Genomic DNA, 43,844 nt, shown 5'->3' with positions numbered 1-43,844 from the left:
TGGTACAAATTTGCTATGGTGTATTAAAACATCAAAGCGAATACCGACCTCAAGTGGCTTGAGGTCGGTTGGGAGAGATGGTATCTATAAGAGCAGAATCTGCTCTTCCTTCTTTTAAAACCTAAACTCAAACCCGACATAAACATTCCGCCCACTGGCTGGCAAACGCTCCCCAACGGCTATCTCACTACCCGCAGCACGATTCACGCCTCCAAGATGCTCGACATACTGCTTATCAAACAGGTTCTCTACCCCGGCGCATACGGTCAGGCCATTATCAAACATATAATCGGCCATCCAGTCCCAAACCATATACCCAGCAGTTTCAGTTTCATTATTGATACTCGACACCCGATCCTGATCCGCATAAACCTGCGCGGCAAACTGAGTACTGAACTGCACACCCTGATACCCCCACACGAATCGCGTATTGAGCGGTGCAATACGATACAAATTAATATCGCTATCATCGCGCTCACCACGAACATAACTAACCACCCCGGACATGAAGAAATCCGATGGCATGTCATAGCGCCAATTGGCATCAAAGCCCCACAAGCTTGCATCAATATTGGTGAACTGCAATGGCGCAGGATCGCCCATCATGCCGGCGACCATGATCGCGCGTGGGTCTTCGCTTGGGTTGGCTTCGATGTAATCCTTCACCTGCGAATAGAACACCCGCGGCGACACCTTAAAACCGCCATTCACATAATCAAAACCGGTATCAATCTGGTAAGCGGTTTCAGGATCTAGATTGATATCCCCGACATAGGTTTTACCATCCGCCAGGCCACCGGTTGATTGCATCGGCAACCACAAATAACGCTGCTGGTAACTGGCAGCGCGTTGCTTAACACCCAATCCATAATTCCAGACCAGACTATCGCTGAGCGTCGTCTTGCCATGATAGGTCACATCAAAGGTGGTATCACTGACGCTGCGATCCGCCTGATTAAAATCACTCACCAAACCGGCAATCGCAGGATTCATCATCGCCATCGAATGCGCCACCTCGCCCGCATCCGCGCGATTGTATTTAACACGCGCACCCAGCGTATCGCTGCGCCCTTCCGCGCGCTGACTCCACTGCACATAGGCGCTATGACGGTCATCCTCAACCTGATTAAAATTAATCACGCTGAACATGGCATTATTCGGATTGCTGATATCCACATCATGCTCAGACAGATACCCCTGCAATCCATATACCCAGTCGCCCGCCGTCAACTGCACCTTATAATCCGCGCTCTTGGCCGCAGCATAAGTATATCGATACGCGGCAGGGTCAAGATTCTCACGCTGGCTAAAATTATCCATGCCATGCGTATTGTCCGAAGCCCCAATCTGCCACTCAAGTAAAGCGACATCAAACTGATGCTGACCATCAAGACTCCACTGCTCGCCATCCACATAATTGATATCCATCGGCAAGGCAGGCGTTCCCGAGAAGCCAGTGTCAGTCTTGCCATAACGCAGGCCAATGCGGCTGTTATCGAACGCATAAGCCACATCCAGACCCGACTGCTGCTTATCGTATGCGGTAGTGATGATGTCGCGCTCCAGCGCATCCTCGGCATTATTGGCCGTCTGGTCGCTGATAAAGGCATGGACCCCAAAGTCATTCGCACTGACATTGATATCCCCGGCATAAGTCGTGCCGTCGTTAATCCCCGAATACCAGCTGCTCAAAGACCCCTCAACCGACAGTTCCTCAGAGGTGCGCGCACGCTTCAGATGCACATCCACCGCACCGCCCATCGTATCGATTCCCGCAGTCACCGGCGCAATCCCGCGATACACCGTCATCGCCTCAACGCTCATCGGCACCGCATAGGTCAAAGGCGCATCCATCCCATTCGGCCCAGCACCCACCACAGGACGCCCACCAAGGCTCACCGCCACACGATCCGCAAACATCCCACGATACTGCGCAATCCCCGTCACAGGCCCATTCTTATTCACATTCGCCCCAGGCACCGTCTTCAACCACTGCGCCACATCCGACTCAACCGGATCCGCATCCGCCACCGACAGATCATCAGCCGAAGCACGCGAAGCACTGATCGTAATCACATCAATATGCTCCTCCTCAGATGGGGCGTCCTCAGCCAACGCAACCCCAGGAAACACAACCCCACAAAACAAACAGCCAGACACAGCGACAGCCACCGCGCTCACACGAAAAGAATCAAAAGAAAAGAAATTCATAACGCCCTCAGAAAAGAATTAAATCGGCGCTAATTGTATAGATATGAAAGGAAAAAACACTGCGACAAATTGTCGCAGGGATATGAAGAATCAAGAATATTCAGGCACAAAAAAAGACGCTGATTAGCGTCTTTTTGAGATATGGCGGAGAGGGTGGGATTTGAACCCATTTAAGTGCTTTCTAACCCATTGAGACTCTTTGTTTTTCAATAGGTTACGATTATCTAGGTTGCCCTTGATGGTCAGAAATGGCCCTCTTCAGTCCCAACAGCGTCCCAAGAATATTTATACTGCTCTATTTTGTACCGCACTAAATAAACATTGGGCATTCAACATATCATAAAATCAAAGTGAGTGTTTTCTATTCTAAAACCTAATGTTCTACCCATTTATCTCTACTATTTACTAGCTGCTCAATAACTACTGTACCCACCGCCCCCAACTGACCACTCCGCCAGTATCAGTTGACCACCCGTACCAGAATCCCTTGACTGGGTCAACGGCCAAAACTGACCAGTCCAGATTAAAAAAAGTGCGCCGAAGCGCACTGTAAAATTAAGCGAGAAGATTTGAGCTTCAGCTACTGGCACCGCCCCACAATCCGAGCCCTACTGTCCCCACTTCCGAGCCCAAACCACAAAACCCTCCGAGCGCTGCTGATAATGCTCCGAATTCCTTAACTTATTCTTACCATCCTATTCCCTGGGTATCTTTGATATGAAAACCTATTGCAAACATCGTTATTATCAATAAGGGCATCAGGGACACAGCAATAACGGTGTAAGATATCTGTGCTTTTTTCGATAATTTTTTATAGTTTTCCTCGATCGTCAGAAATTTCTTTTTCCCATTAATAAACGCAGAAACAACCATCTCAAAGGAAAACATAATAATTGTCCCCCAGAACTTTGAAATATCTTCATGCGTAATCTCTAGATGAAGCCCAATCATCAAAAAAACACATAAATAAACAAGCATCCTTACTCCCGCCATCCATACAAACGCAGACTCATCAGGATGTTTGTGGTTAAGCTTTTGAAAAAAAAGATAAACACCGTAATAGCAATGCCTAAAGAAAGTTATCATTATCGCCCTTCCATATTGAAGTTCATATTTGGCACATTAAACATCCGGTGCATCGCCTCATTGGGTTTTTGTTGAATATAGTCCATATTATGGTTGAAAGTCGAAACGCCACTTTCGAAATTTTGAATATGATAATTAGCAAAATTTTTCCAACCTCCAAAATTTTGATTGATTCGATAATCAATAAACCCATAACTAGCACCTATAGCCAATCCATAAAGCCCTCCAAATCGTCCATATGAAGCTGCCTTGAAAGCAATGTAGGTGACAGCGGAATCAGCAGCAAATTTCCAGACAACATCTGACTTGGAATAATTCGGATTCATCATATTTGATGCTGTTGAAAAGCCCACAGCTCCAAACCCTAATGCTCTTGACGCTACTCTTAAGCGAGAACCTAGAGCTTCTAGACCACTGAGCTGCATAAAGGCTCTTCCATTTGCGCTCCCCCATGTTGCAGACCAGCTAGCCACACCTCCTACCGCTGGACTAAACTGAGGAATAAACTTAGCGCTACCAGCAACCCCTAAGAGCTGTCCTCCTGCATCAGCAGTAAGGCCTGAAACCATAGCAATATCAGAAATGTTTTTCAGAGTGCCAGAAATTTGACTTCCAATATCATCCAGTCCCCCCGAATAGGTTCTGGTATAGGTCACCTCATTGGTTCCATCAGCATTACTCATACCTGCAGTTAGCTCATAACCTTTGTCCTCCAGCTCACTGCCAATTTGCTCAATTTCTTCTGGAGTTCCTTTTGCTTCTACGGAATGCTCAACTTCAGCACCGTTACTCACAGCAGACCTGTCATAGACAGTATTCCAACTAGAACCGCCTCTTTTAAACTTCTTCCTCTCCTTTTTAGGCTCATCATCCCCACAGCCTTTTCCAAGGGCATCTTCACACTCGGCAGCATACCCACTCGGATCGGTTCCTGCCAGAGGATTATTCATGATATAGCTGTAGGGGTTCATCGACTGGCTGTTGCCAGGGCTTTGAATGAATGGATCGACAGAGAGGAATCGACCGAGATTGTAGTCGTACGCGCGTCCATTCATATGAATGCACATGATTATTTATTCATAAATAACATTCTAAGCACAGTCTTTATACCGCTCCAGTGTATTCAAAACATCACAAATTAGTTTTGCTCTCTTTGGATCTCCATTCCAAGCCACTCTTACCGCTGATTCAATTTCTTTGGGGATTGGCTGTTGATACTGTCCCTGTGAAAGATTATCCATGGTCTCAACGACCTTTTTAGCATTCTCTGTAAATCTTTTACCAATACCACGAGACCAATTTGATACCTGCGATTGAGGTACACCAGCTTTTTTAGCCAATGCATTCTTGCTCATACCCGTATCATTCAAAAAAGACTTCAATTTTTGGCAAAAGAGGTCAAATTTCATAATAAATTATCGTAATTTATCTGTATTTTTGTTATTATAGCTATAATTTACGATAACACAAATGGAAATAGTATGTCGGTGAAGTTTCAAACTCCTTTAAGGTATCCTGGTGGTAAAGCCAGATTAGGACCATGGCTAGCTTGGTTAATGCGTCACAATAGTATTAGTGGAGGTATTTATGCTGAGCCTTACGCTGGCGGTGCTGGAGCTGCTTTCTATTTATTGAATAATCAATATGTCCGCTCAATTTTCATTAACGATCTTGATCCGGTTATCCATGCCTTCTGGTGGGCTGTATTGAATGACACAAATGAGCTTATCAGGCTAATCGACTCAACGCCTGTAGACATATCATCTTGGCAGAAACAGAGGGACGTTTTGGCTTCTCACGAAGAATATTCTAAAACTGAAGTTGGCTTTGCTACTTTTTTCCTTAATCGAACGAATCGTTCAGGCATCCTAAAGGCTGGTGTTATCGGCGGAATAAACCAAGACGGAAACTACAAAATTGATGCTCGGTATAATAAAGAAAATTTGAAACAAAGAATTCTAATGATAGCTAGGCATAGAAAAAGAATTAACTTAACAAACCTTGATGCCCTAGATTTTATGAGTGATGTGGTTCCTGAGTTTGGTAATAAATCCTTAGTTTATTTTGATCCCCCTTATTTTAATAAAGGAAGTCAGCTATACCGTAACTTCTATAACCCAGAAGACCACAAAAAGATTGGGCAGGCCGTCTCTCAAATACAGTCTCCTTGGTTAGTAACCTATGACAACTGTCATCCCATAAAAGACATCTACTCAAAACATAAAATGCAAGAGTTCTCTTTAATTTACTCGACAAACCAGGCTAGGCCTAGAGCTACAGAGATTATGGTTTATGATCACATTGAATTACCTAGCTCTCCGTTTTTAAGTAGGACGAGTCGCCCTTACCCCAAAGACTGGGAAGCCAAGTTTGCAAGCTAACTTTTGTTAGCTGCAAACTTAATTGTTTTAAGTAACAGAGGCTCTATAATTTGAAAATGAACGGCTAGATGTCGTGCATCAAAGCTATGAGCAATTTGTCCATGTTTAATAACATTCCCTTCATCAACAATATATTTCACTGAGCTTTTAAATTCAGCTTTTTCTCCTTTGTCTTTATACCATTCATTGATTTTTGTATTATAAAAACTTTCTAAGCCTGTATTAGCGCCTTTCCCGGCCAGTGTCGCAAGCGCTTCCAGAAAAGTCCATGCTCCAACCATCATTAACGTTGCATGCTTTCGCAAAGAGATCGTACATAAAGAACTATAAAGTTGATCGAGTTTATCAGAACCTAATAAATTCACAGCACTAGTAATGTTTACCGACATTGGAATCTTTGGTGGAGGGTTACCGTTACTACTTTGTTCATCATTAGTATTTCCATTTTGGTTGCTTCCAGACTCTGAATTATCAGTGTTATTATTGTTCTTGCTATCCTCTTGAGTATTCTGAGTATTACTTTGCTCAGAAGACGCGCCTTCTTTCTTAGCATCTTTCTCTTCTACAACATTAAACTGAGATAAATACTCTTCTATTTTATCAGCATCAGCGTAGGTGCTCCCTTTTCTTGAAAGTGATAGCTCCTTATTCTTTATCGACGTTAAAAGGATTTGAGCCTTATCAATAGCATCATCTATCAATTTTTTGGGGCGCTTTTTAATCCGCATATCCTTTTCACTAAAGATATTTTTTGAAATAATCCCTCGACTCAGAGCGGCTCGAACAACCCTTGTAAAAACTTCATGAGAGTAATCCTTGCTATCAATAAACTCAGAAATTTCTGGGCTATTGGATTCTAGCTCAAAAATTAGCGCGGTAGCGTGCCAATATTGGTTATTATCTGCTATTTTCCAGTCATACCTGAATCGAGCAGCTGCAATTGCAGACCAGCTAATACGACGAGAGCCATTACTTGATGCGTGACGCTCATAAACCGTTTTATAAATCTTTTCTTTGGATTCTGAAACTTGAGCTTGGATATTATCAAAGTCAAATTGTGTTTTAGCAGCTAGCAACTCAGCTTTTTTCTTTAATGACGCCGTAGGAGCCAAATCAGGATTCCACAAAACCTTAATGACGGCACTTCTCCTGTTACCATCTAAAACAATTGCTTCACCATCATCCATCCAAACCAATAACAGCTCACCAAGATCATCTTCAGCTATACTGGTCATTAGATTAGAAAAGTAAGCGGGGTTCGACCTGTAAATCTTTTCAATACAGGCCTGCTGATCAGGAGCTTTCCTAAACCTGTAATTCCCTTCATCCAAAAGAAGTTCATCTACTCCAAAACTATCAATGTTAGCGAATCGCATCATCCATCCCCTTTAGTTTGTTGTAATTATGCCTCTCAGCTATCAATATTTCTCTATTAAATATCAGTCTAATTTTGTTCTAAATCTTCTCGCGATCAAGCAAGTGCTTTAAAGGCACCATACGCTGATGTAAAACGCCGAAAACTACTAGTTGCTTTTCGTGAGTTATATAGTAAACGACATGGCTTTCATACGGAAAACTTCTCACACCTTCCGCCACTTCGGGGCGAATCTTGCCTAAACTTGGTGTGTCTGCCAGTAATTGAATACGTTGTCGAAGTCCAGACAGGTAATACTGAGACTGAGCGGCTCCCCAGTGCTCAATCCCATACCGTCTGATCTCGATCAAGTCTGACTGGGCACCTGGGGTTAAACGATACCCCGCCATCAGTCGTGTTGGCCAGCTTCTAGTTCATCAAAGAAAGCATCACCGTCCACGTGGTTTCCCGCAGCAATATCCGCTTTTGCTTGTGCCGCTCTTAATTGAAGTAAATGCAACTTCATGGCTTCAATGCTCTCATACTCCTCCATGGACAAGATGACCGCCACAGGCTTGCCGTTCTTGTTAATTTGAAGAGGCGAACGTTGTGCTTTAAGAAGCATGTCGCCAAAATGGGTTTTCGCTTCATTAGCTGATAGAGCATTCATAGTGTAACCTCGCTTAAATCGTTCGATTTGTGCAGTATAGTCGATTTGTATATTTTAAGTCAAAAACCTTATCCCTCATGCAATACACTGGGATGAGTTTGATAATAAACCTCTTTGAGCTTATTAATCGTCACATGCGTATAGACTTGCGTGGTCGATATATCGGCGTGGCCGAGCATTTCTTGGACGTGACGGATATCCGCACCATTTTCGTGCATCAGTGTAGCTGTGGAGTGTCGGAACAGGTTACAGGCACCTCTTTTATCAATGCCTGCACGTTTAACGTACTTTGAAGCTAGGTAGGTTAGCTGTTGCTCTCGGTACTTGAGCCCTTCGTTATCCAGAAACAAGGTTGCACCCGACTCGATAGTGGCCAGTGTAGCCCTGACTTTATTTAAATACACCTGAATCCAGTTACAGGCTCGCTGGGCAATGGGAACTCGTCTATCTTTGTTGCCCTTACCACGGTAGATGGTGATGAGGCCTTCCTTTAGGTCAACATCACTCACTTTTAACCTCGCTAGCTCCATGCGCCGTACTCCCGTGGCGTAATAGGTTTCCATCACAGCTCTATCGCGTATGCCTGTCATGCCGTGGAGCAAGGTTTGTTGAAGCACTCGTTCGATTTCTTCAACCGTCAAAAACCCCGAAGGCAGTCGCCTGGGCACTTTTGGAAGCTCTAGGCGCTCCGCAGGGTTTGTTTCAATGATTTCGTGGTAGAACAATCGCTTGAAGAAAACTTTGGTCGCCGTCAGCCTGTTGCGAATGGTGGCAATATCCAGTGGCTTACCATTAAACGGCTGTCGATATTGGTGCAAATAGCGTCTGTAAGCCTCAAAGGTTTGCAGACTTACGTCTTGGGGCAGTCGAATATCTTGGGTTAAGCACCAACGCAGGAAGAGTCCTACGCTGGATGCCTTACCTTCCACTGTGCGCTGACTTTCACCCCGAGCTAAACAATCCTCAAGGTAAAAGTCCAAGCACTGGATAAGTGTGCTTGGCCTATCCATTGATGGCAATAGGACTATCTATGAATGAACAGGATTTACCCAGTGACGTCAGGTACAGTTTCAGTTGCTCGAACTGGTGCCTATCGATTAAATCATTCGGCTGAATCAACTCAACCTGCGACACAGGCTTATCCTTGAAGATAGTCTGTACCTGCTCATAGGTAATCTCGTGCCCCATTAACGATATGGCATGACGATAACCACGACTCCATAGCTGACACGCCTGAAGAGGTGTTGAACAAATCAGTAACTTCTCAGACTTTTTCACCGCCTGAGGGTTAAATATCCCCACATCGTCAAAGTTCCATAACACAAACGCTCCTTCATTTTGGCTGGAGCGCTTTCGTACCCAGTAGCCATAGACGCCGACGATATTGCCATCAATATCATACAGCGGAAACACCAGCGCCCAACGGAATCGTTCATGCCCTGTAACCTTAAAGAGCCCAATACGTTGATACAGTCCTCTTTGAGAGCCACCATCAAAACTTCTAGGATCTGGTAATGACAAACCAAGCGTTCGATTGACATAGCCCAGGTTAAACTCACCAGCGGCACTCTTATTTATACCGGTCTTAGTCACTAAGTCTTGCGCAGGCAATGAGCACTTTAGACAAAGATGGTAATAATCAAACCCTTGATGGATCATCACCTGCTCAGATGGAGTGATTTTCTCAATGCCAGTCATCACCTGAGTTGCAAGCAACGACTCTGAATGTTCGTGAATGTGTGTATTCATCATGACTCCTCCAACCCTTTGACTTTACGCATGGATTCACCCTTGAGTTTTAGAATATGAGCACGATGAACAATGCGATCTAAAATGGCATCCGCGATAGTTTCATCACCTAACCACTCATGCCACTTCTTAACAGGTAATTGACTCGTAACCACTATTGAGCCAGTTCCAGTTTTATCCTCAACTAACTCCAGTAGATCTTGTCGCCCACGAGCAGTAATCGGGTTAACACCCCAATCATCTAAAATAATCACTTTAAACTTTGAAAGCTTTAATCGAAGATTAGGCAGGGTGCCATCTGCTCTTGCAATTTCAGTCTCCTCTAAGAGCCTGCTTAACCGTTTATAAATAACTTTATGCCCTAATCGTATAGCTTGACTCGCTAAAGCATTGGCTATGAATGTTTTGCCTGTACCAGTCGAACCTTCAAGAAAGATATGCTGATGTTGAGTTATCCATCTGCAAGCAGATAGTTCTTTTATTCGTGACTTTTCTATTCCACGTTTTCGTGTGTAATCAATGTTCTCAAGGCACGCTTGGGGATCTTTAAGCTTGGCAGCTTTTGTGAACCGTATTTGCCTACGCTGCTCTCGATAATGAGTTTCAGAATCAATCAGTAACCCCAGCCGCTCATCAAAGCTTAAACTTTGTATACTGGTATCATCTTGATGGAGTTCATAAAGCTCAGCCATTCCATGCAAGCTTAATGTACTCAGTTGTTCTACATTTTGTTCATATGACATATGAATTATCCTCCTGATAATAAGATGAGCCTCGGACATTCTGGTGGTTAGGCACAAAGTCCTCAGGTACAGAGTCATCAACTTGTTGATCCAATTTATGTTGCAGAATTGAACGTATGCTTTTAACGGTTAATGAGTTAATGGCTTTAGCTCGAACACAAGCAGCTTCAAAGCGCTCATGACCAAAAACCTTGGCAAGTTGCTGCAATTGAGAGCAGGCTTTATTGGCAATCACTGAATGCTCAGGTTTGTTATCAAACTGGGCTGTAATGGCTTCAACGGTGTATGAGCCAATGGATTTCGCCCATTTCAGGTAATGCTGAAGACTTTGCTCTGCATAAGCCTGATGGCTTGCTGGACGGTGTAAGGGATTGGTTGTGTGCTCTCCTTGGGTGTCATTTCTGGTATGCGCTGCGACCCGCTTACCATCATGGTAAAACTCAACGAGCTTAGCGGTTACACGAGCCTCAACATATTCACTCACCAGTGAGTACGGTACTGAATAGGCATGACCTTTCACATACACATGATAATCGGGACTAACCTTTTGCTTAGCCATCCAATTAGCACATTCAAAACTCTTATTAGGTAAAGCCCTTAATAAGGGTTTATCCAACTCTAAAAAGCGTGACGTACGACTACCACTGATGCGCTTAAAATTCCTTTCATTCAGCTTTGGTAATAACTCTAAAATAGCTTGATTAATTTCTTCAATTGAAAAGAACTTTCTGCGCGTCAATGGCACAGTGATCCAGCGCGTAACCAATAAAACCCCAATTTCCGCTAATGACTTATCTTTTGGTTTCCGAACTCGTGCTGGAATGATGGACAAGTTATAGTGCCTCGCCATTTCAAGATAGGTTCGATTAATAATCGGATTACTGCCAGCGGAAGTTACGGCAGATTTTAAATTATCAGGAACAACCGCCTCAGGAACGCCACCGAGAAAATTGAACGTTTGATTATGTGCCTCAATAAAGTCTTCTGAATTTTGTGACTTAGAAGCAAAAGCAAAGGTATATTGAGAACAGCCAAGTACCGCCACAAAGACTTGTGCGTACTTCAGTTCTCCTGTTTTCGGATCTGTCCAAGGAATTAACTTGCCTGCATAATCAACATATACTAATTCGCCTGCATAATGAGTTTGCCTCATGGACAAATCCACTTTTGCTAGGAATTTTCGATAGTAATGAGTGAATTGAGAATAACAATAAGCTTTTTCTAAAAACTCAGCCTTGTACTCATGCCAAAGCTGGATCAAAGTTGAATGCTTATGTGCCTGCATCTTTTTATGCACTGCTTCATAGTCAGGTAACACCTTATCTTTTTCGAGTTCCCGCTTTTTATTGAATAGCAGCTTTAACTCTTTATACCCCATCAGTTTAGCTTTGTCATAATTGAGCTGGTGCTCATCGCATATGACCCAAACCCTACTAATAGTCTTATCGGATAAACCTACTAATTGAGCCGTATAGTTAGCAGAATAACCACCTGACTCTCGAAGCCTTATCGCTTCAATGTATTTTTGGATGTTATTTTTCATAAATTCTCCTGAAATTGCTCATTAACCCGACGCAACTAGGCGCGACAGGTGTTAACTAGATAAAATCAAGAGGCAATACTTCTCTGTAAGCCCTACACACAAAGGACTTGCACAGCAATATTTTGGGGAGTAAGATGAGCATATCTGGACGCCAATTCAGATTAATCATCAAAGCCTCAAAGCATATTGCCTCTTGAGGTTTTTTTGTGCTTAATATTTATTCATCGTTTTTCCTCCGCGATTTTCTCAAGGGCTTCAAAGCGCTTTTGTGTTAAATAAGCGGCTATATCTTTAGTTAAAGCAAATTTACCCCGTCTATTTTCCATACCGAATACAGGAATTGGCAGTTGCTCTCGCTTTATCGCTTGTCGGAATGCGGCCATATTGGTAAATCCCAACAACCGACACAACTCCTTATTTCCAATCAGATGGCCGTGAGCCTTTATCAAATCTTGCTCTAATTGATTGCCATAAATATTAATTTGGTTTTCAGTCACATTCAGTACTCTTTAGTTATCTATTTGATTATAAAACAACCAACGCATATGCTGTAGAGGTAGGTTTCAAAGGCTAAAAAGACACTCAAAAAGGCTGTAAAAGCTTGATTTTATTAAATTTGTAAAGTTGCCATATATGCTTGTAGAAAAAGAACGGCTAATACCCATTTACGCTAATTCGCAGCTCGTTTTGCAATTAAGAAGGGCTTTATGGGCAGAAATGATTAAAGCTGAAATGGATTGTTCGACAGCTTATGAAGTTGAGAAGTCGTTTTCCAGACCAGAGCAGTTTGTATCAACGCCTGATGGTACCAACCATCCAACTAACTGGAATAAGTATCTTAGAGGGGAGCAATCGCCCAGTAAAAAAACCTTGCTCAAAGTCTCCAAGAAAGTTAGCCGGGCAGAATATTGGTTTAACTTGCCCATGTGGAAGGTTTTGCAGCAACCTGTCTCGCAAGAAAAGCTAAATCAATATTTACTGGAAACAAGACCTGATATTTCTGCTCGGTTATTTACTATAAAGGGAAGCTATAGTGCTGAACTTGTCCGAAAAAAGATACGAAGCCATGAAAGTCTAATAAAATTTTTATGCTTGGACAGCACTATTGATGCACTCAATGCCATTGTGCTTCTTTGCGCTGAAATTGAATCCAAATCACAATATATCTCTAGCATAGAATATTACTACGCTATGCAGGAAATATTGATTAACTTCTGTCAGCCCATCCCTTATTGCTCTTACTTTAGAATGCTCTACAAATTGATAAAAGACCGCTTCTACTACAGCTGGGATTTAGGTCATGACTTCCGTGGTAAGACTATTGGCCATTCAGTCAAGGCCGCGTGGGAAATCCATCGTATTGTAGGGCGGCTCACCATGTACTTGGAAGATATGTGTCTTTTTATACTGAGCGAAACCCGTAAAGCCAACGCCATTGGATACCACTTCTACCGTATTTCAGATCAACAGCGTAAAGCGGTGCTAGAGCAAATTAGCTTTAGCAATAAAGATAAGTATCTAAAAGTGAATGACGCTATGAAAGAACTCGTCTGGATGGCTCTGAAAGAAAAACTCAAATAAGCTCACGGGTAAAACCAAGGTTATCTTGATACAAAAATTAACCTCGGAGACATTTCTGGTTCTCATTCGGAGTTAAAATAAGTACGGTATCGGATTTTTTGCGGTATCAGCACGTACTGGCACCGCCCCACAATCCGAGCCCTACTGTCCCCACTTCCGAGCCCAAACCACAAAACCCTCCGAGCGCTGCTGGCGATGCTTCGAATGCCGTATCCTAAAAAGCCAAGCGATGCTTGGGACTAATTTGTGGATGTCCCAAACCTCCTCCCATTAGTTCCTAGACTTAGGCTTAACAGGCATATCTGAATTGCCAAAATAATGATTTTCAATTAAAAATTGTGTCAGTTCTTTGGGACTCATATTTAAAACGCTCTCCAAGTCAGCGGAGGGAATTTTAGCTACATTAACAACATCATAAGGTTCATACTCATATCTGTTATTAACGTTTTTAGTCAAATAGACAATATACCCCCCCCCAATACTCATAAAGTCAAAGTTAACATCTGCTGCATTCAGTTCAGCTATTCGACCTTCAGGAAACTCTTCACCATTAAGATTACGGAGAACAATGAACTGGCTCTTTAATTCCTTATTCTCTTTATCCCACCGCGACTCTATTTCATCATGTTTGAGAGAACTGTACTTCCTTAGATATTCCTCATACCGTAAATAAGGTATCGGTGCTGAAATCCTGACAACAAAAACAATACTATCTTTATTAACTAACCGTTGTAAGTCCTGTTCAATTGTCATAGGCTCTGTTCCATAACTACATGCTGTTGTAATAAAAAAAAGCAAGATTCCCAAGCAAATCTTTTTCATAATGCCTCCAATCAATAGTACCAAGAATCACCAGTTTTTTCTTTCTCAAAAGCCTTTATCTCTTGCTTTTTAAAAGATTTTGAAGTTGTTAAATTATGAACTGTATATTCATAATAACCAGTATAATTATCCCAGTCTTGCCATGACTGTATTGGTTTATCTGGCAAACCAATTGAAGACAATCCAGCATTAATATAGGTTAAATCTCTACCGGACGCATAAATTCTGCTAGCACGATTCTTCATAGCACTTTTCCAATCACCATTCCAAACATCTCCTCCGTTTGGATGAGTATGCCATACAGCATCACCTAATGAATAATGCCCTTTATCATAAACGCCCTTAGCAAAAGCTCCGCTAAAGCCAGTGCCTACTTCTTTGATAGAAAAATCATCTTGAGAAATAACTGCCCAGCCTTCAATACCGAGAGAGTCAAAGTACTCTACTAGTCCAGAGTTATGAAGTGCAGAAGCAGCTTCATCATAAGACCCATAGGACGCATTAATAATATCAGCTGACATTTCATTTATTCTGGTTCTAATCTGTTCTTTTTCCTTATCTGTGAAATCTCTGGATGTACAAGTATTTTGACAGTTTCCAGGAGGGTCAAAGTAATTGCTTGTCCCCCCACTCACTGGCGTAACAGTAACTCTCCTCTTATGGTTTTGATACCAATCATATGCCTCTAAATTCTTTTGACCTCCAAGTGCTGCAATTTCCCGGTCTAGTTCCTGCTTCGATTGTCCTCTCTTCCCATTATCTCCAGCCCAAGTAAATTTATCCATTCCTGTCATACACATGAAATTACAGTGTTCTTCTGTAACGCCCAAATTACCCACACTTGTATAACCTGTCGGATCAGTCCCTGCCAGCGGATTGTTCATGATGTAGCTATATGGATTCATCGACTGACTATTGCCAGGGCTTTGAATAAACGGATCAACGGAGAGGAAACGGCCTAGATTGTAATCGTACGCGCGTCCATTCATATGAATGAGTTCAGCGTCGTCGAGATGTTCATGGTCGGTGAAACCTCGGTTGGTGAAGGGTTCGCCACCGACGACAGCGCTTAAGGTTGGGGGAGCAACATCCATCAGACCAGCTGTTCTTGGTTTACCAAATGGGTCGTAACTTCGATCTTCTGTGATTATGTTGTTGTGATCTACCAGCGTTACCACGGAACCTAATCTATCACGAAGAGTAAAACGAATTTTGTGATCGGCTAATGGCTGACCCACTATCTCTTCTTTACTCACGATGGCGATATCATCGATGTAGGTTCGGGTGATGGTGCTACCTCCCTGCTTGACGATTTCAACCATTTTGTCGAGGTAAATCGTGGTTTCGTCACCTTCTGGTAAACCTGTTTTGACCTGCTTAAAGCGCATCAAGTCAGCACCATAAGCAAAGGTGCTGTTAATGCCGCCTTTGCTGATACTAATCGGTTTATTGAAAGCGTTGTAACTGATGGATTTGCCGTCACCACTGGTCATATTACCGTTGTTATCGTAAGTATAATCAGCAGTTCTACCGTCTGGCTTAGTAATCGACAGGACCGCATTGGGACCTGCATTACCGGCATTGGCTTTCCCAGTACCGCCATAGCTTATGGTGGTAGCGTAATCAGTCTTAACTAAAAGATTACCTACTTGATCATAGCTATAAGTAATTGGATCTTCAGTGTGCGTAATTCCAGTAAAACTACGAGTGCTGTAGGTTAGTCGGTGCAAGTTATCATAGCTGTAATCTTCACGGCTGGTTTTTGCACCGTTTTCATACTGCACTTCCTGCCAGGCCAGGTTGCCGAAACTGCCATACCAGTAATCGAGGAAATGCTTCTGCACACCACCCGCACTGGCAACAATACTTTTCAGCTGGCCAGTCACGGTATCGTAGTTGCGCGACTCAGCTAATGTGCCCGCATTTTTTAACGTCTCTACGGCATTCAGGAAGTGGTCACGTGAGGTAACTTCCTGATAGACAAATCCACTATTGGCATTAAAGGTTTTGGTTTGGTAACCGTACTGGTTATAGGCATAACCGACTTTGATACCGCTACCTGGATATTCAACCGCCTTAACACGACCAAAGTTATTATCGTATTCAGTGATAGTTTCGTATGGCGTACTGTCAATGGTAGTAACCTGACGGTATGGGCGGGAATACTCATCGTAATAGAACTCTTTTTGGATTCCCGTTGCTGATTCAGAGGCTGGCAGACCTAAACCTTTAGGTACTCGGTCATACGTGAATGTGGCCTGAGCTGAACCATTAACAGAGCGTTGTGTCAGACGGCCGAGACCATCATATTGCATAATAAGCGTATCGCCGTTGGCATCAATTTCCTGCTCCGCTTCTCCGAAGGTATTATAAACAAAGGTTTTCACACCCATATTTGGGTCGTCTACTTTAGTCTTATGACCAAACCCATTGTGCCAGGCGTGAATTAAATTACTGTTGGCATCTTGCAGGGTGATTGGATTACCCATGCTGTCATAAGCGTAACGTGTGACACCGCCCATCGCATCAGTGGTTTGAATCAATTTACCATCGCCGCCATATGTGCGGCTCATAGACAATACATTACCACCATCGGTAACGGTAATATCAGTTTTGTGACCCGAATAAGAATAGGTTGTGTAGTAAGTATTACTATTCTCTCTATCGGTTTCTTTATTAGTTAACCGCCCTAATACATCGTAACCATTGTAGCGAGTACCCGTAGTATTCGATGAATAGAATGAAGGAGTTGATTCAAAGGTTTTTCGACCTAATTTATCGTAATCAACCGACGTGTAAATTGATGAGCCGTCAAATCCAATCGTTTCCACCATTACCGTTCGGTTAAACATGTCTTTATAGGTTTTAACCGTTGGGCTGCCTTCTTGTTTAGTAAACTCAAAGTAGACTGCCGCAGTATCTGGACAGGAACTGTAACACCATTGATAGCCTGTCTCAATCGGCTTTCCGCCAGGTACTGTTATCGATTTAACGCGACCAAAGGTATCGTAGGTGTAATTCACCGTATTACCATTGGCATCTGTAACTGAGATCGGCTGTCCGTGTTTGGCTGAAATCACTGTACTCGTTGTGTGATTTTTATCGTTCGTAACCGTTTCAGGGAAATAACTATCAGCGCTATAAGTTGTTGTTACTTTTCTGTTCAGATCTGAACCGGTATTACCACTAGCTTGTTGAGTCACCGTCGTTGGTTGACCGAATGTATTCAGATTGACCGTTGTGGTATGTGATTGACTAGTCCCACTTGCCGTAGTAACCGTTGAGGTCGGTATGCGGTGCAAAATTCCACTAGAGTCGTAGGTATACTGACTGTATGAAGACTGATCAACATCAGTTCCTGCAGCAATTGGCACAGCAAAATTTTGATCAATAGTTGTTGTAGTTACACTGCTTGATTGAATCTTATTGATCCACCAGTCATCGGAATAAGAGTAATCATAGGTTTTGGTTTCTGTTAATCCGACTTTTTGAAAACCATTATCTTTAATTACAGATTTGTACAACACATTTCCATATATATCTGTATCACAACCTACGCTAGCATAAGAGCAAATGGTTCCACCGATGATAGTCTTTTCATGATTTAAAACTGTCGTTCTATTATTTAAATCATAATCCTCTTTGACTGTTTCTGCGGGATAAACCCAGTATACATTAGGAAGTGTATTTTTCTCGTGATAGCTGTTTACTACTGTTTTAGACAGTGGGCTACCCTGACACTCAAAAAGAGAGTCACCAATAAGACATGTTCTCACTTCTTGGATTTTACCTGCTTTGGGGAAAATCTGATGGAAGTCAGTGACAGAACGCATACCACTTGCTAAGTCATCGACAATGACGCTCCTAAAGCCTTGGAAACCACGACCAGCACGGTTATAAATGGCTTCTCGGTAGTTGTACTGAGTTTCATTAAAATTAGAATCGATACCGTTTGATTGATAACTATTCGAAACCACATACATTGAAGATGTGAAATAGAAGTTCTCTTTCTTTGGATCGTTTGCGATATATCGAGCATTACCCTTAGGCACATCATAAAACGGTTCGCCATTGGTTCTATCAAGTAACCAGCGAGATAGTGGTGCATAGCTCCACTGGAACTTCTGGCCCAAACCATTTTCGACTTGATAATTAGTATCGGCTAATTTGCCTAAATCAGCCCCCAACCCCATCAGGTTTTTCTGCTCAAAATAACCACTAGCAAATGAAGGGCTGGTGGATTGGTAACTCATTGACACACTAGCCCGATAATACATTACCCCACCGACTCGTACGTTACCACCCTGTTGATATGATGTGGCTACTTTGTAATTGAAGTCAATTGTTCCATTATTATCGTTATCCTCAAGTTCCAGAGCCTTATGGCTACGGCCACTTAATACCATGAAAGAGGATAAAGGAGCTTTAACGACATTTTGAATTCTTCTATCAATTGTTGGCCCTTGAGTCGTTTGTTTCAGGTCTAAAATATCCCAATTAAAACGGCGTGTGTCATAGCGTGCCCAGTCAATGGCTATATCCGTACCCTGATGACTATCCAAATCCGCATGACTGGCATGAAGTGCATCATTACAGACTTTCACAGAATAAGGCTCATCGCTACCGGTCTCATTTGGATTACCAAAAAAATTCACACAGACATCATCACTACTTCCAGTAGCAACTAATAATTCATCGACACCATCATTGTCGAAGTCAGCAACGCGCAGACCGCCCCATAAAGCTTGGACTCGAGTCGAGATTCTGCCTCTAGCGTTAAGGAAGTTGTTTTTATGGATACCTACAGAAGTACCGAGAGATTTCTCAACGGAAAAAGCTCGATTACCGAGATTTTCTCGAACACGCCAATCAAAACCTGAGGCAGTTTCAACAGGTCGAACAAAATCTGTCAGGCCGTCACCATTAATATCGGCAAAGGTGTGTTGATTGCTGAACAGATTACTTGGCAGATTTAACTGACTTGCATTACGCGTTTCATCCGAAACCCAAACACCTGACAAATTAATGCGACCAAAATCGATGTTGATCACCATGCTGGTTACGCCATTTTGCCATGTGCGCATCAGGTCAATGACGCCATCACCATCTACGTCTCTGAAACTGATTTGCTCTCGATAATCCTTAGTGTCGTAGGTGTACTCACTGAGTGTCTTTATGGAGTAAGGCCCTAAGAACTCCATGGCTCCATTTGCTTTATTGAAATAAGCCTGAACTTTATTGACGTTATCAATGAATAAGAAGTCCTGATAGCCATCGCCATTCAAGTCTAAAATTTGAAGTGTGTTAGCGCCCCACTCACGATTACTTTCATAACTTGTAGGCATTGTAATATTAGTTAAGCCAAGATTAACTAAATTAAAATTACCATAATCGTCTTCTTCAAATTGATTCAAACTAACCCGTCTAGAGCTATCAGTGACAAAGAAGTCTACTATGCCATCACCATTGAGATCGCCATGATTTCGACCATCGGGATATACTGTTGAATTAGTATCATCCGAAGTATAGACATCGGTATAATTGCCTGTAGCATTATCCCTACTATAGATAGTCGTTATAAAACCAACTAAATTTTCTAGACTATCGTATTCAGCAGACTGATATAGAACTTCTGGCAAGCCATCACCATTCAGATCCTTATAACCTACCCAGTCATTCCCACCAATTTCCCCGATTTCGGAAAGCGCTTGGTTAGTACTTGAACTTGAATCATTGTTATCCCATTGTATGGATGGGTGGTAAACATCGAAATTTGTTGCAGGCAAACACTTACCCGAAGCACATTCTTGGACAGAACTCAGAAGTGAACGGTTTGAAAAGTTGCTGTTAAGATAGGCTATATTGTAGGTGCGAACTAATGCACTCCCTACATAAGTTCTAATGCTTTTGAGTCTTTTGGTACTTAATGTTAACCCACCAGAGTTAAAGCTTCTAGAGATGTCAGTTCTGGCTTCATATTCCAAACTTACTTTACGATTTCCCTGCAGTGAGCCAGAACCAGTGTAGAGGATCTCTTTTATATGATATTCGCCATCACCATAGCTTTGATAAATATAATCTATTCGATTGCCACTAGAGTCCTCTTGCTTACTAATTCCCCAAGTCATTGGATGTGCCAAACCCTCAGGGACGTGCCTTGAGTCAGAGGTATCACCGTAGTAGCTAGTTCGATTATTTTTATGTTTTACCTCAAAAGAAGCTCCTGAGTTAATTCCGCCATCTAATTGAGTGATCTTCGAAAACGAATCCAGTTCGGTTCTATACTCAGCGCCCGATTGACCATAAGTACCATTGACGAGAATAAGTCGTTGGCCATCTAAGCACAGCTTATCTTCAGGGCTTAGGGTGACACCTTTACTATAACCATCTTGGGCATAAGTTGCGCTACAACGATGAATACTAGAACCTGCTGATAAGCTCCAACCCACACCCGCAATGCCATTACCGGAACGAGATGAATAATTGAGGCTCACATTGGGCTGCATCCCTTTTCGACCTGGAGGGATCACAATTGGGATATTATAGGCCGCCGCACCACCGGAAACGCCGCCGGAGCCTTCAACGGCACCGACAGTTTCATCACTGGTTAAGGTTTCAGTGTAACCATAAGTCTGGTCTATAACATTGCCGCCCGTTTTAGCCCAAGCCGCTGGCAGTTGGACATTAACCACACTGGACGTTTTGGCCGAGCTACATTTGCGAGTATTATCTGGTAGCTTGTTACAGGCACGAACACGATGTGTCCAATCACCACTTTTATCTACTGTTACCTGATAGCTGGTTCCAGAAACATTTGTCCAGGCCGACCAACCATTTAACTCATGCTGCTGTGACACTTGATAGTTATCTAGCGATGATGAAGTGCTCGCTTCCCAAGTAATTTGGTAGCTAGTTTCAGCTGTTTGTGGTGGAACTGTAATGCTAGCTGGTGCAGATGGTGTTGGGTGAGAGACCGTAACACTGTTACTAAACCCATAATGACTACAACCAGAAGAGTTACAAGCAAGAACTTTATAGTCCCAGGTTCCATCACCTTTACCTGAAATGACCTTACTCGTTGCGGTTCCTACCGATACAGCTGGAGAGTAATCGGGACTTTCAACAAATTCATATCGTTCAACAATACCGCCACCGTTTGACCAACTCAGAGTATAAGCACCATCGTCGTCGGTTGAAGGAACATTCACATTGGTTGGGCTATATGGAGGTTTTAATACTTTAACTCTACCGTTTAGCTCTAAGTAAGCACTGCAACCCGAACTATTACAAGCTCTGACACGATACTCCCAATCCCCATCATCACGATCTGCGAATGACTTTGATCTGCCTGTACTGTTGTAAGCCACTGCCCAAAGCCCGTAGCTTGCTTCACTGTATGGCTTAAGGCGCTCCTCTAATTCATAGGTGATTGAAGAGCCTGTTGACTCTCCCCATGAAATGACGTGCATGCCATCGAAATCTTCATACACTCCAGACTGTAAACTCACAGCTCCTGACACGCTTATCGATGAAGGAGGTGAAGGAGGAAGAGTCACTGTAATGTTAGAAGAATCGGTACTGTAACTAGAGCATGCCCAAGAATAGTTATTACATGCTTGTACTCTAAAGTCCCAATCGCCATCGGTTAAGCCTGAAATATTGACACTGGTTGAAGCATAGTTGGTTCGAACTGTTGACCAACTACCTGCATCCATTCTCTGCTGAAGATTATAGTAGGTAACTGTTCCTGATGGCTTGACCCAGCTCACCATTAAACTTCCAGTAGAAGAAGTTGACGATGATAGTGCAGGTGCTGCTGGAGTCACCGGCTTTAGGTATGTTGATGTTGTATTAGAAACCTCACTAAATACTGAACAGCTCCAAGTGAATTCATTACATGCCTGAACTCTGAACGTCCAACTCCCTTCAGTTAATCCTGATATCGAGGTAGTAGTTGTTGCGACATTTGAATTAGCCCACTCCCACGCTCCGCTTCCAAGTCTTTTTTGAATTCGGTAGAAACTTACTGTTCCTGAAGGCTTAGTCCAACTGAGTGTTATACTTCCATTATTTGTACTTGAATTAATGGTTGGTGCAGTAGGCGCCGATGGTATAACTCTTACGGTCACAACCTCAGAGCTGGCACTATAACTGGTGCAGGCCCAGGATTGATTGTTGCAAGCCTGAACCCTATACTCAACAACACCATCAGTTAAACCTAAAACGGAATAACTTGTGCCGGTATAACCGTTAACTAAAGCTGTCCAACTACTACCATCTTTTCTCTGCTGAACATTGTAATAAGTTACAGTTCCACTTGGCTCAGCCCAACTAAGTCCTAAAGATCCTTTACTCGTCGTTGTACTAACTGAAGGAGCTGATGGATTGGAGGGCTTTTGAAAGACTGTAACATTGGAAGAGTCTACACTGGCGGATGAACATGCCCAGCTCTCTCCATTACAAGCTATAACTCTAAAATCCCAGCTCCCATCCGTTAAACCTGAAACGCTGCTGCTTGTAGTTGTAATGCCGGTTGCCACACTTGTCCAACTTCCTGCATTACTGCGCTTCTGCAAATTATAATAGCTAACAGTTCCGGCCGGTTTAATCCAACTAACTGTTAAGGTTCCGGTACTCGTTGTGGATGTTAAGGTTGGAGCGCTTGGAGTAGAAGGTGGTACTTTTACCGTCACATTCGCAGAGTCACTACTTAGACTAGAGCAGGCCCAACTGTATCCATTACAAGCCTGAACTCTGAAATCCCAAGAGCCATCGGTTAGTCCTGATACACTTTGACTGGTACCCGAAAAAGCAGTAACAACATTCGTCCAGCTTCCAGCATTGTTTCTTTTCTGAAGATTGTAGTAAGTGACCGTTCCTGACGGTTTCACCCAACTAACGGTGACACTGCCAGTGCTGGTGCTAGAGCTTATTGTTGGCGCAGTTGCGTTACTCGGTTTGTTTCTAACGGTAGTATTTGAAGAATCGGAACTGTAACCAGAACATGACCAGCTCGCGCCATTACACGCCTGAACTCTAAAATCCCAACTGCCATCGGTTAGTCCTGATACACTTCTGCTGGTACCGGTAAGCCCTGTTGCAACATTCGTCCAGCTTCCAGCATTGTTTCTTTTCTGAAGATTGTAGTAAGTGGCCGTTCCTGACGGTTTCACCCAACTAACCGTTACGCTCCCAGTGCTTGTAGAAGTAGACACTGTTGGGACTACTGGAGTAGCTGGCTTAACCAATACCCTAGTGTTTGCGGAATCTGTACTGTAACTTGAGCAAGCCCAACTGTATCCGTTACAAGCCTGTACTCTAAAGTCCCAACTGCCATCAGTTAGACCTGATACGCTTCGACTAGTACCAGTGAAACCGGTAACAACATTCGTCCAGCTGCCCGAACCATTGCGCTTCTGAAGATTATAGTAGGAGACCGTTCCGGATGGTTTAGTCCAACTGACGGTTACAGTTCCAGTACTGGTACTGGAGCTAATAGTGGGAGCTGTTGCAACACTGGGTATTATTCTAACGGTAGTGTTTGCAGAGTCGGCACTGTGGGTTGAGCAAGCCCAACTGTAACCGTTACATGCCTGTACTCTGAAATCCCAACTGCCATCGGTTAGGCCTGATACGCTGCGGCTAGTACCTGTAAAGCCGGTAACAACATTCGACCAGCCACCTGAATTGTTACGCTTCTGAAGGTTGTAGAAAGTGACGGTTCCTGATGGTTTCGCCCAAGTCACGGTCACAGTACCAGTGCTTGTACTAGAACTGATAGTGGGGGCAGCTGCGACACTGGGTTTAACTCTGACGGTGCTATTGGCTGAATCCGCACTTAAGCTTGAACAGGACCACGTATAAGCATTACATGCCTGAACTCTAAAGTCCCAGCTACCATCAGTTAAACTTGATACAGTTGTGTTGGTTGAGCTTACATTGGTATTGGCCCAAGTCCAACTTCCACCATTAACTCGCTTTTGTAAACGATAGAAACTTACAGTCCCCGATGGTTTGGTCCAACTCACAGCAATGCTGCCTGTACTTGTTGATGAACCAACAGAAGGTGCGGATGGTGTCGAGGGTTTATTACGGACCAGGTTTGTGGTGCTTAGGGAACTGTAAGAACCACATTTAGGCACACCAGTATTTAAATCTAAATTACAGCCTCGGACTTTGTATCTGTAATTGCCATCTGGATTGCCGGAAATGCTTTGACTTGTGGTCGTAGGGCTCGTGGTATAAGTCTTTACATAAGTGCCACCACGATATTCCACAAGCTGGTAACCCCAAGCATTTGAACCGCTGGTAACCATGCTTGAAGCAGCTGACCACGAAACTTGATATGCACCATTTGTGCTATTCGTAGGACTTACAGAGGGAGTCCCTGGTGCAGAGGGTGTTGCTGGACTGGGAGTTGGGTTGTTACAGAGATTTAATATAGATAGTCCATCGTCGGCGTTTTTACCTTTCCCATTTTGTTTTTTGTTATTACCTGACTTTCCTTTATTTAGACTGTCATCACCTGTAGGCTCATCAACACTCAACGGATCCCAGCAAATTTCTGCATGGGCAGCTTCAAGAGAAACCAACTGAAAAGTTAAAAGCAATAGAATAGCAGCCAAATATTGGCGAAATGAAAACATCCCCATCTTAATTCCCTCAGCAAATCCCAGTAAATTCAAATTATTGTTATGCGGTTCTTTTTTATTGACCACAAAGCGCGCGAATTTTAATCAGACTTTGCAGGCTCGTCAAATCGGAGCTGCATCAAAATTAATGCGCATTTGACTAGGAAATCTATGAGCCAAAGAACAAATGACACTAGTAGAAGATAAAGTTTCTTATAACCTATTAATTTAGTGTTAACTAGCACACACAAGCAAATGCATATTTGACTTAACTGGCAAAAAAATAGAGAGGTAATTTATTTATTTCAAATCTTATTATAAATGTATCCTTTTGTAGCAACGGCATGCAGAAATGCAATTATAACGAGTTGAGAAAGTTGAAACTGGCTATACCTCCCTCAGTTTATTGGCTGCCCGGCATTAAGGTTCTGTGTGAGTACCATAAACAATCAATTCCTTAATCTTCAATACGGATGTGCGTCAATATGACGCACTACCCTTCCTATTTTGAAGTACTTGAACGTCTTTCAGCTATCTGCCACTGGTTGCTTTCTTACTAGGAACCTCGAAGGTGGTCTCAATTCCAGGACATTAATATCAGTCGAGCAGCTTGATTTTCCGAGGTTGTAACCAAGCCTAAGGATGCTGTATTTCCATTTTCTTTCCTTATTCTATTATGCGGTGCAGTCATTGCACTACCATCGTCTCTAAGAACATGAGCGCAGTTCCAAACCTTCATTGACAATTTCTGATGCGCTCATGATTCAATACCTAATATATTTTCTAATGTTTTTATACTGTCGCGTCGCTTTGCAGGCGACATCTTATCAAGATTTACCAGCTTCCACTTCACCGCAGGCAAATCTTTTATATGCTCAAAAGGTAACAACTCCCACTCAGGATGACCACGGTAAAAACTCAGAAGAAAATGCTTTTCCGAGTCCAGCAGACTTTGATTGATTAACTCAATCAGCTCATCCCTTGCTATAACTAGCTGCTCGACGGTTACTGGCTCAAAAGTCATGCCTTGGAAGGCACTACTAAAAATCTCCTCAATCGGTTGCAATGATGGCAATAGAAGCTCCTCTGGAGAACGATTATGAGAAATCAGGTAAACTAAGAACGCCTGCCGAATATCATCAGTTACCCCTTCATTGGCTAATAACTCCTTAACATCAAAGAGATCTCTAGGATGTTGCCTATCGAGAGCGGCACAAATTTTTCCTGCATAAAGATCAGCTATGGACACAACCTGCATCTCAGCATGACCAAATTCATCCTCAACAGACTCTACTAACGCTCTCACCTCTGGCTCAAAAACAGTTCCTCTTAAAACAGGCGATAACTCAACTTTAATACCGACATTATTGAGTTTCACGATAAGTCTCAGGCTATCGTCATTATCCCGATATGATTGAATGACTGTAGCATCCCTTAATTGCTCATTAATAGACTGAGCAATTCGGTCCAAAGCATCTCGACACTCTCTTAAGGCTTCGTCTCGCAATTTCAGTGGCAAATACACAAGATCGATATCTACTGACAAGCGCGGAAAGTGACGCACAAATAAATTAATAGCGGTTCCACCCTTTAGTGCAAAGATATCTTCCCTAGCCACAAACGGTAAAACAGAAACCAACAATTGAACCTGCTGATAATACGATGATGTCTTATCCATGATAACCTTTACTTTGAGTTGCTTGCTCTATGAATTGCTGGGCCATTAAAATTTGCTTTGATAATCTTTAGGCACGGTTATTTGAAACTCGGAATTATACTCCCCACCCTTGGTCACTTCCCGCTTACCACTACCTAAATCAACCTGCTCCAAGTCTAAATGCTTAAACCACGAGTACTGAAAATAACTCGCCAAGAAGCAAAACAAACGTTTTGTCTTAACGTGTGTGCAGCTCTGCAATAAACGATTAAGAAGCTTAGGTCGTAAAGTGGATAACCCCTGCATCAGCTCAGCGGCATGAATAAAGCTAGCCTCGCTATGAGTAACCAGACTTAAAACTTCCAGGATAGCAAGCTCTGGCTTAGTGATCCTGATAGTCCAATCCCTGACACGACTAGGGTAATCGGTAAAGAACTCTTGCCCTAAAGAACTTTTAAACAAAGACTTATTACGACGTAAAACATCAGTATTTAACTCATCACTGACCTTTGTTACCCACCCCGGTAAATGATCACTTCCCCATAACTCGATAACCGACTTAGACCCCAGGCGTAAATATTGGGCATAACCCTGTAGCTCCAGAGCGGTTTTCCCTCCTAGGTATAAATCATGGTTTAAATAGTGCTGAAGTCCAAGAGCAAGAGATTGCCAATCCAGCTTACTTCCCGGCTTATAATAAACCCCATGCGCAGCCTGCTCTAGCCAGCCTCTACGAGCATAGCCGTTGAGTATCTGACGTGAATACCCCCGCTGAACCAACCACTTAGAAGGAACCAACACCCCTTCAGGTATAGTGGACAGCAGAGAGTTTAACTTTTCTTCTCTATGTATAGCCAAAGGTGACAAATCCAATTATTTTTAAACCAACCCATCATAGTTTAATAAATACCAGAAAAGCAAGTTTTAAAGCGACATATTTTAATATTGTTAAACCTTTTGTTGAAACTTTAGGCCTCAATGTCTTTCCAACAAAGTATTTATAGGGGAGTCATGAAAGGGAATTACTTGCAAATTTAAAAAGCATTACAGTGGAACACTAAACCCGAATACCCTTTTAGGGGGGCTGTATTACCCCTGGTAACGAGGTGTTCAATGGAAAGAATACAAAGACGAGGATTTAGTTCAGAATTCAAGTATGAAGCAGCAAGCCTAGTGCTAAATCAGGATTATAGTTTTACAGAAGCCCGTAGAGTTCTGGATGTACATGACGATACTCTGCGTAACTGGATGAAACAATTAGAGTTAGAGCTTGGTGGCCACACATCAAGCAGTCAGGCTCTCTCAGTTTAGTGGCTGCTTTATTATTCCCGCATTTATAGGCTGTTTGAGAACTATAAATAATCAATTTGTTAATCTTCAATATGGCTGTGCGTCAATATGACGCACAATTTAGTTATTTGCTTCCTGCGCTCTCAGTTTGTGCGGCAATCTGACGCACACTCCCCCGCTTGATAAGGATATATCACCTTGTATCCAGGTTGTAATTTCATCTCAGTAAAGCTTAAGCGATAGTAGCGATGGATATCACATATACATCAATAAACTTACTCAGAAACAGGATTAGGTTAAGTCCTATTTTCCATATTTTCTTCAATTCGGTGGGCACAAATGCTTTTTGGTACAGGTGGTAGTTTTCTTAATATATTACGAAAAGAATTTTTGCGTTCTAAAAATCACATATAAGCGAAAGAGTTTTTGGCTCTCTTGATTTTTCCTAATAATTACAAAAAATAGAATTGCGTTACTATGCTGTAGCAACCTGTCGGTCAAAGCTATTTTTCTTAGTAATTAAGAATATTAATTTTGCGTTCTTGAACAATCCTGGAATGCAAAAAAATTTTTCGCAATAGATGATATATTATGGAACGTCCACATGCTTAAACAACTTTGCAAGATCAGGGGAACGAGATAAGAATCTTTTTTCAATTATGTGGTGAATCTCCTCTCCTGCCTTTTTGGAGCCTTTAAAGATACCCATCTCATTGTTTCTCATCCGCTTTAAATTACGAACAGGAGCGATGAAGTTCTTTCTTAACCCAGAATATATTCTTCCAGATGTATACGGAAAGAGAGAGAGTAAAAAACTAGAGTTGATGATTGAACCTGAGCAATTTGGCAAAATTCCCGATCTTGAATTCTTTGCATGCCTTTTAGATGGCCGAACCCTAAAGGTAAGAATACCTTACATTCATGTTCCAAAGGAATTTGAGTTCAATCCTCTTGAACACCAATACGCCGTCCCTTTCGCTGCCTAAGCTTATAATTTCAGTGTGCGTCATATTGACGCACAGAATTGAAATTGAAATTCCTTCCTTTAAATATGTGCGTCATAATGACGCACCACCGTGCCTGCGCCATTAAATCCTTTGTTCAATCCCTTCTATAATTTCACAACTAAAATCAACCATCATTTTCCCCAAGGTATTTCTGTTATTTTTGCCTATCTTTCCCATTGATAATCATAGGCTTAACCCCCTAAAGGATTTATATTTGAAGGTTTATTTTTCATAATAATTAAGAATATCTATTCTGCATTACTTGAACTGCTCTCCGATCATCCTTTTTTTTAGTATAGGTCATTTTTCTTAATTATTAGGAAATATAAATCTGCATGGAAAGTTTGCAGTAAATTCTTTACTCGATAGACTTTTCTTAATACATTGTGGAAAAAAGAATCTGTACTCCAGAGCAAAAAAGGAATGCAGTTTTATTTTTCGCAATGATAATAAATTATGGAACCTGACTTTTGTTCGATTAGCGGCTAAAAATAAGGCAATGACTGATAGATGCAAATAACAGACCTATCTACTTGCCAAGCATCTCGCGAAGGCCTTTAATAGCTCACCTGGCAAACGTTTAATCTTTATCAACACCAAAGCTTAACTTTAATCCATAGCCGCCTTATACGCCCGCTCAGAGGCCAGGCTTAATTGTTGATAAATTTCTTATCTTTCACCGAGTAGCATTGTTCGGACATAACTAAATCACTTTAGAAATTATCCCCAAACTCTCTTATCAAGATTTGTGAGCGTTGAAAAATAACACTGGTTCGAAGGGGCGGATTTTAAAAGGTTTTCCTAAGAAAATGTGGACTAATAAAAATACCTGATAACCATTCGATCAAGTTGTTTCTTTATAGATTGCCATTCCGGCATTACCTGTCCCATAAGCTTGTAGAATCGTTTGCTGTGGTTGTGCTCTACCAGGTGGCAGAGTTCATGTAGTATGACGTAGTCGATGCATTCTTTGGATGCTTTGACGAGGTGGGTGTTGAGTAGCAGTCGTCCTTTGGGGCTACAGCTCCCCCATTGTTTTTTCATGGTGCGGACGGTGAATAGCGGCGGTTCTGTGACCCAGGGTGTTTTCTGGACGACTTTTTCAAGCCGATCTTTGAAGACTTGTTTGGCTTTGTCTTTGTACCAGTCATCGAGTAACGCTTTAACTGTTTCGGCAGATTTCTCCTTGCAGTAGATCTCCAAAGTGCCTCGGAAAAGTCGGACTGTTGATGTCTGCTTTTTATCGGCATGCACTTTCAGCATGTATCTCCGACCAAGATAGAAGTGCGACTCGCCGCTGATATACTCTCTTGGACTATGCTCTTCATTGAGTTTTTTAAACTCGTTGAGCTTTCGGTTAATCCATTGACCTCGTTTCTTTGCTGCTTCTACTACGTCTTTGTCGGATACATCTTTTGGGGCATAGACCTGAACAGTGCAGTCTGAGTGCACTTTGATGCTGACTTTAGGGCTGGACTGTTGTTTGTCTTTGCGCTCAAAGACAATTGCTTCGTCGCCATAGTAAAAACTTAGCAGTTTCTTGGTCATGGCAATCCCCATTAACCTTGCCCCGTCCCAACACGAACAGTGTGAATAACAGATTCTACGATGGCGTTTGCATGTTCAAAGCCAGCGCCAGCGTTCTTACACATCATCATGGTGCTGGGTATCAGCTTTTTCCTGATGGCGTTTTCCATCTCTTCTGGATTCAGTGAGTTCTCATGGATAGCCGTATCAACCGCTTCATCACATTCAACCGCAAAATCTATCCAGCTTCGCAGGTCATCTTCATGGATGGTTGCAAAGGTTTCCGGCAACTCTTTTTTGAATATCCCAAACAAGGCCTGCGCTCGCTTGTATTCTTTTAGTTCACTTGGAATATCATCAAGCTCACGACTATTAACCTTTTCTTCGAATTCCTTAAACAGCATGTACTGCTTCATGGGGTGGTCGAACTGGCTTTCTGCCTGCTCAATGACTTCTCTGAGCAATTTGGAGAAGGCCTCCTGAGCATAAGGATCATCGCGTAAGTCCTGCTCGATGGTTTTAGTGACGCGGGTTTTGATGATATCCGTTTCATTTCGGGTTTTATCATCCGTCCAGTCGTCGACCTTCTGGCTTAGACCCATTTTGCCTACCTCATAAACGCCTTCCGATTCACGAACCTCAACCCCGACCACATGCTTATCCAATAGCTTTTTAATGCTGTCTTCATACTCACTGTAATCAATGGTTTCGCCTAAAGAGTTTTGTACGGCCTGACGGATCGCAGTCATCTTCTTCAGGGTCTGCTTATATTCCTTTCGGTCTTCTTCAGTAAAGCTTTTGTCTTCATAGAAGTTTGCCGATTGGAGCGCCACTTTCAGGCAAGAGGAGAACTCTTTTAAGGCATCATAAAATTCATCACGTACCTTCTGGTTGGTATCCACCATCTCGCCGTTGATTTCTTTAATCTTTGGCAGCAGCACCTGATAGTACTGTTCGTTGTCGCCTTTATTTTTAACACTCGCAAAGAAATTCCACAGGTTCTTATTGAGCTGAGGCAGTTTTCGATACTCGGTGTTCATGTGCGAGTAGAGGCCTTCGATATCTTCAATATCGTAGCCGCCCTGGGTGCGAGCCGCTAAGTCCTGATACTTTCCAATTGCAGTATCCAGCTCTGCCAATATCCCTCGATAGTCAATCAGGTAGCCGAACTTCTTATCGGGGTGTAAACGATTGACCCGCGCAATCGCCTGGATCAAGTTATGTTCTTTTAGAGGCTTATCAATATAGAGTACCGTATTCTTGGGTTCATCAAAGCCGGTCAGCAATTTATCGACTACTATGAGTAACTTTAGATTGGGATCTTCACTAAAGCGTTTGACCACATCTTTGGTGTAAGCTCCTTCATCCTGATTACCAATGTTATCGTTCCACCACTGGATCACTTCAGGCACATCCTCAATGTTTTGATGGCCTTGGCGCATGTCGGGCGCACTCATAACAATGGCACTCTCGAATAGCCCCAGCTCATCAAACTGTTTCTTATACTTAACCGCTGAGGCTTTACTGTCACACGCTAACTGAGCTTTCTGACCCTCTGGAAGGTTCGCCTGAATATGGCTGGCGATATCTGCGGCAATCAGCTTGATTCTATCTTCAGAACCATAAACCGCACCTTTCTTAGCATACTGACGCTTGAGGTCAGCAACTTGCTCTTCGCTTAACCCCTGAGTCAGTCGATTGAAAAAAGCATCAATTGCTCGATCATTCACATCAAGATCAGGGATCCGCTCTTCATACAACAATGGTGTAACCGCTTTATCCTCAACCGCACGTTGCATGGTGTAGGCATGGATGATGGAGCCGAACTTGTTGGTGGTTTTATCATCTTTAAGCAGTGGCGTTCCGGTAAAGGCCACAAAGGATGCATTTGGTAGCGCTTGACGCATTCTGATGTGGTTCTCACCATCTTGGCTACGATGCCCCTCATCAATCAAAACAATGATGTCTGGGCTGTCGTTGTGGCACTCGGGTAATCGAGCTGCGGAGTTAAACTTTTGAATCAGTGAAAAGATAATCCGTTGATGGCCCTGGCCAATCTGTTTGGCTAGCATTCGGCCAGAAGTGGCGAGTGAATCCTTCTTGTCCTTTTTGCCCTCAAGCTCACCGCCAGTAGTAAAAGTCGCGCTTAACTGAGTTTCCAAATCCTTTCGGTCTGTAATAACTACAATGCGGCACTGTTTCAGCGACTCATTGAGGAGCAACGCCTTGGACAGGAACACCATGGTCAGAGACTTACCCGACCCCGTGGTATGCCAGATAACACCGCCACGACGCGAACCGTCGGCATCTTTTTGCTGCACCCGCTCCATGAGCCTTTTGGTGCCAAAGAACTGTTGATAGCGAGCGACAATCTTACCAATCTTACTGTCGAACAATACAAAGTAACGACTAATCTCTAGCAGGCGCTCTGGTGTTAATAAGCTGATCAAAAGCCTGTCTTGTTTGGTCAGCGCCAACTCTCCGCCAGCAACCAGGCTTTGATACCAGTTGCGGTAACGAGCTTCACGGCAATCGAATATGGCATTAAAGGACTCTTTCGCCAAAGGCTTATTCTTCAACGCAGCCATCTGCTCATCGCTAAAGTCTTCTTCGCGCCAGGCTGCCCAGAATTTAGGGCGTGTCCCACAAGTGGCATAACGGCCATCGTTGCCGCTAATACTCAGTAGTACCTGACTGTAAGCAAACAGGTGCGGGATTTCATCGTTATGCTGATTGCCTAGACACTGCGAAATACCTTCTTTAACCGTAGGCCCTTTGCTGGCATGTCCATCGGGGCGCTTGGCTTCAATAACCGCCAACGGCAAACCATTGACGAAACAGACAATATCAGGGCGTTTACTACCAACCCCACCATTACGGGTAACGCTAAACTCGTCGGTAAACAGGAAGCTGTTATTGTCGATTGAGTCCCAATCAATGATAGAAATAGTCGGATGGGCTTTTTTACCATTAATAATTTCAGTAACCGAAACCCCATACACTAAAGCGTTATAAATCTTCTCATTAGCTTTAGTGAGGCCTTCGTTTAACTGCGGCTGGAGGTTAGCAACAATCGTATCAATGCTTTGTTGGCTTAAAGAATACCGCTCGCCATGAAACTCGAACTGACGCTTTTGCAGCTGCCTGCGCAACTCATCAACCAGCACCACTTCATTCTGGCTATTGCCGCGTAGCTTCAACGCCTGCTCAGGGCTAATAAACGTCCAGCCTAAATTAGCCAGCAATGTCAGCGCTGGGATCTTAGCACTATATTCTTCTTGGAATTCTGGCATTGTCTGACTCATGCAATATCCTTTAATTCTAAATTACTGAGGCTGGCAAAATGACCTTCCCAATCGCCCCTCATTAAACAATCATCTTCTATACAAAAAGGAACAACCCATAAATGTAATTCGGGTGAATAACTGAACATCGGCAAGGGCTGTGCAAACCCACGATGCTTCGGATAAATCAGCATCATATTACCTGTGCCATTCTGATATTTATGACCGTAAGCAAACAGCTGATACAAATCTGACTGACTGATGTTGTACTTTTTGTCGGTTGTGTTCTCATCCGCGTCGAGAAGCTTCCACTTGATATCTAGAACCTGATCAGAACCAATGTTCGACAGAAGTAAGTCTGGCTTGAGTTGGAACCATTCACCGGTAACATCACTACCCTCTGGAGTATGGGTCAACAAGTACATCGAAGAGCGTTGCTGCAACACCTTTGAACCTGCCGAAACCTGGCTTTGCAAACAGGCGGTCACATGATTCTCAAATAACTGCTCCATTGGGAATAGCAAAGTAATGCCGCTAAAACGTCCTTTTTGAAAACTGGGATTTAACTGTTCTAACAACAAGCGGCACCAAGGTTTTATGGCATTGTAGGGCTGCATCAGCTTGGTATTTTGCCATTGGTGGAAATGGCTCATGGGACTTTCAACTTCAGGAATAACATCCAGATAATGCGAAAGCTCGTTAGCTAACCGCCAGTTCTCAGCAGACTTACAAAACTTCTTAACATAAGAAAGCGCGGTCTTAATCAGCCTGTTTTCTATTCGATTAGGGCTATAGACATCATGACGGATATGGAACAGATGCGCCTTACCAGGCGGTTGTCTCTGCTGAGCCGCGATATTCAGCTGCCCTCTGATAAATCGAGCTTCTTCTTCGACTCTATCGTAATCATGCCTAAGTCCACGAGATACCAATAGTTTCAACTGATCCAAGAATTGCTTAAATATCCACTCGTGAATAGGAAGTCTAGTACGATTTAATTTAGCAGCACCGTACTCTTTTGCTTCTAACTGCAACGAGCTCATTAAAACCTTTTGCAGAATTGCCCGTGAATCTTCGGGGTTGTCTTGCCCCAAACCCGTTTTGGGAAGAATCTCGATACCTTCGCCGTTCGGGCTTTGAATATAGCCAACATAACTATTGAGTTTTAATTCCTGGTGGTTTTGCACAACCAGCAATTTAAAGCTGTTTTTCATCCCCTCATTAAGCTCAATCAGCCAGTCAAAGGTTTCTTCTGAAACAATACCTCTGTCTAGCGAAGGTTCACTATGAGTCGCTGTAGTTATGGTGGCATACTCCCGAACCTGTATCATTAGGCTTCTTCCCGCTCTTTAGTACTATGCTTCTCAATGATGTACTTGTAAGCAGTTATTCTTTTAAAAGCTTCTAAATTAATTTTATAACGGCGGTCACTCACTTCCGAAACCACCTTGTCGCTGAAGATCTTGCTGAGCTTCTCATTCTCTAAGTCTTCACTTAGGTGAATGAATCGATCTAGCTTGTGCTTTTTATCAATATCGTTTAATACCCATCCGATTCGCTCCCAATCAGCGAAGAAGTATTCCTGTAGCAGTGGAATAATCTTGTTCTGGAATATAACTCCAAGTTCATCCAGCATTTCTTCATCAGTTTTTAAATCCTTGAGTGACCAGAAATAGCTGTGCCCAATCAAATGGTCTCGATCTAAAAGGATCTCAATCCGCTGATTCATTATGGTTAATAATTCTGCAATATTAACGCCATAAACATTAATATCCCTCAATAACTCAGGATCAGGTAGCATCTCTTTAAATTCGAAACGGCGTCTTAAAGCCAAATCCAACTGAGCTAATGATTTATCCGCAGTATTCATTGTTCCCAATACATAGAGGTTAGTAGGAACTGAAAAAGGCTTCTTAGAATAAGGCAAGATAACGCTACGTTCGTCAGAGCCGCCAATCCGCTTATCTTTCTCAAGCAAAGTAATCAGCTCACCAAATATCCTAGAAATATTGCCTCGATTAATTTCATCGATAATTAAGACATAATTGGGCTTATCCTTCGAAGGTGACTCTACAGAATAACCTCGTTTCGACAACTCAGCTAATAATGAATCCCAGTCAAACCGATCAAGCTTATATACCGTTTTCTGGACGAGTTTTATTTGATTATTAAGTTTTAAGATATTGAGCTCAATATTCTTGAATAACCATTTAACCTTCCTTCTGTTTATATAGTGATCAGAACACTCATCGCCACCCGGTATGTACTCATAATCAGAGGTAATAACACCAACACCATCAACAGAATTTTGATCCTTTAAACTTAATACAATATCACCAATTTTCATCTGCTCTACAAAACAGGAAAAGGTACTACGAGTACTAGAAGATCGAGAATTAAAATAAGCATCCTGCTCTGGAGTTCTATCTTCATTGGCTAAATTACCAGCTAACGGCCAACCAATTCTAATTTCATCATTATCAAAACAATAATCTTTTAAATCACTTTCCCCCTTTCCTAGCGACACTTTCCAAATCGTTGGGTTATCTGCAATTTGAGAATCTATCTTAGATGTTGTAGCCGTTCTTGCATTATCTGCAATTATTTTAAAAACGCCATCTTCAACATCGTATTGAACCCCTGAGCGATCTTTAGAAGTACTTGCTCGTATACCCTCAACAAAATCTTCGTATGAAAAGCTTTGATGGAAAGTCGTAAAAGCAATCCGCTGCTCTTCAACTAAACTATCGTACTTTTTCTTTAATTGCTGACGGTATTCACCGTCTCCTAATTTTCGCTCAAACAGGTCGTAAAACCATACTGGGTCAGCAAGTTCAACTGCAGCCTCAGTAGTTATATAGGTTTTACCTGTTCCTGGAGGGCCGTAAAGGATTGTGTTCAACACCCTACAATCAATTCGACTTTTAGCATGGTTGTCATAAGAACTGTAAGCTTCTTCCACGTTCTCCCCTTCATATTCGTCATACCAATCGCAAATATTAGATAGCTCATCCTCACTTTCAATATCAACAAGGTATCCTAACTTATCCAAGTTAATACTTTTAAAGTCAGAAAAGACATTTGTGTTCTCTTTATCGGATAACAAACGTACTTTGACATCATCAAACTCATCGAAAGGGTCTTCTTGTAAATATACTTTCGCACTTAATAGCTTAGGTTCTATAGCGATTAACTTACCCAATTGGGTTTTGAAAATACTGATTCCTCGACTTTTATATATATAGCCTTCCGCATATCTCGACTCTAGGAATTTAATTGCCGCTTTAGCACTAAAACTCTTCTGACTAAATTTCCAAGCATCGAAGGAAATTTGAGCAAAGTCAGATGAGAAATTACTTCTAATGTATTTAAGAGTATTCACGTACTCATCCCAATTACTTGGTGAAGTAATGTCATTATGCTCAAACCAAACTTTGGTAACCTTATTAATTGGAAGGTATTTTTCGGGGAATGTGTAGAATAGGCACTCGGTTAAAGTAGCAAATCCAGCATTAGGTATCTTTAGAGCTCTATTGAATAACTGCGCTGTAACTTGCTCATCTTTTGCAGCTTTAAAAACTTCCCATAAAGTTTTGACCATATCTGGGCTACGGTGAGACGCATAAGGAAACAACCATGTCTTTAAAGCTTGTGAAGAAGGAACTCCATTGAAATCACTTGGAATCTCACACTCAACATTCTGACTTTTAAGTAGTTTGGTAATATATTCAGTCCTTTTTTTGTCTCCATATTTCATAAACATAGACATAAAGGAAAAGGGGTCAATTTCTTTTAGCGGAATTTCATTACCATGTTGATCCCTATCTTTTAAACCTTTATCAATACCGGTTTTATTGAGTATATCTACTAACTCTTCTTGCCTATCTTCATAATCTGCAATCCAATTTGTAATTGCTTTAAATGCGGGCTTCCACGTAAATTGGTTCATTATAGCTCCTGTTATAAATTACAAATAGAAGAGATCCGTTATATCTCTCTAAAGCCTGAAGCGGAGGTTTTTAGCTAACATTTTTAAAAGCTGCTTAATCTCATCAGATAGTTCGTCGTCATTTGCCAAGTCTTTAATCTTTTGTTTTAGGTTTTCATTAGCTCTGAATTTCTCAAAATTGGTATTTTCCAAAAGCCAATTTATTCTTCCCCAGTGAGATTCTTTTATCCAGTAAGTGATTCTTCTCTCTAAGTGTGATTCGCTTATAATATTAATAAAATCTTTGAAATGCTCCTTTAATCCGTTGAATCCTTTATCATCTAGTTTATCTTCAACAGTATTAAAATAGGTCTCTGTAATGCTCTTGATAGACACATTTGAGTCTGGAATGACGGATGAAAGATCGGAAAAATGATTGAAAAACCACTCATGTGGAGTTTCTAAATCACCTTGAGCGATTGATTTATAAAACCATTCAAATACATCTACGTAATTAGAACTTGCTTTCCATTTAGAATTAAATGCCACATCCAAGAGGTAGGAGTTGCTCTCAAAACAATCTTGCCATTGGTCTTTAGATAATCCACCAACAACTTTTAAACAATAAGCTGCTATTTCTTCTTTCTCAACATCGTATAATAGATAAATTACTTTATCGTAGGATAGTGGGTCACTACTTATTTGCTGTTCAATATCTTCCAGAGAGTTATATTGCAAGAAGTTATCAACAAGTTTATTCTGTATTTCATTGTCTGGAAAGTTATCTGATAAACAGTCAATTTCATCGAAATAGAGCATCCCTTTGGAGTAATCATTGAATTCAATGTTTAGAATCTTTTGGGTTAAAGCATCAGCTGCGAACTTATAGCCATAACGAGCCAAATCCCAAAGTTCATCATTAAAATCATATTTACTGATAATTTCGCTAATTTCCTCTGAATCATGAGTTTTTAACAAGCTAGCCTTTTGCTTATATTCGTTTCTCAGTATGTTGTTTGTGTCAAGTTTATCTCCTAAGCAAATCTGTATAAGTAATAGTAAGTCAGGATCAACTTGTGGATAGTACTGATTAATCACTCTAATAAAACGTTGATCATTAACCGCTTTACATATTTTTGCTTTATGCTCCTCAGAACCATGTGAGAAAATTGCAAGTAAAAGTTTATAACCAATCAAACTACTCTCTTTATTATTATTCTGAATTACAGGGTCATAAATCCAATGACTTAGTACGTCTAGAAGTTCATCAAAATCTGACTGATAAAATTCTGAATGTTTTAAAATTAAGTCTAAGGCCACTTCGGCAAATACTTTTTCAAGCATTCTATTTCGAATAAGGCTACGAGCGGAACTAATTAATAACTCTTTACTAGGTAAAATCTCGTCGAAATCCACCTCATGTTCATTCAGCACTTCTTTCCAATTTCTATAGCCATTAAAATCTAGTTTCTGATGGTGTTTTTTTTCTAGGTCTATCCCTTTTTCAATTAGAAATGCTCTAATATGACTTAGAGGTACAATCTTTTCTAAATCCCCATTGGTTGTTCCTTCAGCAAGATTGTTTATACTTGCTTGCAATTCAGTAATATAGAATGACTTCATCCAATTGTAGAAGTGCGCAGGGTTTGCAACTAACCCTGCTAAACGAAAAAGCATGTCGGGATAATCAACTTTTGTATAATCCCTTTTCGCTGTAGATTTACAAATCGAGTCTTCCAGAGACTTTAAGTAATCATTTTGAAATTCTCTGGGAGCAAAAATCTCTTCAAATACTATTAATCGATTATATTTTGCATCGTCGGCCAGATCTCTGTCTGGCTTTATAGAAGGCCATGCAGCTCTCCACGCAATCCAAAATGCACTACCATGATTTTTGAGTAACTCGTTAACCTGTTTTGATTTTCCATCAATAACAAACTTCCTTAGCATGTCAGCTAGTAGTAGCTCCTTTCCTTTTAATCGTTCGACCCCATATAAAATCCCTGCAATAGACTCATATATTTCTTCATTATAAAAAGGAGATACATAGGTAGGTAGTTGTCTATTGATAAGTAACTCTTGAAGCTCAGATCTAGCGTGATCCAATTTCAATATTGCATATGCAGAAAGGTACTTAACCCTAAAATCTGTTGAAAACCTAAGTCTCAAGGCACCTAACTGATTAATATAATTCCTCATTAGCCTAGGCGTTGGACTTTGATTACATTCTATTGCAGCATATTTCTTAAACATTTCAGCTGCTTCAGCTATTTCCTCGGGAGTCCAGCTAGTCAAAGATTCTTTAATGTGTTTGGACAAATACTTATCCCAGCCAGACATGATTGGAGTTGGAACATCAAGTATTATTTGAAAGGATTTATCAATAAAAGACTTGGCTATATCACGCCTTTCTTTAGAAATAGGATCTATATTACTAACAAGGATCTCACCAGTTTCAGCAGCAATTAATCCGGGGGCATTATTGCTAATGCGATTTAATGGTATTTCCAACCCTTTCCTATCGAAGGGGACAATAAACCATGTCCTCTTTATATACGTATTATTTTGACGACTATTTCTATGTTGAAAAAACGCTTGGAGCGTTGACCAGATTTTTAGAAATTCATCTTGAGACACTCTATCCAAGTTATCAACTACGATTATGGCTCGCTCATACTTTTTCCCTTTACCCACGTACTCGCCGAGAATATCCTTAAAATATTCTTCGAACTCCACGGAGGTTCTTTCGCCGTCCTCGACAATATCCTGATTATATGTATCTTCTGACTTACTTTGAAAGAAACTCCAATCCTTTTTCCCTTCATCATTTAAATCGCCACCCAAAGCCCAGTAAATTAAATATAATATTGGAGTACAAATAAAGGATAACGCAATTATTGCTAACCAGTGCGGTTCTAGCTCACCTGTTATATCGAAAGTAATAGATTCTGGCTCAATAAAATTTATCAATGCAATACCGATTGGAACTAACATTGCGGCAATTGAGAGCCCAGCTCCAAGCTTCGATGTTAGCTTAGAGCTTTTTATTTCTACTGTTTTCGTCTTTAAGGATATTTTCTTTTTTGTTTCTTGGAGAACTTCATCGGACTCACATTCATCAATTTCATTAATTAGTGACTCTAGGAAAATCCTTCGTAAAGGGTCACCTTCATGCGCCCATGCGTCAAAATGAAAAAATAGTGTTTTACGGTCGACTTTTTTTCTTAGTATCTCTACAACTGTAGATTTTCCTGAACCCCAGTCACCTTCAAGGCCTATGGTGCTTGCTTTTTCGGAGTTACTAACAAGTAAATGGATCGTTTCAGCTATATTTTCATGGGTTTGATCCTCGAAAAAGTCTTCATCCGCGACTTCTTCATTGAGGATTTTAAAATTATATGTTTTTGTTTTAGCGTCCAAGAATCCCTCCTTAATCCAATTTAACCCTTCGTTTGCCAGTTAATAGCTGCTGCATAAGAGCTTTTTTCTCTTTCTTTAATTTTTTCAGTTTTAACTGAATCATTAATATTTCATCATCACAAGCATTCATTACTTCAGAAATTTTTTCTTGTTCACTTAAGGTTGGCGGGCACAAAAACTTTGTTTTTCTGGCATTTGTTATTGTGTATGTTCCAACGGTTGTAATTGACGCTTGTGCTTTTATCTGATTTTGGACATATTTTGAATCAAAGCTATACTTAAAAAAGTCAGAGTTAACCCCTGGTCTTTTCTTTAGCCAAAGAACATTACCATCCTTAAAGTAAAATCTATCCCCATGTTTAACTTGATAAGATATTCCTAAAGTACCAACGCCACTTATTAGAAAGTCGCCTTCAGAAGGAACTCCATACTTCTCTGACAATCCTAAAAACAAATCTTCTGATATGAATATTTCACTTCTAAACTTTTCATTCTTACTAAGCGAAACAAGCTCTCTTGTCCTATAAAATGGTACCCCTTTGTTTTTCCAATCTTCTTGTAATACTCTTTTACTAGACCCCACATCAAAATATTCTTCAATACGACACTTTCGCCATTCTCCATTAAACCTAACGCCGTTGTCGTCGAGAAGGCGTTTTTTGCCGGTGAGGAGTTGTTGCATGAGGGCTTTCTTTTGTTGTTGGCTGTTTTTTAGGAGCTTTTCGGTGGTTGTGATGGCTTTGTCCCATGTGGATAGGATTTGGGCGATTTTCTTTTGCTCAGGTACAGGTGGAATAAGAATTTTAGAATTTAAAACATCACCTTTCGTGATGTTTTTCATGCTACCACTAGTACCTGTCCCTAAGCTCGAAAGGATGTATCTTGTATGGCTTGATCCAAACCAATAAGCAAGCCATCTCATCTCTACTTTTTCTTTTTTTGGCTTTGCTTGCCACAACCTATCTGGCAGGAAGGTGTTTTTCGGGGCATGTTCAACGTAACCATTTGCACCTACCAAGGCTGGAGTATTCATTCGACTGATAATAATCGAGTCATTAATAACAGGCTCTTTTAGTCTATTGATTTCATTATCATCCAATACAGATTTAGTCTCATTTTCCTTAAATACGCCAGATGATACACAACTAGTTTTCAAGATTTTATAAGGTGCGCAGGTATTACCATCATCTTCTGAGTTAACTGACACTCCTGCATCAAGGCTTTCAACCAAGTCCCTAACTTGACCAGTTTCCCAACCCTCAGGCACCATAACCCAGCTCCTTTAGGTATTTCTCCATTTCGCTTTCCAGTTGGCTAAGTTCCTGATTGAGCTTTAGTCGTTCTTCTCTAACGGCCATGAGGTCGATTTCTTCTTCCTCTTCGAAAGTGTCGACGTAGCGCGGGATGTTGAGGTTGTAGTCGTTTTCTTTGATTTCTTCATAGGTGGCGATGTAGGCGTATTTATCGACCAGGACGCCTGCGTTGGTTTTCTGGTCGAAGCCTTCGCCGTTCATGGCTTCTTCAAATTGTTTGAGCAGCTCTTTTGAGCTGGCTGTGCCGTTGTCCATGCCGATGGGGTCGTTACCGTCTTCTGCGCCGAGTAGCTCGCGGTATTTACGGTAGGTCTGGATAATGCGGCTGATGTCGTCTTCGGTTAGTTGGTTCTGGTTTTTTCCTGCTTTGAAGTGTTTTGAGGCGTCGATGAAGAGGACTCGTGGAGAACTTTTCGAGATTGCCGCGTCAACGCTTTGCGATTCCTCGCAATGACGGGATTGAGATTGCATCGCTTCGCTTGCAATGACTGAGTTTTTGCGGTCTTTTCGGAACACTAAAATGGCGGCTGGGATACCGGTGCCGTAGAACAGTTTTTCCGGTAGGCCGATTACGGCATCAAGCAGGTTTTCATCAATCAGTTGTTTACGGATTTTACCTTCGCTGGAACCACGGAATAGAACACCGTGTGGCACCACAACGCCCATACGACCGCCTTTTGAGCCTTTGCTTTGTGGTTTCAGGGTTTCAATCATGTGGGTGATGAAGGCGTAGTCACCTTTGGTTTTTGGGGGAACGCCGCGACGGAAACGACCGTGTGGATCATGTTCGGCTTCGTCATGGCCCCACTTATCTAAAGAGAATGGTGGATTGGCGGTCACAATATCAAATAACTTTAGATTGCCGTCTTTATCCAGCAGCTTAGGGCTGCGGATGGTATCACCCCATTCAATTTTGTGGTTATCTTCGCCATGCAGGAACATGTTCATCTTAGCCAGCGACCAGGTTGAGCCGATAGCTTCCTGACCGTATAGCTCATAGCGCTTGGAGTTGTAGTGCTTTTTAATCCAGTTGCTGCATTTCAGGAGGAGTGAGCCAGAGCCACACGCCGGATCACAAATGCTTTCGCCTTCTTTCGGCGCCAACAGACGTGCTATCACTTCCGATACTTCAGGCGGGGTATAGAATTCACCGGCTTTCTTTCCGCCTTGGGCGGCGAACTTACCGATTAAGTATTCATAGGCATTGCCAATCACATCGAGGTTACCGACACGGCTCGGCTTCAGGTTCATTTCAGGGCGAGCAAAGTCTTCCAGCAAATGACGCAAAATCGTGTTCTTCTGCTTAGCATCACCCAGCTTGTCCGTATTAAAGGAAATATCCTGGAACACACTTTTACTAGCATCGCGCAGCTTCTTACCGTTTTCTTCTTCAATCTTATGCAGCGCCTTATCAATCCGTTCGCCATTACCCATTTCATGACGCTTTTCATAGAGCGCATAAAAACTGGTGCCTTCCGGAAGAACAAAGCGCTCAGACTTCATCATCGCCTCAATCACTTCTGGGTTATCGCCATACTCCTTCTTATACTCATCGTAATGGTCTTGCCATACATCCGAAATGTACTTTAAGAACAGCATAGTCAGGATGAAATCTTTATAGGTATCAGCAGAGATAGTGCCACGGAA

At 42.0% G+C, this 43,844-nt stretch carries 27 protein-coding genes; 4 read left to right on the top strand and 23 right to left on the bottom strand.

Annotated features, from left to right (window positions below; translation table 11 throughout):
- Window positions 1-114: 114 nt before the first annotated feature.
- From HUJ19_RS10125 to HUJ19_RS10110, 4 genes are all read right to left on the bottom strand, one after another.
- The gene (locus HUJ19_RS10125) at window positions 115-2,211 is read right to left on the bottom strand and encodes a TonB-dependent receptor (protein WP_290624029.1); all 2,097 of its coding nucleotides are present in this window, start codon (window positions 2,209-2,211) and stop codon (window positions 115-117) included.
- A 687-nt stretch (window positions 2,212-2,898) separates the two neighbouring features.
- Window positions 2,899-3,297 (bottom strand): hypothetical protein, encoded by a 399-nt coding sequence (locus tag HUJ19_RS10120; protein WP_290624027.1) that lies wholly within the window; start codon window positions 3,295-3,297, stop codon window positions 2,899-2,901.
- Window positions 3,297-4,352 (bottom strand): RHS repeat-associated core domain-containing protein, encoded by a 1,056-nt coding sequence (locus HUJ19_RS10115; protein ID WP_290624031.1) that lies wholly within the window; start codon window positions 4,350-4,352, stop codon window positions 3,297-3,299. The genes HUJ19_RS10120 and HUJ19_RS10115 overlap by 1 nt, the downstream gene beginning before the upstream one ends.
- Window positions 4,353-4,388: 36 nt before the next feature.
- Complete coding sequence (locus HUJ19_RS10110) at window positions 4,389-4,706, bottom strand: helix-turn-helix transcriptional regulator (RefSeq protein WP_290624026.1); 318 nt, start codon at window positions 4,704-4,706, stop codon at window positions 4,389-4,391.
- Between the two features lie 72 nt (window positions 4,707-4,778).
- Here HUJ19_RS10110 and HUJ19_RS10105 point away from each other — a divergent pair, with 72 nt between their 5' ends.
- Window positions 4,779-5,678, top strand: coding sequence for a DNA adenine methylase (locus HUJ19_RS10105; protein ID WP_290624025.1), 900 nt, complete (start codon window positions 4,779-4,781; stop codon window positions 5,676-5,678).
- On the opposite strand, the gene HUJ19_RS10100 is transcribed toward HUJ19_RS10105, so the two are convergent.
- The 8 genes from HUJ19_RS10100 to HUJ19_RS10065 form a co-directional block, all read right to left on the bottom strand.
- Entirely contained in the window at window positions 5,675-7,057 is a 1,383-nt protein-coding gene (locus HUJ19_RS10100; protein ID WP_290624024.1) for a hypothetical protein, read from the bottom strand. The genes HUJ19_RS10105 and HUJ19_RS10100 overlap by 4 nt on opposite strands.
- A gap of 76 nt (window positions 7,058-7,133) precedes the next feature.
- A complete protein-coding gene (locus tag HUJ19_RS10095; RefSeq protein WP_290624022.1) occupies window positions 7,134-7,442 on the bottom strand; it encodes a type II toxin-antitoxin system RelE/ParE family toxin in 309 nt (102 codons plus the stop codon).
- A complete protein-coding gene (locus HUJ19_RS10090; protein WP_290624020.1) occupies window positions 7,442-7,702 on the bottom strand; it encodes a type II toxin-antitoxin system Phd/YefM family antitoxin in 261 nt (86 codons plus the stop codon). The genes HUJ19_RS10095 and HUJ19_RS10090 overlap by 1 nt, the downstream gene beginning before the upstream one ends.
- Before the next feature lie 68 nt (window positions 7,703-7,770).
- Complete coding sequence (locus HUJ19_RS10085) at window positions 7,771-8,631, bottom strand: tyrosine-type recombinase/integrase (RefSeq protein WP_290624018.1); 861 nt, start codon at window positions 8,629-8,631, stop codon at window positions 7,771-7,773.
- 73 nt (window positions 8,632-8,704) lie between these two features.
- Window positions 8,705-9,454, bottom strand: coding sequence for a hypothetical protein (locus tag HUJ19_RS10080; protein WP_290624016.1), 750 nt, complete (start codon window positions 9,452-9,454; stop codon window positions 8,705-8,707).
- Window positions 9,451-10,194, bottom strand: coding sequence for an IS21-like element helper ATPase IstB (gene istB, locus HUJ19_RS10075; RefSeq protein WP_290624014.1), 744 nt, complete (start codon window positions 10,192-10,194; stop codon window positions 9,451-9,453). The genes HUJ19_RS10080 and istB overlap by 4 nt, the downstream gene beginning before the upstream one ends.
- The gene (istA, locus tag HUJ19_RS10070; protein WP_290624012.1) at window positions 10,184-11,737 is read right to left on the bottom strand and encodes an IS21 family transposase; all 1,554 of its coding nucleotides are present in this window, start codon (window positions 11,735-11,737) and stop codon (window positions 10,184-10,186) included. Before istA ends, istB begins: the two co-directional genes overlap by 11 nt.
- A 221-nt stretch (window positions 11,738-11,958) precedes the next feature.
- Window positions 11,959-12,234 (bottom strand): hypothetical protein, encoded by a 276-nt coding sequence (locus HUJ19_RS10065; protein WP_290624010.1) that lies wholly within the window; start codon window positions 12,232-12,234, stop codon window positions 11,959-11,961.
- A 136-nt stretch (window positions 12,235-12,370) separates the two neighbouring features.
- On the opposite strand from HUJ19_RS10065, the gene HUJ19_RS10060 reads away from it, so the two are divergent.
- Window positions 12,371-13,318, top strand: a complete 948-nt coding sequence (locus HUJ19_RS10060; protein ID WP_290624008.1) for a hypothetical protein — start codon at window positions 12,371-12,373, stop codon at window positions 13,316-13,318.
- A 270-nt stretch (window positions 13,319-13,588) separates the two neighbouring features.
- Here the strand turns inward: HUJ19_RS10060 and HUJ19_RS10055 are convergent, their stop codons facing one another.
- From HUJ19_RS10055 to HUJ19_RS10040, 4 genes are all read right to left on the bottom strand, one after another.
- On the bottom strand, window positions 13,589-14,140 hold the full coding sequence (locus tag HUJ19_RS10055; RefSeq protein WP_290624006.1) for a hypothetical protein: 552 nt from the start codon (window positions 14,138-14,140) through the stop codon (window positions 13,589-13,591).
- Between the two features lie 11 nt (window positions 14,141-14,151).
- On the bottom strand, window positions 14,152-24,858 hold the full coding sequence (locus HUJ19_RS10050) for a SpvB/TcaC N-terminal domain-containing protein (protein WP_290624004.1): 10,707 nt from the start codon (window positions 24,856-24,858) through the stop codon (window positions 14,152-14,154).
- A 670-nt stretch (window positions 24,859-25,528) separates the two neighbouring features.
- Window positions 25,529-26,449, bottom strand: a complete 921-nt coding sequence (locus tag HUJ19_RS10045; protein ID WP_290624002.1) for a nucleotidyl transferase AbiEii/AbiGii toxin family protein — start codon at window positions 26,447-26,449, stop codon at window positions 25,529-25,531.
- Between the two features lie 45 nt (window positions 26,450-26,494).
- Window positions 26,495-27,286, bottom strand: coding sequence for a type IV toxin-antitoxin system AbiEi family antitoxin domain-containing protein (locus HUJ19_RS10040; RefSeq protein ID WP_290624000.1), 792 nt, complete (start codon window positions 27,284-27,286; stop codon window positions 26,495-26,497).
- A gap of 255 nt (window positions 27,287-27,541) precedes the next feature.
- Here HUJ19_RS10040 and HUJ19_RS10035 point away from each other — a divergent pair, with 255 nt between their 5' ends.
- Window positions 27,542-27,739 carry a transposase gene (locus tag HUJ19_RS10035; RefSeq protein ID WP_290623998.1) on the top strand — a complete coding sequence of 66 codons (198 nt, stop codon included), beginning with the start codon at window positions 27,542-27,544 and terminating at the stop codon, window positions 27,737-27,739.
- 728 nt (window positions 27,740-28,467) lie between these two features.
- On the top strand, window positions 28,468-28,704 hold the full coding sequence (locus tag HUJ19_RS10030) for a hypothetical protein (RefSeq protein ID WP_290623996.1): 237 nt from the start codon (window positions 28,468-28,470) through the stop codon (window positions 28,702-28,704).
- Between the two features lie 837 nt (window positions 28,705-29,541).
- On the opposite strand, the gene HUJ19_RS10025 is transcribed toward HUJ19_RS10030, so the two are convergent.
- The 7 genes from HUJ19_RS10025 to HUJ19_RS09995 form a co-directional block, all read right to left on the bottom strand.
- Window positions 29,542-30,273 carry a SprT family zinc-dependent metalloprotease gene (locus tag HUJ19_RS10025; RefSeq protein ID WP_290623994.1) on the bottom strand — a complete coding sequence of 244 codons (732 nt, stop codon included), beginning with the start codon at window positions 30,271-30,273 and terminating at the stop codon, window positions 29,542-29,544.
- Between the two features lie 11 nt (window positions 30,274-30,284).
- Window positions 30,285-33,557 carry a type I restriction endonuclease subunit R gene (locus tag HUJ19_RS10020; protein WP_290623992.1) on the bottom strand — a complete coding sequence of 1,091 codons (3,273 nt, stop codon included), beginning with the start codon at window positions 33,555-33,557 and terminating at the stop codon, window positions 30,285-30,287.
- Window positions 33,554-34,867, bottom strand: a complete 1,314-nt coding sequence (locus tag HUJ19_RS10015; RefSeq protein ID WP_290623990.1) for an McrC family protein — start codon at window positions 34,865-34,867, stop codon at window positions 33,554-33,556. Before HUJ19_RS10015 ends, HUJ19_RS10020 begins: the two co-directional genes overlap by 4 nt.
- Window positions 34,867-37,485 carry an AAA family ATPase gene (locus tag HUJ19_RS10010; protein ID WP_290623988.1) on the bottom strand — a complete coding sequence of 873 codons (2,619 nt, stop codon included), beginning with the start codon at window positions 37,483-37,485 and terminating at the stop codon, window positions 34,867-34,869. The genes HUJ19_RS10015 and HUJ19_RS10010 overlap by 1 nt, the downstream gene beginning before the upstream one ends.
- Window positions 37,486-37,533: 48 nt before the next feature.
- A complete protein-coding gene (locus HUJ19_RS10005; RefSeq protein ID WP_290623986.1) occupies window positions 37,534-40,884 on the bottom strand; it encodes a P-loop NTPase fold protein in 3,351 nt (1,116 codons plus the stop codon).
- 10 nt (window positions 40,885-40,894) lie between these two features.
- A complete protein-coding gene (locus HUJ19_RS10000; RefSeq protein WP_290623984.1) occupies window positions 40,895-42,154 on the bottom strand; it encodes a restriction endonuclease subunit S in 1,260 nt (419 codons plus the stop codon).
- The coding region (locus tag HUJ19_RS09995) for a class I SAM-dependent DNA methyltransferase (RefSeq protein WP_290623982.1) at window positions 42,144-43,844 on the bottom strand (1,701 nt) is incomplete at its 5' end. The genes HUJ19_RS09995 and HUJ19_RS10000, both read right to left, overlap by 11 nt.

Source organism: Kangiella sp. (assembly GCF_014762745.1).
In the GTDB taxonomy this organism is placed as follows: domain Bacteria; phylum Pseudomonadota; class Gammaproteobacteria; order Enterobacterales; family Kangiellaceae; genus Kangiella.
This window is presented reverse-complemented; position numbering and strand designations above follow the sequence as displayed.

Coding starts and splice junctions, on each gene's coding strand:
- HUJ19_RS10125 (WP_290624029.1), bottom strand. CDS start 2,211: ATGAATTTCTTTTCTTTTGATTCTTTTCGTGTGAGCGCGGTGGCTGTC.
- HUJ19_RS10120 (WP_290624027.1), bottom strand. CDS start 3,297: ATGATAACTTTCTTTAGGCATTGCTATTACGGTGTTTATCTTTTTTTT.
- HUJ19_RS10115 (WP_290624031.1), bottom strand. CDS start 4,352: ATGAATGGACGCGCGTACGACTACAATCTCGGTCGATTCCTCTCTGTC.
- HUJ19_RS10110 (WP_290624026.1), bottom strand. CDS start 4,706: ATGAAATTTGACCTCTTTTGCCAAAAATTGAAGTCTTTTTTGAATGAT.
- HUJ19_RS10105 (WP_290624025.1), top strand. CDS start 4,779: ATGTCGGTGAAGTTTCAAACTCCTTTAAGGTATCCTGGTGGTAAAGCC.
- HUJ19_RS10100 (WP_290624024.1), bottom strand. CDS start 7,057: ATGATGCGATTCGCTAACATTGATAGTTTTGGAGTAGATGAACTTCTT.
- HUJ19_RS10095 (WP_290624022.1), bottom strand. CDS start 7,442: ATGGCGGGGTATCGTTTAACCCCAGGTGCCCAGTCAGACTTGATCGAG.
- HUJ19_RS10090 (WP_290624020.1), bottom strand. CDS start 7,702: ATGAATGCTCTATCAGCTAATGAAGCGAAAACCCATTTTGGCGACATG.
- HUJ19_RS10080 (WP_290624016.1), bottom strand. CDS start 9,454: ATGATGAATACACACATTCACGAACATTCAGAGTCGTTGCTTGCAACT.
- istB (WP_290624014.1), bottom strand. CDS start 10,194: ATGTCATATGAACAAAATGTAGAACAACTGAGTACATTAAGCTTGCAT.
- istA (WP_290624012.1), bottom strand. CDS start 11,737: ATGAAAAATAACATCCAAAAATACATTGAAGCGATAAGGCTTCGAGAG.
- HUJ19_RS10060 (WP_290624008.1), top strand. CDS start 12,371: ATGCTTGTAGAAAAAGAACGGCTAATACCCATTTACGCTAATTCGCAG.
- HUJ19_RS10055 (WP_290624006.1), bottom strand. CDS start 14,140: ATGAAAAAGATTTGCTTGGGAATCTTGCTTTTTTTTATTACAACAGCA.
- HUJ19_RS10045 (WP_290624002.1), bottom strand. CDS start 26,449: ATGGATAAGACATCATCGTATTATCAGCAGGTTCAATTGTTGGTTTCT.
- HUJ19_RS10035 (WP_290623998.1), top strand. CDS start 27,542: ATGGAAAGAATACAAAGACGAGGATTTAGTTCAGAATTCAAGTATGAA.
- HUJ19_RS10030 (WP_290623996.1), top strand. CDS start 28,468: ATGAAGTTCTTTCTTAACCCAGAATATATTCTTCCAGATGTATACGGA.
- HUJ19_RS10025 (WP_290623994.1), bottom strand. CDS start 30,273: ATGACCAAGAAACTGCTAAGTTTTTACTATGGCGACGAAGCAATTGTC.
- HUJ19_RS10020 (WP_290623992.1), bottom strand. CDS start 33,557: ATGAGTCAGACAATGCCAGAATTCCAAGAAGAATATAGTGCTAAGATC.
- HUJ19_RS10015 (WP_290623990.1), bottom strand. CDS start 34,867: ATGATACAGGTTCGGGAGTATGCCACCATAACTACAGCGACTCATAGT.
- HUJ19_RS10010 (WP_290623988.1), bottom strand. CDS start 37,485: ATGAACCAATTTACGTGGAAGCCCGCATTTAAAGCAATTACAAATTGG.
- HUJ19_RS10000 (WP_290623984.1), bottom strand. CDS start 42,154: ATGGTGCCTGAGGGTTGGGAAACTGGTCAAGTTAGGGACTTGGTTGAA.